Raw genomic sequence first — 56,083 nt, forward strand, 5'->3', positions numbered from 1 at the left:
GCTGGCGGCGGGGCGTCCCGGCGATCCCCGCACCCCAGGGGCAGGCCAACGCCCTGCGTCACCGGGTCCCTGGGGCCCTTCGCGCCGCCTTTCGGCCCGTGCCGCCCCGGGGCGAGCGCATGGCCGTCGTGGTCCGCAGCCGGTCCCGCCGACGCCGCGGGGCGCTGACCCCCGAGGACGGCGAGACCCTGGCCGAGGCCGCCGAGCTGGCCCTCCGGCTCCGGCGCCCCCTGGTCCTCGAGTTGGCCACCGCCGGCTCCGACGTCGGCCACGGCGTGGCCTCCCTGGTCGGCTGGGGCCAGGGTGCGAGGGCGGTGGCGGCGTGCTCGGGGGTCGTGCCGATCCTCTGCCTGGTCCGCGGACCGGCCGTCTCCGGCCCCGCCCTCCTCCTCGGCCTGGCCGACGTCTGCGTGGCGACCGCCGACAGCTTCGCCTTCCTGTCGGGGCCCGACATGGTGGCCTCCTACACCGGGATCCACCTCGACATCGCTGCCCTCGGAGGCCTCGCCCACCTCGAGCGCAACGGCGTCGCCGCCCTCGCAGCCGCCGACGCCAGCGAGGGCTGGGACCGCATCGACGAGCTCCTCGGCTACCTGCCCGACCACCACGACGCCCTCCCCCCGACCCGGCCGACCGAGGATCCCCCCGACCGGGCCACCCCCGAGCTCGCCGAGCTGGTCCCGAGCGACCCCCACGCCTCCTACGACGTCCGGCGGGTCATCGCCAGCCTCGTCGACGACGGCTCCCTGCTCGAGCTCCGAGCCCGCTTCGCCCCCCAGGTGGTCACCGCCCTCGCCAGCCTCGGCGGCCAGCCGATCGGCGTCGTCGCCAACCAGCCCCAGGCCCTCGCCGGCACCCTCGACATCGGCGCCTCCCAGAAGGCCGCCCGCTTCGTCCGGTTCTGCGACGCCTTCAACGTGCCGCTGCTCACCCTGGTCGACACCCCGGGCTTCCTGCCCGGCAAGGACCTCGAGTGGCGGGGCATGATCCGCCACGGGGCCGAACTCGCCTTCGCCTACGCCGAGGCCACCGTCCCCCGCCTCTGCCTCGTCCTCCGCAAGGCCTACGGCGGTGCCTACATCGTCATGGACTCCAAGGGCATGGGCAACGACCTCTGCTACGCCTGGCCCACCGCCGAGATCGCCGTCATGGGGGCCCAAGGGGCGGTCTCCGTCCTCCACCGCCGGGCCACCCCCGAGGAGCGGGCCCGGGCCCAAGCCCGCTACGAAGCCGAGGTCTGCACCCCCTGGCTGGCCGCCGAACGAGGCTACGTCGACCACGTCATCGAACCGGCCGAGACCCGCTCGGCGCTCAGCGCCGGTCTCGCCCTCCTCGCCACCCGCCGGGAGCACCTCGTCGGCCGCAAGCACGACACCGGGCCGCTCTGAGCCACGGGCCCCTCGGCAGGGTCGGGCGAGGGGACGGGAAAGGCTGGAAGGTTCGGAGGGGCCTGGACGCGTTGGGGCCCCCGCAGAGGCGGGGGCCCCAGTTCGTCAGAGGATGGCTTCGGGGAAGCTCAGGCCTTCTTCACCTGGCCGAAACTCGCGGCCCAGTTGGTCACCGAGGTTCCCGAGCTCGCGTTGCAGCCGGTCGACCCGGTGGTGGTGGTCTCGCCGAAGTAGGTCCCGGCCGTGCCGGGCAGGCCACCGCTACTCGTCGTGCTCGTCGTCGTGCTCGACGACGTTCCGAACGCCGTCGCCGGCGGCTCCGCCGGGGAGTAGAGCACGAACCAGCACTCGTTCGTCTTCGAGTAGGCCGCCAGGATCACCGCGTTCCCGTCACCCGAGGGGTCCACGCTGATGCAGTTCGTGTTCGACGAGGTGCAGGCCGCGCCGGCCGTCCAGGAGAACGTGGGCTCCGAGCTCTGGAGGCTGCTCTGCAAGGAAGTCGGAAGAGAGGACCCTCCGATGTCGAACGACTGGTTGTTGGACTGGTAGAAGCTCTCCGCCGCCGTCAGGGCGTTGGTGAGATTCGACTGGGCGGCCCGGTTGTTCGCTGAGCCGGTCACCCCGAGGAACGTCGGGATGGCGATCGCCATCAAGATGGCCAGGATCAGCAGCACCACCATGAGCTCGATGAGGGTGAAGCCGGCCTCGGCCGCCTCCTCCCCCTCGATCTCGGGGGCCCGAGCCTGCCTGGCTCGGTCGAGCACCTGCTTGAGCATGGGTTCCCTCCTTTGGGTCATCAGATGGCAATGCACCTGGTGGCAGCCCATCGGCAATTCCGAAACGCCGCTTGATCTACGGATGCCCACCGATGCGCGGGACGATCCCGATCCTGAGAGCCACCGGACGCGCCACCGCCCCACGGGCAACCGATTGCTCGCCCGGTGGGGACCCGCCCGTGCGCGGCGTCGACCAGGACGGCTGGAGGGCTTCAGCCCGCAGCGGCGGCCCCCGCCGTCCCGCCGCTCGCCGTCGTGCTGGCCGAGCACGGGTCTTGCTCGCCGGGGTCGTCGTAGATCTGGCCGGTCACCTTCACCTCGTAGCCCGGGGACGAGGCCGGAGCCAGGGAGGTCCCGACCACCACGGCGCCGGCGCTCGACCCGCCCGAGGAGCTCGACGGGGTGCCTTGGCCCTGGCCCGCCAGGTTCACGGCGAAGGACGAGACGGTGAACAGCCGGGGGAAGGCCGAGCCGTCGAGCCCCTTCACGAAGTTCATGACCTGGCCGAAGGTGCCCACCAGGGTCAAGGTCACCTGGACGGTCTGCAAGCCGTCCTGGGTGGAAGCCGAGCCCCAGGTCAGGCTCGGGATGCTCGGTGCGCCCGAGGCGCTCGCCAGGGCCCCGACGTCCAGGACGAACTGGCTCTCGTCGAGGGCCGGGGGGATCTCGGCCACGAACCGGGAGTAGGACTGGCAGTTCAGGACCTGCTGGTGCTGGTCGTGCTCCAAGGCGAGCAGTTCCGCCTGGAGAGCTTGCTCCTGAGCGCTCAGCTCCTGGCGGGTGGCCTGCAGCTGGGCGGCGTGGCGACCCTCGGGCAGCACCCAGGCGAGCAGCGCCGCCACGAGCACCACGACGGCCACCAGGGTCACGAGAAGCACATGGCGGTAAGGGTGGAGATGGGCTCGCAGCTCGGTCATCTCAGCCGTTCCCCTTCGTGGCGGTGTCAGTCGGGCAGCCGGCGGCTGGGTGCAGCACGTCGTAGCAGCCGTTGGTCGACAGGCTCGCTGGGCGCAGCACCGGGATGCTTGCCGAGAACGTCACGACCGTCTGGCCGCCACTCGAGGGGCAGGTCGGCCCGGCGGAGGCCGGTGCCCCGAAGAACGGCTTGCCGACGTCGCCAATGAAGTCGGCGTAGGGGTTGCACGAGACGTTGCCCTGGTAGGTCCCGGTGACCGTCGCCTGGATGGTGGCGATCTGGCCGGGGAGGGTGCTCGTGGTGGTGGCGCCGGGGGCCGCGCTGGACTGGGTGGCGGCGGCACTCCCCGAGGCGTCGAGGGCGGTGCCGGTGAAGTCGGTGACCGCCAGGTTGTCCGGGTTCTGCGCCGCCAGGGCCTGCACCACCGCGTACCAGTCCGGCACGTGGGTGGTCAGGCCCTCCACCTCCCGCTGGGCCACGGCCAGTCCGTCGGCCACCGCCTGCGCCTTCGAGTACCGGGGCTTCTCGGCGTTCAGCTGGGCGATCTCGCTCCGCAGGGCGGCGACCTGCTCGCTGGTGCGGTGGGCCTCGTAGGTGCGCCAGCCTCCGAGCCCGAGCACCACGACGGCCGCCGCCACCGCGCCGAGGCTCACCGCCCGAGTCACCCGCCGGATCCGGGCCCGGGCCAGGACCTCCCCCGGCAGGAGGTTGAACGCCCCGATGGTCCCCGGGGGGGGCGGCAGGGCCAGCCCGATGGGGGCGGCGAGGACCGGGTCGACGCTCCAGGCCTGCTCCGGGCTCAGCTCCAGGGCCGAGACGTCCAGGCGGGCCAAGGCCGAGACCGGCTGCACGGGCACGCCGAGCGCCAGGTGGAGCCGCTCCTGAAGGCCTCGAAGCCGAGACCCTCCGCCGGTCAGCACGACCCGGGCCACGGGCTGCCGCCCAGGCAGCGACGCCGCGTACTCCAGCGAACTGCGGACCTCTTGGACCAGGTCGCCCAGGGCTCCCTGCACCGCCTGCTCGGCGGCCAGGGCCTGCGGCCAGGGCTCCCCCAGGCGCCGCTTCACCGCCTCGGCGTCCGCCATCGGCAGGTCGAGGGCGCTGGCGATGGCCGCGGTGGCCTGATTGCCGCCGAGGGGAACGGTCCGGACGAACTGGGGGACCCCGGCGTCGTGGACCACCACGAGGGTCAGCCCCGCCCCGACGGACACCACCGCTTCGGGTTGCCCCAGGGGGTGCGTCGAGTCGACCAGGGCTCGGAGCAAGGCGGCGGGGACGAGGTCCACGCTGCTAACCCGCAGCCCGGCCTCCTCGGCCGGTCCGACCACTCCGTTCACCAGCTCCCGGTGGCAGGCCGCGACCAGGACCCGCCGCACCCGACTCCCGTCCTCGGCTTTCGCCTCGCCCACCACCTTGGCCGAGAGGACCGTCTGCTCGGCCGGGAACGGCACGATCTCCTCGGCCTGGAACCGGATCGCCGCCTCCACCTCGCCGTCGGGCACCCAGGGCAGCTCCAGCTCCCGGGTGATCGCCCGCAGCCCCGCCACCCCGAGCACCACGGTGGTGCTGCTCAGCTCGGCGCTCTTCCAGAGCCGACGCAGCGCGTCGGCCACCGCGGCCCGGTCGACCACCTCGCCGTCGACCACGACCCCCGGCGGGAGGCCGACTTGCCCGAAGCGCAGCAGGGTCGGCGTGCCCCCTCCGATCTCCACCTCGGCAGCCCGGACCGCTGAGGTGCCGATGTCCACACCCACGACCTGCGCCATGGCCGAACCTCTCGTCCTGCTCCCTCGCCCTCGACGCGCCCGAGACCTCAGGGGCCCGGCCAGGCCCTCGGCCCGACCGGCACCGGCTGCGGCAGCCCTGCGACCAGTCGTCGCCTCGGACCAGCGCCAGATCGCCCCGACGCCGAACCCGACCACCACGGCACTGCCTCCCACCGCGACCAGCCACCAGGTCAGCCACCAGAAGTGCAGCTCGGCCACGGCCGAGACGGCCAGGGCACCGACGGCGACCGCGCCGAGCGCCAGCCGACCGGCCCGGCCCGCCGCCACGAGCCCCACGGCCAGGGCCGGCCAGAGGTAGTAGGGGTCCATGACCGACTCCGTCAGGCACCGCAGCTCCAGCCCGACGGCCACCAGCGCCACGACCAGGGCTGGCCGGTCCCGGACGCGCCGGGCCACGGGCGCGAGGCCAAGGGCCCCGAGCAGGGCGACGACTCGGCCCGGCCCGCCGGCCACCACCTCGTCTCGACCCCGTCCACCGAGGTGCGGGGCCAGCGCGGTCCAGGGCGTGGGGTGGTCCACCCCCGGGAAGTTCGGCTGGTCGACCACCGCCCGCCAGGTCGCCTGGGGCGCAGCGGCGAAGACCGGCACGAGGAGCACCGCAGCGGGCAGCGCGGCCCGCACCAGGAACGGGACGAGCCGTTCGACGCCGAGCACCCCGAGGAGGACCGGCACGGCCAGCACCACCAGGGGCTGCACCGCGATGGCCGCCCCGGTCAGCCAGCCGGCGGCCACCACTCGACCGTCGAGCGCCGCCCCGAGGGCGTAGAGCACCAGGCCGACCGCCACGGCGTCCTCGGGATGCCCCCACCAGGCCACCACTGGGAACAGGACTGCCGCCCCGACGACGCCTAGAAAGGCTCGCGTCGCTGACCCGACGTTGAGACGCTCGGCGAGCGCGTCGAGCGCGACGAGCGCGACGCCCGAGACGGCGACCGCGTACGGCCCGAGCACGAGCCACGCCGTCGGGTGGGGGACCACCAGCGGGAAGTCCGTCGAGAGCCCGAAGGCGTTCACCACCGCGGCGACCGGCGCGAACAGCAGGGCGGTGCCCGGCAAGGTGACCATGGCGGTCCCCGCCTGGTAGAGGTGGCCGAAGTCGAGCCAGGCGATCATCTGGCCGTCGCGCAAGGTGCCCCAGATGTCCCCTGGCACCCACCAGACGGTCAGCAGCCGGTGGTGCCTTCCCCGGACGACCAGCGGGAACACGAAGGACCGCACGGCCGTGCCCCCGAGGACCAAGGCGGTGCCCAGCCAGGCGAAGCGCCGTTCGAGGGCCCGTCGAACCAGTCCCCGAGCGACAGACGCGCTCCCCCGCCGAAGCGACGCCAGCACCCCAGACCCCACGCCTCGCCTCTCAGCTCGTCGGGACGTGCTTGATGTAGTCGAACATGGGCAGGTACATGCAGATCACCATGGTCCCGACCCCCGCACCCATGATGACGGTCAGCATCGGCTCGAGCAGCTGGGTCAGGTTGGCCACCGTGGTCTCGACCTCCTGGTCGTAGAAGTCGGCGGCCTTGCGCAGCATGGCGTCGAGGGCACCGGTCTGCTCCCCAACCTCGACCATCTGGGTCACCAAGCTCGGCACCACCGCCTCGTGCTCCTTGAGGCAGTCCGCCAGGCTCCGGCCCTCGCGCACCCCGTTCTTCGCCGCCTGGAGCGCGTCGGCCACCACCTGGTTCCCCGAGGTGTCCGAGCAGATGTCCAAGGACTCCAGGATCGGGACGCCGGCCGCGACCAGCGAGGAGAGGGTCCCGGCGAAGCGAGCCAGGGCCACCTTGTGCAGCAGGGGTCCGAACACCGGGGGCTTGAGCTTGAACCCGTCGAAGGCTCGCCGTCCCCGGTCGGTGCCGATCCAGCGCTTGAAGACCACCAGGGCGAGCGCCAGCACCGCGAGGACCACGAGCACCCAGGGGCTCGTCACGATGGCCGAGATCTTCAGCACCGCTTGGGTCGGCCCGGGCAAGGTGGCGTGCAGCTGGGTGAAGATCCGCTTGAAGATCGGCACCACGAAGACCAAAAGGGCGGTGAAGATGACGATCATCACGCTCAGCACCACCGCCGGGTAGGTCATGGCCGAGCGGATCTTGCGGTTCAGGGCCGCCTGCTTCTCCATGGTGGTGGCCAGCTGCTGGAGCACCGCGTCCAGGCTCCCCCCGGCCTCCCCGGCCTGGACCATGGTCACGAACAGGTGGCTGAACACCTTGGGGTGCTGGGCGCAGGCCGCCGAGAGCGACGAGCCCCGCTCGACCTCGAGCCGGACCTCGCCGAGGACCCGGGCGAGCTCCTTGCTCTCCACCTGCGTGGCCAGGATCGCCAGCGACCGGACCACCGAGAGGCCCGAGTCGATCATGGTGGCCAGCTGCCGGGTGGCCACCGCCAGCTCGGCGAGCTTCACCCGGTTCGTGAGCCCCGGGATGGTGATCTCGGTGCGGGCCGAGAGCCGGGATCGGGGCTTCACCGAGATCGGCAGGTAGCCCATCTCCCGCAGCTTGCCCACCACCAGGGACATGGAGTCGGCCTCCAGCTGGCCCTCCACCAGGTTCCCTTGGCGGTCCCGGACCTTGTACTCGAAGGTCAGCGCCACTTCGCCCGTTCCTCTCCCCGTCTCGGCGGCCGCTTCAGGACCGCAGGTGGTTCCGCAGGTCCTCCTCGCTGCGGCAGCGGTCGAAGGCCATGGCCTCGCTCACCCGCTGCTCCTTCACCAGCCGGGCCAGGGCCTGGTCCATGGTCTGCATGCCGTGCTGCGCCCCGGTCTGCATCAGCGAGTAGATCTGGTGGGTCTTGTTCTGCCGGATCAGGTTCCGGACCGCCGAGGTGCACACCATGACCTCGGCGGCCACCACCCGCCCCGTGCCATCCGCGGCCGGGACCAGCTGCTGGGTGACGACCCCTTCGAGGGAGGCCGCCAGCTGGGTCCGGACCTGCTCCTGCTGACTGGTCGGGAACACGTCGACGATCCGGTCGATGGTCTGGGGCGCGTCCTGGGTGTGCAGGGTGCCGAACACCAGGTGACCGGTCTCGGCGGCGGTCAGAGCCATCGAGATGGTCTCGAGGTCCCGCAGCTCGCCGACCAGGATCACGTCCGGGTCCTCCCGCAGGACCCGCCGGAGGGCCTCGGCGAAGGACTGCGTGTCCTGGCCCACCTCCCGCTGGTTCACGATGGAGCGCTGGTGCTGGTGCAGGAACTCGATGGGGTCCTCGACGGTCACGATGTGCAGCGGCTTGCTCTTGTTGATGATGTCGACCAGCGCCGCCAGGGTGGTCGACTTCCCTGAACCCGTCGGGCCGGTCACCAGCACCAGGCCCCTGCGCAGCTCGGCGAACCGGGCCACCGAGGCCGGCAGACCCAGGGAGTCGAACGGCGGGATCTCATGGGGGATGGTCCGCAGCACCGCAGCCACCGTGCCCCGCTGCTGGAAGACGTTGAGCCGGAACCGCCCGACCCCTGGGATGGCGTGCGAGGTGTCCAGCTCCTTTTGCGCTTCGAACTGTTCCCGCTTCGCCTGCGGCAGGATCCCGAACACCATGTCCCGGATCTGCTGGTGGGTGAGTGGCGGGCACCCCTCGACGGGCCGGATGGCCCCGTGCAGCCGCATGCAGGCCGGCATCGTCGCCGTGAGGTGCAGGTCCGACGCGCCGAGGGCCACCACCTGCCGCAGCAGGTCGTCGATGTGCAGCGGCAGGCCCTCGTCGGCCGGCGCCGGGTCTACTGCGAGCCCCCTGTCGGCCTGGAGCTCGGCGGTCTGGACCTCCGCAGTCCGCACCTCTGCGCCGGTGTGCCCGTTCCCGGGATGCTCGTTGCCCGCGTGCCCGTTCCCGTTGGCCGGCACCCCGACCCCGACCGGCGCTGCCACCACTCCGGCCAGCGCCGGGACCGGGGCGGCGCTCGGAGCCGGCTCGTCGTGTCGCAGGGCTGCCCGCAGGACCCGGGGGTCGGCGAGGGCAGGGACCACGCTGGCCCCGGCGAGGGCCGCCAAGGCCCGCAGGTCGTCGGGGTCGGGCGGCTCCCCGAAGGCGACGAGCAGCTGCCCCCCGGCGACCCGACACGCCAGGGCACCGAACTGCCCGGAGAGCCCTGGGGGAAGCTGGGCCAGCGCCTCGGGCTCGGGCGGGGCCTGGGTCAGGTCCACCACCGGCAGCTGGGCCAACTGTCCGAGGGCCCCGAGGACCACCGGCACGGGGAGCCGTCCCCGGTCCAAGAGGACCTCGACCAGCGGCAGGCCACTGGCCAGGGCCTCCTCGAGGGCGCTTCGCAGCTCCTCCTCGGGCAGGACGGCCGAGCGGCCGAGCAGGCCGGCGAGCTGCCGGCTCCAGCGCTCCCGGGCTGAGGGGCTCGGGCTCATGCCACCACCCGCAGGACTTCCTCGAGGGTGGTCTCCCCTTCGAGGGCCCGGCGCAGGCCGTGCTCCCGGAGCGGCACCATGCCCTGTTCGACGGCCAGCCGATGGATCTGCTCGGCAGGGGCGCCGGCCACGATCATCTGCTCCACCTCCTCGGTGACCACCAGCAGCTCCGCCAGGGCCCGGCGCCCGCGGTACCCGGTGTGGGCGCAGGCCCCACAACCCTTGGCCCGGTACAAGGTGGGCACCGAGCTGCTGGCGAAGACCTGGGCCGGGTCCCACCCGAGAGCCGCCACCTCGGCCTCGGTCGGCTCGAAGGGTTCCCGGCAGTGCCGGCAGAGGCGCCGGGCGAGGCGCTGGGCGACGATGGCCGAGGCGGCCGAGCCGACCAGGTACGGCTCGACCCCCATCTCGACCAGCCGCATCGGGGTGCTGGCCGCGTCGTTGGTGTGCAAGGTGGCGAGCACCAGGTGCCCGGTCAGGGCGGCCTCCACCGAGATCATCGCCGTCTCTTTGTCCCGGACCTCCCCGACCAGCACGATGTCGGGGTCGGCCCGCAGGATCGAGCGCAGCGCCGCGGCGAAGGTCAGCCCGGCCTTCACGTTCAGCTGCACCTGGTTGATCCCCGGGATGCGCAGCTCCACGGGGTCCTCCACGGTGATGATGTTCTTCTCCGGGCTGTTCAGCACCGACAAGGTGGCGTACAGCGTGGTGGTCTTGCCCGAGCCGGTCGGCCCGGTCACCAGCACCGTCCCGTAGGGCTTCGTGTAGATCTCCCGGTAGCGGGCCAGCAGGTCCTCGTCGAAGCCCAGCTCGTCGAAGGAGAGCACCACGTTCGACTTGTCCAGGACCCGCATGACGATCTTCTCGCCGTGGATGGTCGGCAAGGTGGCGATGCGCAGGTCCACCGTCCGGTTCCCCACGTTCAGCGAGATCCGGCCGTCCTGGGGCAGGCGGTGCTCGGCGATGTCCAGCTCCGCCATGACCTTGAGCCGGGTGGTCACCGCCGGGGCGATGGACTTCGGGGCGGGGGCCATGTCGTGGAGCACCCCGTCGATCCGGTACCGGATGCGCAGCTGGCCGGCGGTGGGCTCCACGTGGATGTCCGAGGCCCGCTCGTTCAGGGCCTGGAGGACCAGCAGGTTCACGTAGCGGACCACCGGCGCGTCCTCGGCCACCACCTGCAGGGTCTCCAGGTCCTCGCTGACCGGGACCCCCATCTGGTCGGCCGCGGAGCTCGCGGCCTCGGCGGCCGAGATCCCCTGGCTGTAGGCCCGGTCCAGGTAGGTGGCGATCTGGGTGCGGGTGGCCACCACCATGACGAAGCGCTTGCCGAGCACCGTCCGCAGGTCGTCCGCGGCCAGGACGTTCGTCGGGTTCGAGGTGGCCACCACCGGCACCCCGTCACGGTCCTGCACCACCAGTACCCCGTGGTGCCGGGCCGTGGTCTCCGGCAGGCGCAGCGCCTGGGTGAGGTCCACCCCGAAGACGTCGAGGTCCACGAACTCCAGGCCCAGCTCGTGGGCCACCCCCCAGAGCAGGTCGGCTTCGGAGACCAGGCCCAGCCGGGCCAGGCAGCGGGCCAGGCTCTCCCCGCTCCGGGTCTGCTCGTAGAGGGCGTCCCGCATGGCGGCGAGGGGCACCCGGCCGCTCTCGACGAGGGCCCGGGCCAGGGGCGGGAAGCTGGCCAGATCGTCCTCCAAGCCCGTTCCCCCCACGATTCCCGCCGGGGGCGGCACCCCCTCGGGGGCACGGGCCAGGGGCGGGGGCGGCATCGCCGGGGGGGGGGCCGAGGCTGGTGGCTCGGCGGGGAGGGGGGTCGGGGACGGTTCGGCCAGCCCTGGGGGAACCGGGGGGAGCCGCCTGGCCGGCTGCTGGAGGGCCTCGACCAGAGCGGCGGTCACCGGGTCGGTCGGCGGCCCCTGGTCGGGATCCCCCGGCGCAGCCAGCGGACCGGGAGCGCCGTGGTAGAGGCGGTCGATGAACCGCTCGATCTGCTCCCGGCTGGCCACGACCGGCAGGAAGTCCCGGCCGAGCGAGGCCCGCAGGCTGTCCATGGCGACGAGGTCGCCGGGGTCGGCCACCGCCACGACCGGCGCGCCGTAGCGCCGGCCGACCGGCACCGCCGCGTAGGCCTGAGCCAACCGTTCGGGCAGCAGCTCGGCGACCGTCGGGTCCACCGGGTGGCGGTCCAGGTCGACGACCTGCAGCCGATGCTCGCGTGCGAGCAGCCGGACGCCGTCGTCGACGCTCATGCCCGATCCATCGGCACGCCACCCCCGGCAGCTGAAGGGGATCCCGTGGCCGTCCGCCAACCGCTTGCTACCCTCCGTCGGTGCCCCGCGGCGCGCCGGGTCGCAACCGGCCGTGAAGCTCGCCTTGGCCCTGCTCCTGGCGTTCGTCCTCGGCGGGTCCCTAGGCTCGTTCCTCGAGCTGGTCGCCGCCCGCCGGCCCGCGGGCCGCTCGGTCGTGCACCCCGGCTCCCACTGCCCGGGGTGCGGCCGGCCGCTGGCCTGGTTCGAGAACCTGCCGATCGTCGCCTGGCTGGCCCTCCGGGGCCGCTGCCGGACCTGCGGCGCGCCCATCCCGGTCTCGGCGTTCCTCGCCGAGATCGGCGGGGCAGCCCTCGCCACGCTGGCTCTCGGCAGCGCCTGGGGCAGCGGCACCGCGGGCCTCGCTGGCGCCGCGGTCCTCGCCCTGGCCGCTCTGCTCCTCGCCGTGGCCCCCCTCGAGCACCTCCCGGGTCTCGCCGGGCTTCTCCTCGTGCTCGGCCTGGTCGGCTTCGCCCTCGCCGCGGCCCAGGGCCATGCCGGCCCGGCACGGGCCCTCGCAGCGTGGCTCGCCGGCCTCGGGGTCGCCGGCCTCGGCTGGGGCCTGCTCGGGCCCACCAAGGACGGCGAGGCCGAGCCCCGCCGTCCCCACCCCGGCGCCCTCGGCCCGCTGGCCGCCCTCGTGGCCTGGGCCGAGCCCCACCCGGTCGTCCTCGGGCTGGACCTCGCCGCCGTCGTGGCCCTGGGCGGCCTGGCCCTGCTCAGCCGACGGCCGGCACGGCGGCCGACGAGGAGGTCACGCCCGTCCGCACCAGGCCCCGGCGTTCCAACATGACCTTGAGGTCGTGGGGGTTGCTGGCTGCCCCCATGGCCACCTTCAGGTCGATGACGCCTTGGGCCAGGAGCTCGACGAGGGCCTGGTCGAAGGTCTGCATGCCGTACCAGTCTCCCTCGGCCATGATCTGGTCGATGGTGCTGGTCAGCTCGGGCTCCTCGATGGCCTGCTGGATCCGGCCGTTCACCACCAGGACCTCGACCGCCGGCACCCGGCCCCGCCCGTCCGCCCGGGGCAGCAGGCGCTGGCAGACGACCCCCTTCAAGCAGCTGGCCAGGGTGGTCCGGATCTGGCCCTGCTGGTGGGGCGGGAAGAGGTCCACCACCCGGTTCACCGTCTCGGTGGCTGTGGTGGTGTGCAGTGTCGAGAGCACGAGGTGGCCGGTCTCCGCGGCGGTGAGGGCCGTGTAGACGGTCTCTTGGTCCCGCATCTCCCCGACCAGGATCACGTCGGGGTCCTGGCGCAGCACGACCCGCATCGCCGAGGCGAAGCTCTCGGTGTCGAACCCCACCTCCCGCTGGTCGATGCTGGCTAGGTCGTCCCGGTGCAGGTACTCCACGGGGTCCTCGATGGTCACCACGTGGCAGGGCCAGGTGTGGTTGATGTGGTCCACCATGGCCGCCAACGTGGTCGACTTCCCCGACCCGGTTGGCCCGGTCACCAGCACCAGGCCCCGGCGCTCCTCGGCCAGCCGCCGCACCACCTCGGGCAGGCCGAGCTCCCGAAGACCGCTCGCCACCGAGCGGACCCGGCGCATGGCCAGGGCCACCGAGCCCCGCTGGCGGTAGGCGTTGGTCCGGAAACGCCCAAGTCCCGGCACCGAGTAGGCGAAGTCCGCCTCGTGCCGGCGGCGGAACTCTTCGCGCAGCTCCGGGGGCAGGATCGCCTCGGCCATCGCCTCGGTCTGCTCGGCGCTCAAGGAGGGTTCGCCCTCGAGGGTCCGAAGCGCCCCGTCGACCCGCACCCGGGGTGGGGCACCGGCCTTCAGGTGCAGGTCGGAGCCGTCCAGGGCAGCCAGCATGGCCAGCAAGCGGTCCAGGTCCGGGTGCCCCACGGGCCGGGCATCGGCTCGGGAGGCCCGAGCCTCGACCCAACACCTGCCCCACAGCCGGTCACGGCCCGTCAACCCCTGACCACAACCGGCTCGGTTGTCACCGGATCGCAACGGTCCTGCCGTGGAGTTCGGCCCGGCGGGGGGAAGGATGGTGGGCATGGACCCCCTCGTCCTCGAGTCCTGCCACAGCACCTGGCTCTTCGACACCGAGCGCATGCGGTTCCGGCGCATCCTGAAGGGGCTCGACGGGGACAAGCACCACACGGCCACCCAGTGGCGGCCCTACTACGGGCTCGACATCGACCCGCTCTCGGAGACCTTCGTCGTCCGTCTGGACCCCGAGGGGACCCGACTGCTGCGGTCCTGGCGTCATGTGGACCGCTGCGCGCAGTGCGGCGGTCAGGCCACCACCGAGCTGTCGCTCGAGGAGCTCCGGGCCGCGTCCCGCTCCTGAGCCGGCTGCCGTCCCCACCGGGAGTAGCCTTGGGGGAGGGAGCGGCACCGACCGAGGGCCCACGGACCCGGGCCGGGCTGGAGGTGGCGATGAGCGAGGCAGGGTGAACGAGTCCTGGCACGGCCCGAGCGACCTCGTGCCCGCCCCGAACCCGCCCTCCCCGCCCGGCCCTCGGGCACCTGAGCACCGGGCCCTCGTGGAGGTGGTGGCCTCCTCCTCCGCCGAGCTGTGGTCCGAGGTGCTCGAGCGCCTCGACCACCTCCAGGACACCCAGCGCCAGCTGGTCCGGGCCATCGGGGACCTGACCGGGCTCCTGCGCCGCCTCGCCGAGCAGGCCCCGCCCGAGCCCCTCGAGCCCAACCCCGGCCCCACCCGGCCCGATCCTCGGGTCCTGGCCGTCGTCCCGCCCCTGCCCGACGAGCCCCCGCCGCCCCCGCCGGCACCGGGCCAAGGCGCTCATCCGCCCCTGGGGTTCCGGGTCCGGGCCGAGGACCTCCTCGGGCCCGGTCCGGAACGGACCGGCCGACACCCCCGGGTCCCCCCGAGCGGGGCCGAGGCCCAGCTGCCCCCGCCGCCGAAGCTGCCCCCGCCCCCGACCGACGCCGCTCGGCCGGCGTCGAGCGCCCCGCCCCCACCAGGCCTCCGGCTGCCCCCGCCCCCACCGGCCGGGCCCGAGGCGGTCCCTGCGACAGCACCCGCCGGGGACACGACCGCAGCGGCCCCAACCCGTCAGGAGCAGGCCCCGCCCGCCACGCCCGAGGGCTCCCCCGGGGAGGACCTCGTCCTCCGGGCCCGGCGGGGCCGCCGCCGGCGCCGCCGTCCCTGATCCGCCGGTCGGGTCGGGTCCAGCGCTCCTGGACGGGGTGCTCGTCGGCTCAGTGCTCGTCGAGGGAGGTCCGCCGCCAGGGCCCGCGGCTCCCGCCCGTCTTCTCCCAGAGGGCCAGCTCCCCGATGACCATCGAGCGGTCGGCCGACTTGCACATGTCGTAGATGGTCAGCGCCGCCACGGCACAGGCGGTGAGCGCCTCCATCTCGACCCCGGTCCGGTCGACGGTTTCGACCTGGGACTCCACCTCGACGTAGTCGTCCCCGATGGTGAAGTTCACGTGGACCGCCCCGACCAGCAGGGGGTGGCACATCGGGATTAGGTCCGGGGTCCGCTTCGCCGCCTGGATCCCCGCGATCCGAGCCGTGCCCAGGACGTCACCCTTCGTGATGGCATTGCTGGCGACCTTCTCGGTGGTCTCCGGCGCCATCCAGACCCGGCAGCGGGCCAGGGCCCGCCGATGGGTCGGCTCCTTCGGGGTGACGTCGACCATCCGGGCACCGCCCAGGGGGTCGAGATGGGTCAGGCTGCGATCGGCCACGGCCCGTAGTCTAGGGGGGCCGAGCGAGGTGGGCCGGGTCGATCTCCCCCGCCCCCGTGCCTGCTGGCCGGGCCCGAGCCGGTGTCGGCTAGGATTGGCACTCAGGAACGTCGAGTGCTAACTCCGCTGGTCGTCGGGTCACCGGCTCGTCGGGGCACCGGACCGGCCGGGGAAGCGAAGGGGTGGCCCGGGGGGAGGCTGGCCACCCCGGGCGGAAGGAGGAGCCGTCGATGCCCACCTACGAGTACGTCTGCACCGCCTGCGGCCAGCACCTGGAGGTCGTCCAGTCCTTCGCCGACGAACCCCTCCGCACCTGCCCGGCCTGTGCCGGGTCCCTCAAGAAGGTTTTCAGCCCCATCGGCATCGTCTTCAAGGGCAGCGGCTTCTACAAGACCGACAGCCGGGGCGGGTCGGCCAGCGCGGCCCCTGCCAAGAGCAGCGCCGACGGCGCAGGCGCCTCCACGAGCAGCTCGGGCGAGTCGGGCAGCTCGACGGCCACCGGCAGCACCTCGGGCTCGGCGGCATCGGCGTCCTGAACCGCACGGCCGGGCATCGGCCCGTGTGCCCCAGGTCGCTCAGCTTGGCTGGGGTGCGGCCGGCTTCCTATCGTGACGGCGTGGACCGTGACGGCGTGGCCGTCGAGCCTGGCCTCATCGGACGGGCCGAGCTGACCGTGCAGGACACCGACACCGCCCTGGCGCTTGGCACCGGGGTCGTCCCGGTCCTCGCCACGCCCCGCCTCGTCGCCCTCTGCGAGCAGGCGGCCTGCAACGCCGTCCACCCGCTCCTGCCGGCCGGGCGGACCACGGTCGGGAGTCGGCTCCAGTTCGACCACCTGGCACCGGTGAAGGTCGGCAGCACGGTCCGGGCCGAGGCGACGCCGGCCTCGTGGGGGCCGGCCGGGTCACCCGGGTCCTGGTCGACCTGGAATCCTTCCTGGCCAAGGCCCGCTGAGCCCCCCAGTGGGCAGGCCGACGCCGCGTCGTGGCCAGGACCACGCGGTAGCCTCGGCTCGGCGGTCCCGGCCCGCTGCCCCCGAGCCCCTGGGGCAGTCGAGGGTCGAGGTCCGCGGCCAACGGTGACGAGGTGCTCAGCATGCTGCTCGACCAGATCCACGAACCCGCCGACCTGCGCCGGCTGAGCCTCGACGAGCTCGAGCAGCTGGCCGCCGAGCTCCGCCAGGTGATCGTCGACACGGTCACCACCACCGGTGGTCACCTGGGTTCCAACCTGGGCGCCGTCGAGCTCACCTTGGCCCTGCACCGGGTCTTCGACTCGCCCCGGGACGTCCTGCTCTGGGACACCGGCCACCAGGCCTACGTCCACAAGCTGGTGACCGGCCGGCGGGAGCGCTTCGCCACCCTGCGCCAGCCCGGCGGCCTCTCGGGCTACCCGAACCGGGCCGAGTCCCCCCACGACTGGATCGAGAACAGCCACGCCTCGACGGCCCTCAGCTACGCGCACGGCGTGGCCACCGCCCTGCGGCTCCGGGGGGAGGGGGACCGGCGGGTGGTGGCGGTGGTGGGCGACGGGTCCCTCACGGGCGGCATGGCCTTCGAGGCCCTGAACAACCTCGGCCACAGCGGCAGCCGGGTGGTCATCGTCCTGAACGACAACGGCCGGTCCTACGCCCCCACCATCTCCAAGCTCTCGGTCCAGCTCTCCACCCTGCGCCTCAACCCGGCCTACGTGCAGGCCCGGGAGCGGGTCCGGGAGCTCCTGCGGGCCATCCCGGGCCTCGGGGACCTGGCCTACTCCTCGGTCCACGGCCTCACGAGCGCCCTCCGGGAGGTCGTCACCCCGCACCAGTTCTTCGAGGCCCTCGGCATCCGCTACGCCGGCCCCTTCGACGGCCACGACCTGGCCACCATGGAGCAGGCCTTTGCCCACGCCGCCGAGTGGGACGGCCCGATCCTGGTCCACGTGGTGACCCACAAGGGCAAGGGCTACGCCCCGGCCGAGGAGGACGAGGTCCAGCGGCTCCACGACCTGAAGGTTCAGCCCCGGCCGGCCTCGGTTGGCGTCAACGGGACGGGGTCCCAGGCGGGCCTGGACGTCGCCCCCGTCTCGTACACCGACGCCTTCACCCGGGCCATCCTCGACGAGGCGGCCCGACGGCCCGAGCTCGTGGCCATCACCGCCGCCATGCCGGGGCCGACCGGCCTCCTGCCCTTCCAGAGCGCCCACCCCGAACGCTTCTTGGACGTCGGCATCGCCGAGCAGCACGCCGTGACCGCTGCGGCCGGCATGGCCATGGCCGGCCTCCGGCCGGTCGTGGCGGTCTACTCCACGTTCTTCTGCCGGGCTTTCGACCAGGCCACCTATGACGTCGGGCTCCACCGCCTGCCGGTCTGCTTTGTGCTGGACCGAGCCGGGGTCACGGGGGACGACGGGCCGAGCCACCACGGCCTGTTGGACCTGGCCCTCTGCCTGTCGATCCCGGGCATGACGGTCTTTGCGCCCTCCTCGGCCGAGGAGGTGCCGGTCATGCTCCACCAGGCCCTCGAGCTGCCCGGACCGAGCGCCATCCGTTTCCCGAAGACCCCGGCCCGCCGCAGCCCCGACGGGGTCACCGGGGAGGGCCTCAAGGCTCGGCGGCTCCGCCAGGGGGACGGCAGCGTCTGCCTGCTGGCCGTCGGCAAGCTGGTCCAAGCCGCCCTCGAGGCCGCCGACCTCCTGGCCACGAGAGGCATCGAGGCCACGGTCTACGACGTTCGGGTCGTGGCCCCACCCGACCTGGCCATGCTGGCCGACGCCGCCCGCCACGAGCTCGTGGTCACCGCTGAGGACGGCGTTGCCGTCGGCGGGGCCGGGACGTTCCTGCTGGCCGCTATGGCCGACCTGCCCGAGCTCGACCGGGCCCTGCCCCCCGCTCGGACCCTCGGCACCCCCCGCCGCTTCCTCGCCCACGGGAAGCCCGACCAGATCCTGGCCGAGCTCGGCCTCGACGGCCCTGGCCTGGCCCGCAGCGTCGAGGACGCCCTGACCCTGGAACGGGCTCGGGCCCGGTTGACCTAGCCCCGGGACGCCTCGGGCCCGCCGACCGCCCCCGGCAGGAGACGGGCCGTCAGCCTCGTCTCCTGCACTCCCCCACCGGGCTGCCGCTTCACGTGGTAGGCGGCGCGGCCCTCCACCTCGGCGACCACCTCGGCGAGGGTCGTGCCTCGGTAGACCAGCCCGGCGCCGTTGTCCGTCGCGTACCCCTCGGGGAGCAGGCCCTCCCCGACGAGCCGCTGGAAGAGGGGCCGGCGCTGGGCTTCGGCGTCGTAGTGCGGGCAGTTCGAGTAGGGCAGGAAACCCAGGCAGTCGGTGATGGGGGCCAGCTCGGGCCCGAAGGAGTCGGTGGTGCCGCCCTGGTGCCAGCAGAGGGACCCGGCCGAGACCCCGCCCAGGACCACCCCGTCCTCCCAGCAGGCCCGCAGGATCCGGTCCAGGCCGTGGAGACGCCAGAGGGCCAGCAGGTTGGCGGTGCTCCCCCCACCGACCCAGATCAGGTCCTGGGAGCGCAGGTGGGCCTCGGGGTCAGCGACCGAGGGCATGGGGAAGAGGGCCAGGCAGGACACCTGGACGTCCCGCTCCTGGTACATGGCGTACAGGCGGGCCGCCCAGAGGTCCGAGTCCCCGAGGGCCGTGAGCAGGAAGCAGATCCGGGGCCGCCCCCTCGGCTCGGCCAAGGCCAGGGCGTGCTCCAGGAGCGGCCCGGGCCGCACGAAGGTCCGCGGGTCGGGCAGGAGCCCCCCGCTGGTGGCGACGATGGTCGGTTCGGCGGCAGCCATGGCCCGGCATGCTGCCACGGCCCCGCCGGCTCGCCCAGCCGGCCCGGCCGCCCTGCCCCGGTCAGTGGTGGAAGCCGGCCCGGCGGTGTCGGGTCGCGCCCCGAGCCTCCTCCCGCAGCTCCCGCACTGCCCCGGCGAGGTCCTCGGCGAAGAGGTCGGCCAGGTCCCGGCCGAAGCCGTTGCGGACCACGACCCGCAGGACGTGGCGCTGGTCGAGGGCCGGCGGCAACGGGTAGGCCGGCACCTGCCAGCCGCGGCCTCGCAGCGCGGCCGAGACCTGGTAGACGTCGAAGGGTTCCCCGTCGACCACCTCGAAGGCCACCACCGGCACTCCCTCGCCCCGGGAGAGCAGGGCGAAGCCGCCGTGCCGCTCGATCCGCTTCGCCAGGTGCTCGGCGGTGGCCCGGGCGGCGGCCTGGACCTCGGTGAAGCCCTGCCGGCCGAGCCGGAGGAAGGTGTAGTACTGGCCGACCACCTGGGCCCCGGGCCGGGAGAAGTTCAGGGCGAAGGTCGGCATGTGGCCGCCCAGGTAGGCCACGTCGAAGACCAGCTCGCTGGGCAGGGACTCGGCGTCCCGCCAGAGCACCCAGCCCACCCCCGGGTAGACCAGCCCGTACTTGTGGCCCGATGCGTTGATGGAGACCACCCGGGGGAGCCGGAAGTCCCAGGCCAGCTCGGGGTCCAGGAACGGGGCCACGAAGCCGCCCGAGGCCCCGTCGACGTGCAGTGGCACGTCGGGCCCGCCCGAGGCCGCCACGCGGTCCAAGGCGGCGGCGATCTCGGCCACCGGCTCGTAAGTGCCGTCGTAGGTGGAGCCCAGCACGCTCACCACCCCGATGGTCCGCTCGTCCACCGCCCCGGCGGCCCCCTCGGGGGTCAGGACGGTGGCCGTCGGCCCGACCGGCACCAGGCGGGGCTCCACGTCGAAGTACCGGCAGAACTTCTCCCAGCAGACCTGCACGTTGGCCCCCATGACCAGGTTCGGCCGGTCCGTCGGCGCCCCGGCGGCCTCCCGGCGGGCCCGCCAGCGCCACTTCAGGGCCAAGCCGGCCAGCATGGCGGCCTCCGAGGAGCCGGTCGTCGAGCAGCCCGTCGCCCCGCCGCTCGCCGGGGCGTGCCAGAGCTCGGCCAGCATGGCCACGCAGCGCCGCTCCAGCTCGGCGGTCTGCGGGTACTCGTCCTTGTCGATCATGTTCTTGTCGGCGCACTCAGCCAGGAGCTTCGACGCCTGGGGCTCCATCCAGGTGGTGACGAAGGTGGCCAGGTTCAGCCGGGAGCTGCCGTCGAGCAGCAGCTCGTCGTGGACCACCTGGTAGGCCGCGTCGGCCGGCATGCCCCGGGTGGGCAGCCGGTGCTTCGGCACGCTCCTGGTCTCGGCCCCCTCGGCGAACTGGGGGCGCAGCTCCAGACGGTCCTCGCTGGGTTCGTGGCGGTGCAGGGGCATCCGCCCAGCATGGCCCGGGGGACCACGAAGCGGGGCGCGCCCGGCTGGCCCCGTCCCCACCCCGATCAGCTACCGTTTCGGGCGACCTCGACCTCGCGCGGGGCCCGCTGCCAGCGGTGTGGGCCGCTGGCCAAGACTGCGCAGCGTCCAGTGCGCCGAGTCCAAGGAGCAGCCATGCCCGAAGCCGTCATCGTCGCCACCGGCCGGACCCCCATCGGCCGGGCCATGAAGGGATCGCTGGTCACCTGCCGGCCCGACGACCTGACCGCCCTGGTGGTCCGCAAGGTCCTCGAGAAGGTGCCCCAGGTCGAGCCCGGCATGGTCGAGGACCTCATCGTGGGCTGCGGCGAACCGGCCGGCGAGGCCGGCTACAACCTCGCCCGGGTCGCCGGCCTGCTGGCCGGCCTGGACGTCCCGGGGGTGACCGTCAACCGCTACTGCTCCTCGTCCCTCCAGGCCATCCGCATGGCAGCCCACGCCATCCGGGCCGGAGAGGGAGACGTCTTCGTGGCCGCTGGCGTCGAGGCCGTCAGCCGCTTCCAGTACGGGGTGTCGGACACCGGGCCCCACAACCCGGCCTTCGCCGAGGCTGAGGCCCGCACCGCCAAGCGGAACCCGGCGGTGAGCGAGCCCTGGACCCCCCTCGAGGGGCACCTGCCCGACGTCTACATCGCCATGGGCCAGACCGCCGAGAACGTGGCCGAGCTGGAGAACGTCAGCCGGGAGGAGATGGACGAGTTCGCCTGCCTCTCCCAGAACCGGGCCGTCGCCTCCCAGGAGAACGGCTTCTTCGAGCGGGAGATCATCCCGGTCACCCTGGAGGACGGCACCGTGGTCACCAAGGACGACGGTCCCCGGCCGGGCACCACGGTCGAGGTCCTCGCCACCTTGAAGCCGGCCTTCCGGGAGGGTGGCCGGGTCACCGCCGGCAACTCCTGCCCCTTGAACGACGGGGCGGCCGCGGTGGTCGTCATGTCGGACCGCAAGGCCGAGCAGCTCGGCATCACCCCCCTGGCCCGGGTGGTGGCCAGCGGCGTGACCGCCTTGAACCCCGAGATCATGGGGCTCGGGCCGATCGAGGCCTGCCGCCAGGCCCTGGAGCGGGCCAAGCTGACCATCGACGACATCGACCTCGTCGAGATCAACGAGGCCTTCGCCGCCCAGGTCATCCCCTCGGCCAAGCACCTCGGGATCCCCTGGGAGAAGCTCAACGTCCACGGCGGGTCCATCGCCCTCGGCCACCCCTTCGGCATGACCGGGGCCCGCATCATGACCACCCTCATCAACGGTCTGCAGACCACCGGCGGCCGCTACGGCCTGGAGTCCATGTGCGTCGGCGGCGGCCAGGGCATGGCCATGGTGATCGAGCGCCTCTCCTGACCCGCCAGGGTCGGGGCGGCTCCAGCACCCCGGATGTCGATCCGAGCGGTGCGCCCCGAAGCCCCTCCCGCTGGTCGAACCCCCGCGGGTCGAACCTCGGTCCACGAGTTGCCCGGGCCCGGGGAGCACGAGATCGTGCCCCCGGGCCCGGTGTCGTTCCCGGGGCCCGCGGCGGCGTCGGGGGCGAGGACAGGCTCCGGGCAGGGCCCGGTCCTTTGCGCCGCACCTGCTCTTGGAGCCGGTGGAGCTCAGGGAGGGCTTCTTGGTCCTTCGGGCGGTTCGCGGCCTCCTTGGAGGCCACGATGGGATCGAGGCTCGCGACCCGGATCGTGATGCCCGCGTCGGCGAGGGTCCGGGCTTCGCCAGCGAGGTCGTCGTAGCGGCGGGGGCCGTTCGGGCCGGCCATGCCCTTCATCACGCCCAGGTCCCCGGCGTCGGTCCGCCAGTTCGCGACATCGAACTGGCGCAGCAGCGTCTCGATGTGGATGGGCAGGGCGCGGGCCTCCTCGTCGCTTCGGTCGATCACCCGCAGGTACGCATGCAGCTCCCGCAGCGCGGCCGCGACGCGGGCGAGGTTGTCCTTCTCCGCACGGACCAGTGCGTCGCTGCCCGTCGTCGGGCGCTGCGCGCCGTCGGCGCGGGTGGCGTGCCCGCCGACGACCAGGTACTCGACGCCGTGGCGGTCGAAGACCTCGACCACCCGGGCCAGATCGGCCTCAGGCGTCCTCGGCAGGGTCCGAGTCCCAGTTGACGCGAGCCCAGCCCGGCACCCCGCCCTGCCAACGTTCGATGTCCTCCGGGGTCACCCCGGCGCGTTCGTTCGCCTCGACCCCTTTGAGGATCGCGAGCAGCCGCTCCTTGGTGTTGACCACCCTCCCGTCCCAGAGGACCGGCACGTCGTCCTCGGTGGGGGGCGGCGCGTGGCGAACAGCCTCCGCGAGCTCCTCGAAGGTGAGGACGAGCTGCGGGCCGTCGTCGGCACCCTGATCGGCTGTCTCGCTCACCACCCCCGTTTACCGCCCCGACCAGGGAGAACGTCTCCTGCTCCTCGTCCAGGGGCAGCTCGTCGTCGTCGACCCCTTCGAACCCGGCCCTGGACGCGGTGGCAGCCAGGTCGAGCGGTCCAAGTAGCGAGTGATCTCGTCCAGTCGTTCTACGGGGTCCAGATGGCACCGGTCGAGTTGCCCTAGGGCGTGCAGGCGCCAGCCACGTACTGGATGCCCACCCAGGCGCACACCAGCGCGTCGAGCGCATCCTCGTACCGCTTCAAGCTCTCCATGGTCATCATCTTGGCCGCAGCGGCGGGGGGGATCGGAACGGTGGCGCTGGCGATGGTGTGAGCCAGGGCCCCAGCGATCTGGTGCCAGGTTCCGACCAGCTGCACCTTGCGCTGCGCCGCCGATAGGTTCGGCCAGTAGTGCCGCGCCCGGCTGACCTTGTAGGGAACCCGGTAGTTCGCGCTCATCAGGCTGAGCAGCGCCGTGTGGGGGTAGACCTCGATCAGCGCCGGAAGCGGCACGGGCCGCGCTGCCGGCCCTGGCGTGGTCGCCAGCGAATAGCCCGCTTGAGCACCCTGGGCCACCAGCAAGGTCGCCACCGAGCCCGGCCTTGCCGCGGTGGGGCTGTGGGTCGAGCACCCGCGTCCGCCAAATGCCTTCGAGATCGCGGTGTCGGCCGGACGCCGCCCGATGATCGTGTTCCCCGGGGTGACGATCGGCATGTCCACGGCGATGACGTCGACCTGTCGGCCACCGAGCAGGGTGAACGCTGCCCTGAGCAACATGGGCAGGTTCGGGCACCCGCCGGTAGGCTGCGCCGACCAGTTCACCGGGGTCCCGGCTGCCAGCGCGACGAACTGCCCGTAGCTGGGGGCGACGCCCAGACAGCGCCAGCGGCCTTTGGCGGTGTCCTCCACCAGCGCCACGCCGCTCGGCTCCTTCGCCGTCCACGCCGCGTCGATGCCGAGGACCGCCGTCACCGCCGACATCCCACCTGTCGGACGGCCATGGGCCCCCCAAGCTCGTGCCTGCCACCGAAACCCACCACGCCCACCTCCCCCAACCCGCCAGCGCACCCCAGGCGGCCTGTCCACCTTAAGAACCACGCTGCCAGGGACTCTCCTGGCATAGCGAACCGGACAGCCATGTAATTCCCCCGCAGCACGGTGGGCAGTCAGGGGGCCTGCGGTTCGGTTCGGCGGGCTTGGCGGCGCCGTTCGAGGGTGGCGGCCCGGTCCCAGGTCCTCGGTTCGCGGTGCTCGCCTCGCTGCGCGCGCATCGCCCCGGGGGTGCTGGCGAGCCGGTCGAGCATCCGGCCGGCGTAGTCGTGCCACTCGGCGCGGGCGGTGGCGAGCACGTCGCCGGCCCTCTGGTCGGGCGGCTCCCAGGGGAAGCCCAGGTCCTGGTCCTCGTGCACGCCACCTTCCCGGTGCTCGCGCTGGAGGCGGCCTGCTGCGCGGCCCGGATCGCGTCGGCGTCGGGCCGTTCCCACCAGGGCAGCAGGCGGACCGGCGTGCCCCCGACCCCGCCGGCGAGCAGCAGCGCCTCGAATGGGCTGAGGCCGAAGAGGTCCCCCGCGTCCATGGCGGGCACCTCGCGGACCTGGTCGTGCCAGGTGGCCTGGCCGGCGCGGTCCGAACCCCAGCTGCGCTGCACGAGCTCGACCTGGCCGAGCATGCTGGACAGGTCGCGGAGCAGCTCGGCGTCCGCGAGCCCGCCGGGGCGGCTGGTCGCGGCTCGCCACGCAGGGATCACGACCTCGTCGACGAACCCAGCGGTCGGCCAGGCGCACACGCCGAGCGGGTCGAACGCCAGGGTCGGCGCCCCGGTGCGCTCCACGGGCAGCAGCTCGGGTCTGGCCCGGACCGGGGAGCACGCGGTGGTGCCCCCGGCCCGGTGTCGTTCCCGGGGCCCGCGGCGGCACCGACCGCCTAGAGGCTCTGGCCCCCGTCGACCCGCAGCACCGCCCCGCTGGTAGCGGCGGCGTCCTCCGAGGCCAAGAAGACCACTGCCGCCGCCACCAGGTCTGGGGGGACCGGCCCGAACGGCCCCCGGGACCGGGCCACCGCCCGAGGGTCGGCACCGACCGGCAGGCTCGGCTCCTCGGGCCCCCCGTCGGGCAGCTCGGCGGCGACGGCGTTCACCCGGACCTTGCGCCCGGCCAGCTCGGCCGCCAACGACCGGCTCAACGAGAGCAGGCCCCCGTGGACGGCGGCGTCGACCGCCCGGTACGCGCTGCCCCCGAAGCCGGCGGCGTGCAGCACCACCACGACGCTGCCCCCCTGGGGGTGCTGCAGGTAAGGCAGGGCGGCTTGGATGGCCAGGAACGGTCCCCGCAGCCCCTCGGCCAGGGCCCGGTCCCACTGGGCCCGGCCGATGTCGAGCGTGTGGGCGTAGCCGCTGGTCCCGGGCACGACGCAGAGCACCGAGGGCCGGCCCAGCTCGTTGGCCACCTGGTCGACTGCCCGCCCAACCGACTCCCCGTCCATCGGGTCGCTCCGCAGGCTGGTGGCCCGCCCGCCGAGGATCCGCAACGCCTCGACCGTCTCGCCCAGGGCTTCGGGCTCCGGGTCGATGCAGGCCACCGCAGCCCCTTCGGTCGCCAGCCGGACGGCCGTGGCCCGGCCGACCGGGCTCGCCGCCCCGACCACCAGGGCGACCCTGCCCTCGAAGCGCCGGGCCACACCGGCCACCGGGGGTTGCACCTGCACCGCGCCCTCCTTCTTCCACACCAGCTGTGCTTCTCCGAACGCCCTCCGCACGCTAGCGGGCCGTGGCATCCTGGGGGTGGCTCGGGCCGCCGGCCTCGGGCCAGGGAACCGGAGGGAGCGCCGTGTCCGAGAACCCGATCTCGTCCGCCACCGACCAGTCCACCGCCCCGTCGACCGACGGGGAGCTGCCCCGGAGCGAAGAGGAGTGGCGGGCCCGCCTCGACCCGAACCGCTACGCCGTCCTGCGCGAGAAGGCCACCGAGCCGCCCTTCAGCGGCGAGCTCCTCGAGGTCCACCAGCCCGGGACGTTCCGCTGCGCCGGCTGCGGCGCCCCGCTGTTCACGACGGCCGACAAGTACGACTCGGGCTCGGGCTGGCCCAGCTTCACCCGACCCCTCGACCCCAGCGCCATCGACGAGGCCGAGGACCGCTCGCACGGCATGCGCCGCACCGAGATCCTCTGCCACCGCTGCGGCGGCCACCTCGGCCACGTCTTCCCCGACGGTCCGGCCCCGACGGGCCTCCGCTACTGCGTCAACTCCCTCTCCCTCGCCTTCGAACCGGGCTCGGGCACCTCGGAGGCCTGAGGCCGGCCGCGCCCTTGGCCCGGACCCCCCGGGTTCGCCTGCCCGGTTCGGCGGGGCGACGGCGGCCCGCTGACCGCCCGCCAGCGAGCCTGGGAGCACAGGGCTCCTTCGAGCCTCGCGCCCCACGCCGCCGCCTGCGCCGCCAGCGCCCTGGCCCTCGCCCCGGGCTCGTCCCGGAGGACCTGGCCGAGCTGCCCAAGAAGGTCGACGAGGCCGAAGCACGTGGCCTTCGGGAGGACGACCTCGTCGGGGAACGCCACCAGACGAGCCGGCCCCTCGGCCTCGTCGCGCCACCCGGCGGCCGGGCACCGGCGAGCCGAGGGGCTCGGGGCGCCTCCCGTCCCGAGCCCTGTCGCGGACCTCCTCATCGGCTGGCCCGGCCCGAACCGGCCGCCGGCGCCTCGTCCTCCTCGTCGCCCGCCTCGTCCGTCACCTCCCGGTAGCGCTCGGCCCGGACCACCTCGGCGGTGGCGAAACGCAGCGAGGGCCCGACGTCCTCGGCGTTCACCTCCACCCGGCTCCGCCGCTCCCCCGTCTCGGTCTCCCAGCTCCGCTGCTCCAGGCGGCCGGTCACGATCACCCGACTGCCCCGCCCCAGACTCAGGGCCACGTGCTCGGCCAGGTCCCGCCAGCAGACCACTTCGAAGAACGAGGTGCTCTCCTCCCAGGTCTCACTCCCCCGAGGCTGCCAGCGGCGGTTCACCGCCAGGCCAAAACTGGCCACGGCCTGGCCGTCCCGCGCCACCCGCAGCTCCGGGTCCCGGGTCAGGTTGCCGGTCAGGGTCACGCTGCTGCCCACCAGGGCCTCCCTTCTACCGTGCCGACCGGACCTTCCGGCCGACGCCGACCCGATGGTCGAGGGCCCGCCTCGCCGGCGACCTGGCACGGGCCCTTGCTGGACCCCTAGCCGACCCGGGGAAGGCGGGTGCGGCGCCGAGAGAGCTGCTGGTAGAGGGCCCAGGTCTCGGGGTGCACGGCGTCGACCGGCTCCACCCCGTCGGCCACCAGCCGCACCAGTTCGGCCATGACCGCCTCGACCCCCGCCGGGTTGCCCTGCTGGTCCGCCGCCCACAGGAGCAGCCGGTAGAGCCGCTCGTCGTAGGGGCAGGCTCGCAGGCCCTGCCGGGCCGCCCACTCGGCCTCCTGGGGCCGGCCGACGGCCAGCGCCCAGGCGCCGTAGCGGTCGGCGAGGTCCACGACGGTGGCCTCGATGGCCGGGAGGACCCCTTCCAGGACCGCCCAGTCCAGCGCAGCCAGCCCTTCGAGGGGCCGCCCCCGGACGAGGGCCAGCCCTTCCCGCCAGGCCTCCGGGCCGCTCGCCCGGGCAGCCCGCTCCAGGACGGCCCAGTCGGTCCGCACCGAATCGGCCAGGCGCAGGGCGCCGTGGGACCGGGGCAGGTGGTCGCTCCCGTCCCGCCGTCGCCCGAGGGCTCGGCGTGCCGCCGAGGCCGTGGAGTGCACGGTCGCCGGAGCCATCAGCCGGTCCGGCCACAGGGCGGTGGCCCAGGCTTCCGTGGTCGCCCCGTTGGGGTGCAGGGCCAGGTAGACGACGAGATCGAGGGCCCAGCGCCGGGCGAAGGGGCGTTCGGCCCCCTCGACCACCACCGGCCCGAGGAGGCGGACCAGCACCTCGCCCTCCTCTGGGCCGTGGTCGGGCGAGGCCCCGCTCGCCGACGTCCACGCCGGCGCCTCGCCCAGCAAGCCGGCGAGCTGGGCCGAGGTCGCCTCGTCGACTCGCTGCAGCTCGCTCAGCTGCACGGGGACGATCCGTGCCCCGACCCCTGGGGCCCCCGTCGCTGATCGGTCCTCCGACTCAGCGGTCGGCTCGGGGCACAGGACCGCCCCGATCGGTACACCCGCCACCGTTCCTCCTTCCGCCGTTCCACCGTCGTTCCGGGCTTCTGGCTCCGAGGTCCTCCCTGCCCGGACCAGCTCCCAACCCCCAGCCGTCGGCTGGCAGCGCCAGCTGACCCAGGGAAGGGGATCCCCGAGGACCACCGCCACCACCCCGGGGCCGAGCCCGGCGTCGTCGGGACCGTAGCCGGCTTGTGCCCCCGGTGTCGGCTCGCACGGGGTGACGCCCGGGGCGACGACCACGACCGTCCGTCCCGGCGCGCGCTCCGCTGCGCTGGCCAGGCGACGGGCCTCGTCGAGATCGCCGCAGGCCACGACCCCCGGCACCTTGGCCGCCCAGCAGGGAAAGCCGACGGCCAGCACCCGCAGGCCTCGGCCCCGGGTGGCCAACTCCAGCACCAGGGCGTTGAGGGCTGAGGGGGCCGCCGGCCCGACGACGGCGAGGGTGCCGAGCGCCGCGAGGTCCACGAAGAGCTCGGCGTCGCCTGCCCGACCCAGGGTGCTCAGGAGCGGCGCTTCGCCCTCAGGAGCCTCGGATCCGAGGACGTCGGGGACCCCGAGGTCGTTCGCAAACCGCCCGCCATCGAGGGCCGCCCCTTCGAGGACTGACCAGCCGGTGTCGACACCGGCCTCGAACGGCGCTGGCAGGGTGCCGACCGGAGGATCGAGCAACACCGCCACCTGGCCGGTGGCGACCTTCACGGCGACTGGCACCGACCCCGGTGGCCGAGCGGCCTGTCGTGCCTGGCGGAGGGCCTGGGTCGCCAGCCGTCGGGGCCGCAGGTCGGCTCGCCGACGCAGGGCCCGCTCCAGGGCCACGAGCTCCCGCTCGCTTCGGTCCAGGCGGTGCGGGCCCCGTCCTGGCCGGTGCCTGGTCCGCCTCGTCTGGTCGAATCCGAAGGCCAACCCTGCAGCCAAAGCACCCAGGATGACCGCCACCCCCGGGCCGAGTGGCACGCCCGATCCGCCGGGGTGTGCCGACGCGGCCGAGACCTCGGCCGACGACGGGGTCGCCCACCTGGCCCGACGGCGGACCGGACGGGCGGGGCCCCGACGAGCCGGGATCGGATGGGCTGGGATCGGATGGGCCGGGATCGGATGGGCCGGGCCGCTCATCACGACCGGTGCGACTGCTGGCTCCGCTGCCTTCGGGCTGCTCTGGACCGGCACGGCGGGGAGCAGGAGACGCCACCCGGGCTGGATCCAGTGGTCATCCTCCAAGACCCCTCCGCCAGGCTGGGGCCGTCCCTCGTTGAGGGTCACCAACTCGGGCCACCGGAGCGGCGATCCGAGCTCGTTGGCCGCGATCGACCAGAGGGTGTCCCCGGGCTGGACCACGTACCACCGGGCCGGGGTTTCCGGGGAGGTCTTCGGCATCGAACCGACCGCAGGGGAGGCGGCGGTGGCGACCTGGGCCGACACCGACACGGGGGGCCGTCGCGGGGCGCGTGCCGCTCCCGGGCTGCGGAGCAGTGGCGCCAAGGCCACGAGGCCGCTGGCTGCGAGCCCGATGAGGTGCTGCATCGGCCCGGCCGGGCGTGCCCGAGGGGTTCGACGCCACCTCGCCCGGACCTCCCCGGCGAGGGCCGAGACGGCCCATCCCCAGGCGAGCCACCCGGCACCGACGACGCTCGCCAGCACGCCCGAGGGTCCAAGCGCTTCGCGCCCGAGGGTCCCGAACTGGCGGGGGGAAGCGACCAGGCGGGCGACGACGGCAGGGACCCCTCGGCTCACCCAGGCGAGACCGACGGCGGCGCCCACGACGACGCCGAGCGCCGTGCCGGCTGCCAGCAGGACCCGCCACTTCGGCGCCGGGGCCGGGCTAAGGAGGGGGTGCTCGGCGCGAGGGCTCACGACGCCCCCGGGGAGAGCCCCGCCACCCCGCTGCCGAGGGCCACGGCGACCTGGGCCCTGGCTTCCAGCCAGGGCACGCCGACCAGCCCGAGCACGTCACTGGGGAGCCGCCGCTGGACCGCCACCACCACCGCCCGCCCGCCGTCCTCGACCGTGACGGTGCCTCGCCACCCGGGACCGGCCGAAGCGAGGACCGCGGACCCCGCGGCCGTGGCAACCGCCGGATCGAGGACCACCCGGCCCGTCCGCAACGCCCCGGCCGAGACGGCCGTTGCCGCCTGCCGGGCCGCCTCGAGCGCCAGGGTCTCGGCAGCCGCTCGTGCCGCCATGACCCGCCCGCCATCGACCACCAGGCCGACCACCAGCCAGAGGGCCACCACCCACGCGGCGAGAAAGACCGTCATCGAGCCAGTCTCCGAGTCCATGAGCCCAGAGCGTCCGCGGCAGCGGTCCCGAGCGTTCACGGCCCCTCCCGGTAGGGGCTGAGGGGCAAGGCGGCGGACCCTTGCACGGTGACGTCGCCCGGCACCACCGGCAGGCCGAGGTCGGCCAGCGAGACCCGGCACGCGACCCGCACCCGCACCGTGCCCCCCGGCTCGAGGCCGCCGTCGGCGCTTCCGACGGCATCCGAGCGGCACGCCGAACCGAGCTGGCCGGCCGCCAGGGCAGCGGCCTGCTGCGTGGCGATCCCCGGGGCGACCGAGGTTGCGGCCAGCTGCTCGGCGCCGGCCCGGGCGGCGTCGGCCACCTGGGCCCGGGCGAGCTCCACCCGGCCGAAGGCCACGCCGAGCACCCCGACGAGGAGAACGACCGGCACCAGAACCACGAGCTCGACGGCGGCGCTGCCCCGCTCGCGGGTCGGGCGCCGGTCGACGCGGGACCGAGTCGGGCTCAGCCCGGCCGGAAGTGCGCCCGGGGTTCCCGCCGTACCGCCTGGACCGTGGGAAACCAACCAGGGACCACGCTGGCCACGCGGCCCTCGACCTCGGCGGCCACCGTTCCACCGTCCTCGACCACCTGCACCGTCCAGTGCCCGGCCACCGCCGACCGCTGGAGGATCCGCTGGGCTACCGCCTGGCCCTGGCTCGCGGAGGCCCCCAGCGCGCTCGCCGTCATGGCCGCCTGGTCGGCTGCGAGCTGCGCGGCCTCCCCGGCGACCGCCCAGAGGGCCAGCTGCACCCCGACGGCGACCACCAGCATGGCCACCGGCACCACCAGCACGGTCTCCACCGTGCTCGACCCCGCCTCCTCCTCGTGCCATCGCCGCCACCGTCGCCGTACCCGACCGCGCTCCCCTCGGGTCACTGCAGGTTGATGGCATTGGCTTTGGCCGTGACCTTGGCGACGATGATCGCCCCGACGGCCAGGGCGAGGGCGGCGAAGATGGCGGTGAGGATCACCTTTTCGACCGCGCTGCCCTCCTCGCTTCGCCACCCCTCGACCACCCGAGCCCACAGCACCCGGCACGTGGTCGCGAGCAGTGTCAGCATCGTGTACTCCTTCCTTCCCGTTTCTCTTGCTATCTCTGGTGATCTCGCCCGGTGGTCAGAGGCCGTGGAGGATGCGCGCCAGGGCCGGGTAGCCGACGAGCACGAGGAAGCCCAGGAGGAGCAGTGAACTGGGCACGAACAGCCGCTCGCCGGCAGCCCGTTCGGCCGCTTCCACCTCGGCCAGCTGCCGCTGCCGCAGGCTCCGGGCCTTCGCGGCGAGGCTGCGACGGATCTGGGCTCCTTCGGTCCCGGCCACGGTCACCGCGGTGGCCAGTTCCACCAGACTCGGGCTGTCCACCGTCGCGCCCACCCGCGCCAGGGCCTCCCAGGGGGCCTCACCCCTTCGGGCCGCCGCCTCGAGCGCGACCCGGAGGCGTCGCCCCAAGTCGTGGTCCAAGGCACTGGCCGCCCCGGTCAGGGACTGCTCGAGGCCCGCACCCCCGGCGAGGTGGAGACCGACGAGGTCCAAGTAGGCGCCGGTGGCCTCGACCATGCCCTGTCGGACTCGCTCGGCGCGCCGCACCAGCCCGACCACCGCCGTCCCCGCCCCGAGGGATCCGCCGGCCACGACCCCGATCCCGACCAGGCCGAGCGCGCCGAGCAGCTCAGCGGGTGCGACCGTCACCATGCCCAGCACGCCGCTCGCCAACCCGCCAGCGGCGCCGACCGCGCTCGCTCGGGCCACCTGGCGGGCCAGCTTCGGGCCGGGTACCCCGAGCAGGTCCGCGGCCCACCGCAACCGGTCGCCGAGCCCGACCAGACCGGCCCCTCGCGCCAACCACGCCCAGGCCGTCGCGCCGACCTCCGGGTCCCTCCGGCCGGCCCGCCGGACCTGGAGCACCGACAGCGTCAGGCCCCCGCTGCCCAGGATGACCCCGAAAGCCGCCAGGAGCACCGCCGTCATCCACCCACCCCTTCCCCGCGCTCCGCCAGGGATCCCGGCCGGAGCAGCCGCGGCAGGGCGACCGGCCGGGTCATCCGGTGGAGCACCACCAACCCGGCGACGTCCAGACCGCCGGCCAGGAGCAGCACCAGTTGTCCTTGCGCTGTCCCGAACGGGGCGACGTACCCCCGCGAGGCGAACACCAGCAGCGCTGCGAACCCCACGGTGAACAGCCCGATGGTCCGCACGGCGCTGCGAGCGGCCGCCTGGAGGGCATCGATCCGCAGGCGCAGCGCGACCTCCTCCCGGCTCGCCTCGGCCAAGGCGCCGAGCAGCTCGCCCACGTGCTCGCCTTGGGCCCGGCTCGCCAGGGTCAGGGCACACACCACCCGGTCAGCCGCGGGGTCGCCGAGCTCGTCGGCGAGCTGGCCCAGAGCCCACCCGGGCGACACCCCGGACGCCAGACGGTCCGCCAGGCGGCCCACCGCCGGCCCGATGGCGGGCGGCGCCACCCGGGCGGCCACCACCATGGCCTGCTGCAGACCCACCGACGCCTGGACGGTGTCGCGCAACAGCTCCGTCCACGCGGCCAGGGCCTCCAGCCGCCGCACCACCTCCTGGCCGGCACTCGACCCCCACAGGCTCGGCAGACCCCAGCTGGCCGCTGCCCCGAGCACCCCGAGGACCGGCCACCCCGTGAACGCGCCCAGGAGCACGCCGGTGACGACCGCTGCGACGACCCGTCGCCGCTCGCCCCGGCCCCACGTCCCCAGCCCGCGGCCCCGGTCGGATGGCCGGCGGCGCAGGGCCAGGCCGAGCCCCAGGATGCCGCTCGCCCCAGCCAAGCTCGCCAGGGTCACCAGACCGACCTCGCTCATCCCCCGTAGCCCCCGCCCACCCCAACCCGGGGGTCCAAGCCAAAGGCCCGCAGCTCGCTCAGGGTCTCGGCCCGCAGCGGCGCCCCCGCCACCGCCCGACGCCCCGGCCCCGGGCGGAACACCTCGTTGGCCACGACCTGCAGCCCGTCCGCCCCGGTGACCTCCAGCACCGAGGAGACGAACCGCTGCCGGCCACCCGAAGGCCGCCGGGCCAGGCTCCGCTCGTCCATGCCGGCGGCTTCCCAGGCCCGCTCGACCTCGAGGAACACCACGAAGTCCACCGCCCCAGCGATCAGCAGATTCGTGGCCTCCAGCGGCAGTCGCTCTGGGGCCTGCACCGCATAAGCGGCGATCCGCCGAAAGACCCCGCGTGCCGAGTTGGCGTGGATGGTGCACATCGAGCCGGCCCGCCCCTGGCTCATGGCGTTGAGCATCGGCAGGACTTCGTCGCCCAGGACCTCGCCCACGATGACCCGGTCGGCGTTCATCCGCAGGGCCCGGCGGACCAGTCGGGCCATCGGGAACGCGCCGCTGCCCTCGGCGTTGGCCTCCCGGGCTTCGAGGGCCACGACGTCGGGGTGCCGAGCCCGGTCGGCGTCGAGCTCGAGCTCGTAGGCCTGTTCGATGGTGACCAGACGCTCCTCGGGTGGCACCTCGGAGGCCAAGGCCCGCAGGAGCGTGGTCTTGCCGGAGTTCATGGCACCCCCAACCACCACGTTCTTCCGGGCCCGCACCGCCGCGGCCAGGAGATCCGCGACCGCCGCCGGTAGCGACCCGAGCTCGACCAAGTCGCCGAGTCCCAGGGTCGTGAGCCGGTGGCGGCGCACCGAGACGGCCGGGCGCTTCGCCACGCCCATGACCGCCGACAGCCGACTGCCGTCTGGCAGGCGGAGGTCGAGCTCGGGATGGCCGCTGTCGAAACGCCGCTCCGTCGCCCCGAAGCGAGCAGCCGCGGCCCGCACCATGGCCACCAGCTCCTCGTCGTCGTCGGCCACCGGGTCGGCGCGCTCCTTGCTGCCATCGGCCCGAGTCACCCAGACCTCGTCGCAGCCGTTCACATCGATGTTCTCCACCGTGGGGTCCTCGATGAGCCGCTGGAGGCGGCCCAGACCGAACAGGCCGTCGAGCACCGCTACCACGACGGCCCGTTCCTGCTCCGGGGGCAGCGGCGGTGTGCCCCGCTGCAGGGCCGTGGCGGCCAGCTGGCCCAGCCTCGCCACCGTGAGGTCCCGGGCCAGCTCCCGCCGATCGGCCACCGCCAGGTGGCCCACCCCGGCCTGGGCCAGTTCGTCGGCCACCGATCCGATCAGGCCCCGCACGAGATCGGCCATCGCCGGATCGTCCACCAGCTTCGGGCCGCTCACGCCGAGACCTCCCCCTGGGCCAGCGTGGCGAACCGCTCCCTCGCCACCGCCGGCGCCGGAGCAGCCGCCCGGCCGGCCAGCTCCTCGGCCAGCCGCCGCACCGCCCGCAGGAACGCCGACCCGCCGAGGCGGCGGGGACTGCCGGCCTCGCCCCGCAGCAGGGCCGCGGCCCGCGGGTCCTCGGGCAGGCCCCGCACCGGGCAGCGAAGCGCGCGGGTCTCGCTGCGGGCCCCCCGCCCGTCCCGCACCACGACCACCAGTCGGTCCTCGGGCAGACCGCCCTGGGCAAGGGCCTCGGCGACCAGGGCCAGGTGGCCTCGCTCCGCGCTGCTGACCACGACCACCGTGTCTGCCGCCCCCAGCAGGCTGGTCTGGGCCGGGCTGTCGGCCTCGAGCCGGCCCCCGTCCACCACCACCGGGTCCGCGCCGCGACGCCAGGCCGGGATCCACGCCGCCACCTCGCTCGCCAGAGCCCGAGCGGCCGCCGGCCAGGGCAAGCCACAACAGACGGAAAGGCCGCCCGGCAGCCGCTGGAGGTGGTCGTCGAACCCCACCGCCTGGCCTCGCTGGCGGGCCGCCACCGCGTAGGTCGTCAGCCCGGGCGCCGGTTCGAGGGCGAAACGCGCCGGCAGGTCCGCGCCGCTCGGGTCCAGCTCCACCACCACCGGCGCAACCGGCCCCGGCCACACCGCCCCCAGGGCGATCGCCAGCGTCGTGACCCCCGGGGCCCCCTTCAGACTCACCGCCGCCACCAGGGTCACGCCCTGCCCTCCACCACCACGGCCAGGGCCCCTTCGGCCGACAAGGTGGCGAGCACCGGTGCCACCGACGCCGGCACCTCCAAGGTGGCCACCGACGCGCTCCCCGCGCTCGTGCTCGTCGGCCCACTCACCGCCACGACCGTCGCCCCCTGGCAGAGCACCGCGCCTGGCACCGCCACCACGCCGCCTGCAGCCGACGACCCACCACCGGCCGGAACCGGCGGGACACTGGGCGCCGACGAGGTGCTGCCTGGCACCCCGGCCATCACCACCGCCACCTTCTCCCCTCGGACCACCCCGTTCGCCGGCGCCTCCGCTGCGGTCAGGGCCACCCCCACCAGGGACCGGCCCGCCGGCAGCCCGGCGACCGGGCCCAGGTCCGCCGGGGACAGCACGGTGCCCGGGACCAGCGTGACCGCGGCCCGCCGCCCCAGCACCTCGCCGACCGCCCGGGCCGGCACGGTCGGGAGGCTCCTCGGCACCCGCACCCCGACGGCGGCCAGGTCCCGCGCTTCGAGCACCTGCCCGACGGCCACCGTCTGCCGGACCACCACCACCCGCTCCGTGCCCTGGGCGCGGAGGAACGCGGCGACGACCGCCACGGTCGAGCCGATCACCACCAAGGCGGCCAGGGCGGCCAACAGCGGCCGGCGGCGCCCGCCCGCAGGCACCAGGCGAAGCGGCTCCGCCCGGTCCCCGCTGCCACCGGCCCGTCCCCCGAGGGGACCTTCCTCCCTGACCGCCCACGACGTCACGCCCGCAGGCTCGCCGGTGGACCTTGCTGGGAACCTTGCTGGGCGAGCGGATCCAGCTCGGCGCGCCCGCCGGGTGCATCAGCCGACGGGCACAGGCCGCCTGACCGGGGCGTCGGCCGGGGCCCAGCGCGCCCAGGTCCCCCCAGGCAGGCGGACCTGCCAGGGACTGCCCTCGTCCTCCTGGGCCACCAGGTGGAGCCACTCCCCGTCGAAGAGCTCCTGGAGGACCCGGTTGCGCCCGATGATCGCCTCGAGGCGGGCCAGGGGGGCCTGCACGACGACCAGGAGCCGCAGGGGCTCGTGGAACGGCCGGGGGCCGTCGAAGAGGGACTGCAGCGGCAGGCCCACCCCGAGGTCCCCACCGGCGCCCCGCACCACCCCGATCCCCCCGACGACGTTCTGGGCCGTCTTGTCGCCCGAGGAGAACACGGCCGGTTCGACCGTCGAGAAGTAGTACTGGGCGTTGATCCAGTGGGCCACCACCACCGGGGCGGTCAGGATGCTCTCGAGGGCCTGGCCGTCGGGGTCCGCAGCGGGGTCGTAGGAGTGGAGGAAGCAGCGGCCCTCGAGGTGCACGCCGGCGGTGAGCCGCCGGGGCCCGATGACGAAGGCGGCGTTGCCCGCCAGGCCCCACTCCGGCTGCACCTGGGCCCAGTCCGCGGCGCGGTGCTCGGGCTGCCCGATCCGTCCGAGATGACCCGAACCGGGTAGCGTCCGTCGACGCTCCGCCGCGGTCGCCGCGCCGGCCCGGTCCAACGCGGCCTGCAGTGCCGCCACCTGGTCGCGGTGGCTGGCCGGCACCAGGTGGCGGTCCAGGATGCTGACCCGGTCGGTGGCCGTGTCGTGCTCCCCGGCCACGAAGAGGGTGCCGACTGGGATCTCGATGCCCCGTTCGGCCAGCCGGCGACGGATCGCCGGCCGGTTCAGGATGGCGGCGGTGGCCCGGGCGCTGTGGCCGCCCCGGTTGCCGCCGCAGGCCCCACAGTCCAGGGCCGAGGCGTAGGGGTTGTTCTCGGTGCTGCTGCCGTGCCCGCAGAGCAGGACCAGGGGGGCGAAGGCCCGGACCAGCCCCATGGTCCGCAAGGTGGCCTCGGCGAGCAGGGCCTGCTCCTCGTCCGCCTGCTCGCCCAGGGGGGTGCCCTCCGGGGGGTCGACGGTCACCGCGGTCGGGACCGGGGGCGCGAGCAGGGCGTGGAGCCGCCCCCTCGCCGCCGCCGCGCCCCGCGGCGCCAGGGTCTTGGCGAGGGCCAGCGGGCCGGCCACGAACCCCCCGGCCTCGGCGAGCACGAACTGGGCGGCCGATCCCTTGCGGGCGCCGTCGAAGGCCCGCCGGGCTCCCGCCATGGCCTGCCGGCCGGCCAGGGACCGCCGAGCCGCCTCCTCGGACGCCGCCCCGACCGGCTGCTCGCCCAGCTCGATCCTCGGCCGGACCAGCACTGGGCAGAGGTCCACCGTCTCGGCGGCCCCGAAGGGCTGGTAGCGCAGGGGCACGCCGAAGAACCCGGCAGCCCCGAACGTCTCGTAGGGGCCCTCGGCCTCCAGGTGCCGGCGGAGCCGCTCCGAGCGGACGTCGATGCAGAAGACCGCCTGGGCCACTGGACTGGGGGCCGCCGGACTGGGAGCGGCCGGGTGCTCCCACCGCTGCTCTGCCGCGTCCAGGGCGCGAAGCAGGCGGTCCCGGTAGTGGATCTCGAAGGCCGCCAACCAGGTGGCCGCCCGGGCCGGGGGGTCCAGCTCGGCCAGCTGCCGCTGGAGGTCCTCGGGGAGGTCGCCCAGGGCGGGGGACGCCGTCCACCACGACCCGCCGCCAGGGAGGCCGTCCCGGCTGCCCCCGGGCGCCGAGGAACGGTGCCGCCGCTCGATCCCTCGCCGGGCCAGCCGGGCCCGCCGAGGCGGCGGGGCCGGGGCGGTCACGACGACCGCCTCGTAGCAGAGCCGCACCGCCAGGTAGTCCAGCAAGGTCGGGGCTCGTCCCGGCGAGTCGGCTTCCGCCCAGAGCGACCGCCACTTCGCCAGGCCCGCCCAGCCAGGCATCCGCCCGAGGTGACGGGCCAGCTCCGCGACCCAGCGCGCCTCGGGCACGGCGAGGTGATCGAGCGCCCCGCGCAGGGCCGAGGCCGGGTCCTCACCGAAGGCGGCCAGCTGGTGTCGACCCGCTCGGCCCACCAGGGCCCGGGCCCCGGGGTCGTGGACGACGGCACGCCGCCAGGAGCGGTAGAAGCCCTCTTCGTCGGGGTCGGCCAGGATGCCGGCCACGTAGGCCCCACACCACTTCGCCACCTCACGGTCCACCAGCCCGGCCAGTCCGCTCCCACAGCGCGCGTCAAGCCGCTCGACCGCCGTCGTCGCTGACCCAGGCACCCCTGAGCCCATGACGTCCTCGCCGCCTGGGCCCGCCTCGGGCCGCCGGCCCTCCCGGGCGGCCAGGGCGGCCCGCAGGTCGTCGGCGCTGATCCGCCCCTCGGCGTAGGCCTCAGCCATCTGGGCCGGCGCCGGGTACCCCTCGATGCCAAGGACCGGCCCGGCGGTGGCCACGGCGGCCTCGAAGGGCAGCTGCCGGAGGTCCCACAGCGGGTTCACCGCGATGGCCGTCGCCAGGGGCCAGAGGGCCGGCACGACCCGGGCCGCCTCCTCCACCTGGGCCCACAGGCGGCCCACGCGGGGATCGTCGGCCGGGCTCACACCACGCCCTCCCACCACAGGCCCGACCCGAGCCGCTCCGGTGCCGCCCGGTCCACCAGCACCGGCACCAGGCGTTCGGCCAGCCAGGGCACCCGCAGGGCCCCGAGGGCCACCAGGCCAGCCCCGGCCATGACGAGCAGCCACCACGGGCTGAGCAGCCCGGCCGCACCCCCGGGCAGCGCCGGGCCGAGCCAGCGACCGAGGCCCCAGAGCACCAGGCCATAGAGGCCGCTCGCCCCGAGCAGGCCCCCCACCCCGAGGACCGCCCACCCAAGGGTCGCTGGCCGCTCCCACCAGGACCACGCGGCGGCCGCGGCACTGAGCGCAGCGAACACCACGAGCACCGCCGCCCCCCGGTCGGCCAGGGCGCCGGGGACCGCCACCATGACCCCGACGGCAGCCCCGGCCGAGACCCCCGCCAACCCGGCCCGCAGGAGCCCAGGCAGCGCCCGTCGCGGCGCGGCCGGCGCCTGCCCGAGGCGGGGCACCTGGGACCCCGACCCCAGGAACAGCATGGCCTTGTAGAGGGCGTGGCCCACCAGGTGCACCACTGCGGCCAGCCAGGCCCCGACCGCGTACTCGGCCAGCATGAACCCCATCTGGCTCTTGGTCGAGTACACCAGCGAACCCTTCACGTCGGGCCGCCGGGTCATGAGCTGGGCGGCCACCGCCGCACTCGACCCGGCAGCCACGAAGAGGACCACCATGGCCGGCAGCGACGCCCCGGCCAGCGCCCCGGTTCGCACGAGCAGGATCCCCCCGCCGTTCACCACCCCGGCGTGCAGCAGCGCGGAGGCCGGCGTGGGGGCGGCCACGGTGCCCGGCAGCCACCGGCCCAGGACCCACTGGGCCGAGCGGGTCAAGGCGGCCCCGACGAGCAGCAGGGCCACGACGGTGGCCAAGTCGCCGAGCCGGCCAGGGGCCGCCTCGAGGGCGCGGGCGTCGACCAGGTCGAGGTTGCCGACCCGCCAGGCCACCAAGACGCCCGCGACCACCAGCCCGGTGTCGCCCAGGCCGAAGAGCCAGGCCGTCCGCCAGGTGGCCTGGCGGACCCCCGGCAGGTCCGGTCGGCACCCCAGGACCGCCACGAAGGCCACCCCGGCGGCGACCCAGCCCCCGACGAGCAGGGGAAGGGTGGCTGCGCTGCAGACCAGCAGCATGGCGGCCACCACCCCGCTCGTCCCCGCCAAGAACCGCCCGACCCTCGGGTCGCCCTGGAGGGACCGCACGGCGAAGCTCTGGACCAGCGCCCCCACCCCGCAGACCAGGACGAGCAGCGTGACGGTCAGCTGGTCGGCCCACAGGCCGACCACCACCGAACCCGCTCTCCCCCGGACCAGCAGCCCGAAGGGCGCCCCCGCGGCCACCGCCACCAGGCCCCCGAGGGCCCCGAGGGTCGCCGCCCACCCGAGGCCAACCACCACCCGGCGGGCCCGCCCGGAAGCCCCTCCGAGCATGCCGGCTATCACCAGTCCAGCGACCGGCAGCACCAGGGCCGCCCCGAGACCGAGCCGGCCGAGGACGACCATCAGCTGGCCCGCCGCGCCGGCCGGGGGCCGACCCGGCCCCGTCCTGCTCGCCCAGCAACGCCTGCTGAGTGATTCATGATCTGCACATCGTGAATCCTATGACGTCAGTCATGGGTGGGCAAGGTGGGCTCGGCACCGGTCGGGACCCGATGCCGGCCACCTCGCCGTCCTCGGCGCCGCTAGCATGTGGTTAGTGACCGCGGAGATTGACGCGGGGGCAGGCTCTCCCAGCTGGACGTTCCTGACCAATCACGGTCATGTCCTGGTCTGCATCGCCAATGACCCCGGCATCCGGGGGCGGGACATCGCGGCCCGGGTAGGGATCACCGAGCGGGCAGCCCAGGCCATCGTCGCCGACCTGGTCCGCGAGGGCTACGTCACCCGGACGAAGGTCGGGCGCCGCAACGTCTACCGCATCAACCCGGATCGCCCCCTCCGCCACCCCTGCGAGCAGCCCCACAGCATCGGCGAGCTGCTCCGACTGGTCGGCGAGCTCAACGAGCCCGAGCCGCAGTCCGCGCCGGCCGCCTCCTGACCGCCGCGCCTCCCGAGCGAGCCCGACCGCCCCTGGCGTGGGCTCAGGCCGGGCCGCTGCTGGCGGACACGGCGGGATCGGCCGGGGCCCGATCGGCCGCCGGCGGGGTGGCTGAGCGGTGCTTGCGGAGGGTGAGGACCCGGGTGGCCGAGCAGACCGCGGCGAGCGCCATGGCCGAGATCGAGGCGTAGAAGGCGGCGTGGAGGCCGCTCGTGAACGGCCCGGCCAGGCGGGCGGTGAGGTGGGTGGTGCCCACGAAGATGGCGAAGGCCAGCCGCCGCGGGATGGAGCGGGCGGCGACGAGGATGGCGACGGCGAAGGAGAAGACCATGCCGACGTTCGAGAAGGTCCGCAGCATCCCCGAGGCCACGCCGAACTGCCGGCCCGGTGCGGCCTTCATGACCGCCGAGTTGTTCGCCGGGAAGAAGTTCCCCGAGCCCACCCCGTTCACCACCGCCGCCAGCACCACCAGCCAGAGGCCAGTGGTCGTCCCCAGCTGGGCGTAGACCACGAGGGCGACGACCTGGACGGCCAGCCCGACGGTGGCCGGGATGACCGGGCCCACCTTGTCGGCCAGCCGACCGGCCACCGGGCCGACCAGGCCACCGACCAGGTAGCCGGGGACCAGCAGCACCGAGGCGTGCAGCGGCGACAGGCCCCGGACCCCCTGGAGGTACATGATCACCAGGAAGAGCACGGCGTAGTTCGCCAGGGCCTGGAAGAGCGAGGCCAACAAGGTGGGGGTGAGGGTGGGGATGCGGAAGAGCCCCAGGTTCACCATCGGAGCCGCCTGGCGGCGCTCGACGAACCCGAAGGCCACGAGGAGGGCCAGGCCGCCGAGCAGGGCCCCGAGCACCTCGCCGTCGGCCGCCGTCGTCGCCAGGCGGGTCATGGCCCAGAGCACCCCGAAGAGCGCCGCGCCGAGCACCACCATGCCGACCAGGTCCAGGCGCTGGCGCTGGCGTTCCCCCCGGTCACGAAGCACCCGCAGGGCCAGGGTGAAGGCCACGAGCCCCGCAGGAACGTTGATCCAGAAGATCCAGCGCCACGACACGTAGGTGACGATGAGGCCCCCGAGGAGGATGCCGAGGATGGCCCCCAGGTTGAAGCCCACGGCGTTGAACCCGTAGGCCCGGCCCCGGCGCTCAGGGGGGAAGGTGTCGGCGATGACCGCCCCGCTGTTCGCCGTGATGAGGGCGCCTCCCACCCCTTGGAGGACCCGGAACAGGATGATGGTGAGCTCGTTGACCGCCAGGGCGCAAAGGGCCGAGCCGACGATGAAGACGATGAACCCGGCCTCGTACATGCGGACCCGCCCGAACATGTCCCCGAGGCGGCCCACCTGGGTGGCCAGCAGGGTGATGACCAGCAGGTAGGCGATGATCACCCAGACGACCCCCGAGAGGGGCACGTGCAGGGCCCGTTCCAGCTCAGGCAGGGCCAGGACCACGATGGTGGTGTCGACCGCGGACATGAGGACCCCGGTCATGATCACCACGAGCGCCAGCCCCGGGCGGGCGGTCGTCCCGGCGCTGCGGGGGGCCCGTCTGGGCGGACCGGAACCGTTCGGCACCGGACCGTTCGCCGCCAGGCCCGCCGGGCTCACGTCGAGCTTCCCCCGCAGGTGGTCTCGAAGCCGACCAGCACCGCCCCGAGCAGGCCGGCCAGCGCCTCGGGGTCGCAGCCCCCGGCCTCGCAGGCGGCCCGGAGCCGTTCACCGAGCTCCCGCTCGACGGCCGCCAGCTGGCTGGCCCCGTGCTCGGTCAGCCGCAGCCGCACACCCCGCCCGTCCTCGGCCACCGGCTCCCGGGCCAGCAGCCCGCCGCGCTCCAGACCAGCCACGATGGCGCTCAGGGTGGCCCGCTGGACGTCCGCCTTGGCCGCCAGGGCCGAGGCCCGCTCGGGTCGCTGGGCCACCAGGACCAGGACCCGGTACTGGGCCAAGGTGAGGCCCGCCGCCGAGGAGGCCTGCTCAAGCAGCCGTGAGAGCCGGGCCAGGGCCCGACCGACCGCCACGGGAGCGGCGCCGGGGTCTTCCCGTCCGGTCCGCTCGACTTCCACCAGGTTTGCACCCCTGGTCACGGTGGTGAGCCTATCGCGTCATCGGCCGGATGCCAGCCCGGCGACGGCCGGGAGGACCTCGGCGGCCAGGAGCTCGAGGTGCTCGAGGTCGGTGAGGTCCAGCACCTGGAGGTAGGCCCGGCTGGCCCCCGCAGCGGCGAAGGCCTCGAGGCGCTCCACCACTTCGCCCGGCAGCCCGCAGGCCCCGTGCTCGCCGGAAGGTCGCCTCGTCCTCCCCGCAGCAGACCACCAGGGCCACCGAGCGCCGCAGGCCGGCCGGGTCCCGGCCCAGGGCCTCGCAGGCCCGGTCGGCGGCCACCTGGCGCTCCTGGAAGACCGCCAGGGGCGGAAAGGGCAAGTTGAACTCGTCGGCGAAGCGGGCCGCCAGCCGGGGGGTGCGCGTCGCCCCCAGGCCCCCGACAATGAGCGGGGGTCGGGGCTCTTGGACCGGGCGGGGCAGGCCCAGGTGGCCCGCCAGCTGGTAGTGCCGGCCGGCGAAGCTGAAGGGGGTGGCCGGGGTGGCCCGGAACACGCCGGTCACGATGGCCAGCTGCTCCTCGAGGCGTTCGAAGCGCTCGGCCGTCGACGGGAAGGGGATCCCGAGGGCCCGGTGCTCGGCCTCGAACCACCCGGCCCCCAGGCCCAGTTCGACCCGGCCGCCGCTCATGGCGTCGACCTGGGCGACGGCCACCGCCAGGGGGCCGGGCAGCCGGAAGGTGGCGGAGCTGAGCAGGGTGCCGAGACGGATCCGGCTGGTCTCCCGGGCCAGGCCCGCCAGGGTGACCCAGGCGTCGGTCGGTCCCGGCCCGGGGTCCCCCCCGCCCATCCGCAGGTAGTGGTCGGAGCGGAAAAACCCGTCGAACCCCAACTGCTCGGCCCGCTGGCAGACCACCCGAAGCTGGTCGTAGGTGGCGCCTTGCTGCGGCTCGGTGAACACCCGGAGCTCCATGCCCCGACGCTACTGGCTGGCCACCCCCGACCAGCCCTGGCCGGCGACCTGCAGGACGTCCCAGGGGCTCCCGAGCGGCGGCGTGTAGGAGAGGTCCAGGTCGCTCAGCTCGTCGACCCGCAGCCCGGCGTGGATGGCCGTCGCCGCGGTGTCGATCCGCTTGTGGACGGCGCTGTGGCGCGACCCGACCATCTGGGTGCCGAGCAACCGCCCGTCCCGGCGATCCCCGGTCAGGCGCAGGTGAATCGGCCTGGCCCCGGGGTAGTAGGCCTTGTGGTCGTCGGCGCTGCCCGCCCACGTCCGAGGGGCGTGGCCAGCCGCGGCGGCCTCGGGGTCCCGCAGGCCGGTCCGGGCCGCCACCAGCTCGAAGACCTTGACCACCTGGGTGCCCAGGCTGCCGGCGAACCGGCGGTCCCCGCCCACCGCGTTCTCGCCGGCCACCCGGCCCTGCTTGTGGGCCGTGGTCCCGAGGGGCAGGTAGGTCTCGCCGAGGAGCCGGTGGTGGGTCACGACGCAGTCCCCGGCGGCGAAGACGTCAGGGAGTCCGGTGGCCATGCGCCGGTCGACCCGCACGGCACCGTTCCGGGCCAGGGTCGCCCCGGCCGAGCGGGCCAGCTCGCTGTCGGGCGCCACCCCGGTGGCCACCAGCACCAGGTCCGCGGTCGCCCGCCACGGGCGCCGGGTCCCTCCGATGTCCTCGAGCACCTCGACCCGCAGCTCGCCACCCTCCTCGGCCAGGCCACCGAGGCGGCAGCCGGTCCGGACCACCACCCCTTCGGCACGCAAGGTCTCGGCCACCAGGGCCCCGAGCTCGGGGTCGAGGGCCGGGAGCACCTGGGGGCGGGCCTCGAGCACGGTGACCGCCAGCTGCCGGCGCCGCAGGGCCTCGACCATCTCCAGGCCGATGAAGCCGGCCCCGACCACGAGGGCCCGCTTCGGCCGGCGCCCCTCGAGGTCGGCCATGATCCGCCGACCGTCGCCGATGTCGTGGAGCAAGTGGACGCCCTGCTCGGGTCCCAGGCGCTCGAGGCCGGGCACCGGGGGCCGGCACGGGCGCGCCCCGGTGGCCAGGACGAGCCGGTCGTAGGCCAGGACGTCCTCCCGGCCCGCGGGGCCGACCACCTCGAGGCGGTGCTCGGCCACCGCCACCCGCCGGGCCCGGGTGCAGGTCCGCACCTCGATCCCCTGGGCCTCCAGGTCGGCCCGCCGCCGATGGGCCAGGTCCCGCCAGTCGGCCACCTCCCCCGAGAGGTAGTAGGGCAGGCCGCAGACGCTGAAGTTGGGGTAGTCGTCGGCCAGGACCACCGTGACCTCGACACCGGGGTCCAGCTCCCGGGCACGCAGGGCGGCGGCGATGCCCGCGTCGCTGCCCCCCACGCAGACCAGCCGGCTCATCGCGCGCCCGGCCGGCCCGCCGGGAAGAGCCGGGGTCGGGCCCAGAGGGCCACCGAGACCAGGGCGACGAGGACCGGCACCTCGATGAGGGGACCCACCACCCCGGCCAGGGCCTCCCCGGAGGTCACCCCGAAGACCCCGATGCACACGGCGATCGCCAGCTCGAAGTTGTTGCCTGCCGCAGTGAACGCCAGGGTGGCGGTCCGCTCGTAGGGCAGGCCGACCGTCCGACCGAAGAGGAACGACCCGCTCCACATGATGGCGAAGTAGCACAGCAGGGGCAGGGCGATCCGGGCCACGGTCAGCGGTTCGGCGGTAATGGTCCGGCCTTGGAGGGCGAAGAGGACCACGACGGTGAAGAGCAGCCCCACGAGGGCCAGTGGGCCGACCCGGGGCAGGAACCGCTGCTCGTACCAGGTCCGGCCGCGGGTTCGCTCGGCGGCGAACCGGGTCAGGAACCCCGCGATCAGGGGCACCCCGAGGAAGATGGCCACCGTCTCGGCGATGGTCGGCATGGAGAAGCGCAGGCCCACCGTCGGCAGGCCCAGCCAGCCGGGCAGCACCCGCAGGTAGAAGGTGCCGAGCAGGGCGAAGGCCAGTAGCTGGAAGAGCGAGTTCAGCGCGACCAGGACCGCGGCCGCCTCCCGGTCACCGCACGACAGGTCGTTCCAGATCAGCACCATGGCGATGCAGCGGGCCAGGCCCACCACGATGATGCCGGTCCGGTAGGCCGGCTCGTGGGGCAGCCAGGCCCACGCCAGGCCGAACATCACCGCCGGCCCCACCACCCAGTTCAGGACCAGGGACGAGACCAGCATCCGACGGTCCCGGGTCACCGACCCCAGCTCGCCGTAGCGGACCCGGGCCAGCACCGGGTACATCATCACGAGCAGCCCGAGAAAGATCGGGAGGGACGTCCCCTGGGTGACCTGCAGGCGGTCCAGGTCTTTCCCGAGGTCCGGCACCGCCCGTCCGAGGCCCAGCCCCAGGCCCATGGCCGCCAGGATCCACAGCGGCAGCAACCGGTCCAGCCAGGAGAGCCGCCGACGGGCCACCGGCCCCGCCGCCGGGGCCAGCGGCCGGCCCTCGACCAGGGCCTCACGCACCGACGGCCCCGGCGACCGTTTCGCAACAGGTCCCGATGGCACCTCGGGCGGCTGACCCGCCGGTGCTCCGGCGCGGACCGGCCGAGGCTTCGCCCAGGACGACGTAGACCTCCCAGGGCTCCCCGTCGGGCCCCCGCACCCAGACCTTGTCCTGCAGGGCGTAGCAGCAGGCGACCCGCTCCTCCCGCTCGGTCACCAGTCCCTCGCTCGCCAGTCGGCTCGCCGCCGCCTCGGCCGCCTCGGCCCCGTCCACCTCGACGCCCAGGTGGTCCAGGACCCCGGCATCACCGTCGGTGGTTTCGAGCAGGACGAGCTTCAACGGCGGGTCGCCCACGGCGAACCGCGCGTACCCCGGCCGCACGAGAGCCGGCGGCGTCTCGAAGAGGGTTTCGTAGAACGACACGGCCGCCGCCAGGTCGGAGACCCGGAGGGCCAGCTGCACTCGGGACATGGGACCTCCCGCTAGATTGACCTTCGTCGATCCTACTCGACAGATCGATCTCGGTCAATGTTGTGGGAGGAGGCTGCCATGCCGAGGGCGCCCGTGCCGAACCCGCTCGGGGCGCGCCCAGCGCCCCCCGACGACGAGGCCTGCCAGGCGTCGCTGCTCGAGGCACCCCTCGGCGAGGAGGAGGCCCGCGACCTGGCCCGCCTGCTCTCGGCCCTCGCCGACCCGGTTCGGCTCCGCTTGCTCTCCCTGGTGGCCGCCCACGGCGAAGTCTGCTCCTGCGACCTGGAGCGGCCCCTGGGTCGGAGCCAGCCGACGATCTCGCACCACACGAAGGTCCTGGCCGACGCCGGGCTCCTCGTCGGCGAGCGCCGCGGCCGGTGGACCTGGTGGCGGGTGGTCCCCGAGCGGCTGGCCAGTGTCCGAGCAGCCCTCGGCGACTGACCGGCCGGCCTCGCCCGAAGCTCAGCCGGCCCGAACGGGGACCCAGCGCAGGACGCAGAGCTGCCTGGTGGGGGGACGGGGCTGCTCGGCCAGGGCGGCGGCCACCTCGTCTCGTCGGTCCTCGGGCAGGCAGAGCCGCCGGCAGACCTCGGCCACCTGGTCGTGGCTCGGGGGAACCACCGGCTCCTCGTCCCAGCCGACCTCAACGGGCAGCCCGAGGGCGCCGAGGGCGGCGACCAGGTCCTCGGCCCGGGGGCCCCTCGGCCGCTCGAGCCCCCAGAAGCGTCGCCACAGGGGCGCCATCCAGGCCAGGGGGTGCTCGGCCGAGACGACGACCACCACGAGCCGCCGGGCGTGGTCGTCGAGAGCCCGGACGAAGGGGGCGAGGGCCGCCACGTTGTAGAGGACGTGGTGGCACACCACAACGTCGGCCGCTGGTACCGACGGGGCCACCGTCGGCCAGTCCCCCTGGGTCGCCTCGGCGGCCACCCCCAGGGCCGTGGCCTGCTCGACGAAGGCCGCCAGCATGGCCGGGTCCTGGTCGACCCCGTGGACCAGCCCGGCGGGCGGCACCAGGGCCAAGCCAGCGGCCCCGGCCCCGCAGCCCACGTCCAGGACCCGGCCCCCCTCGGGCAGGGCCTCGCTCGCCCAGCGCCGGGCCAGGCCGGTCCGCTCGCGGGCCTCGGCCACCCGGGCCATGAAGACCGCCGGGTCGAACGCCCAGGGCGAGGCCGGGGCCTGGCGCAGGATCTCCTCGGGCAGGGCCAGGCTCCCAAGGGCCTCGGCCCACGCCTCGAGCGGATCGTCCATGGCGCCAGCATGCCAGCCAGAGGGTTCGGGGCCGCTCACGTCCACCCGGCCCGATCGCCGGGGGCCTGCCACACTGGGGCCGTGCCCTCGGCTGCCTCCCCGCCGCCTCGCGCCACCTACACCCACGGCTACGACCGCAGCGTCCTGGCGGCCCACCGCTGGCGGACCGCCGAGAACTCCGCCGGCTACCTGCTGCCGTTCCTCGCACCGGGCCAGCGGCTCCTCGACCTGGGCTGCGGGGTCGGGACCCTCACCGCCGACCTGTCGGCCCGGGTGGCCCCGGGTCCGGTGGTTGCCCTGGACCTCGCCGCCGAGGTCCTCGCCGAGGCCCAGCGGTCGATCGCCGACGCAGCCGGGACCGGGCCGGTCGCCTTCGCCCTGGCCGACGGGTTGCGCCTGCCCTTCCCCGACGACAGCTTCGACGTCGTCCACGCCCACCAGGTCCTCCAGCACGTGGCCGACCCGGTGGCCGTCCTCGCCGAGCTCCGGCGGGTCTGCCGGCCCGGCGGCCTGGTGGCGGCCCGGGACAGCGACTACCTGGTCGAGCTCTGCTCGCCCGCCGATCCCCGGCTGGCCCGCTGGCGGGACCTCTATGTGGCGGTGGCCCGGCGCAACGGCGGGGAGCCCGCCGCCGGCCGCTTCCTGGTGACCTGGGCGGAGCGAGCCGGTTTCGGGGAGATCCGGGCCTCGGTCAGCACCTGGGCGTTCGTGACCCCCGAGGAGCGGCGCTGGTGGGGGGAGACCCGGGCCGAGCGGACCCTCGCCTCGGACCTGGCCCGCCACGCCCGAGCCGGCGGGCTCGCCGAGCCGACCGAGCTCGAGGACCTGGCCCAGGCCTGGCGGGACTGGGCCCACGCCCCGGCTGGCTGGTGCCAGCTGACCCACGGCGAGATCCTCTGCCGGCCCTGAGCGTCGCCTAGGCTGCGCCGAGGACCCGACCAGGGGTCCGGGCCAGACGGAGAAGGGGGCCAGATGGCAGCGGGCGAAGTAGCGGTGAGCGTGGCGCGGCCGGCCGCCGAGGTCTGGTCGGTGGTCTCGGACTTCGGGGGCATCGGCCAGTGGATGCCCGGCATCGACGCCTGCGAGCTCCGGGGCGACGATCGGGTCCTGTCCCTGGGGGGCATGACGGTGGTCGAGCGGGACCTCGGCGTCGACCCGGTCCGGCGGGTGGCCCGCTACGGCATCGTCGGCGGGGACCTCGCCCTGACCCGGCACGAGGCGAGCATCGAAGTCCTCGAGGACCCCGCAGGCTGCCGGATCCGCTGGTCCTTCGAGGTGGAGCCCGACGAGCTCCTCGGGGTCTTCCAGCAGACCTACCAGCGGGCCCTCGAGGCCCTCGCCGCTCGTCTGGCCACCGGCCCCGCCGACTGACCCGAGCGAGCGGGACCGGCTCCGGCAGGGGCTCGGAGTGGCGCGGGCCTAGCCGGTGCGGGCCAGGTCCCGGTCGACCGCCCGGAGCCGACCGGCCAGGGCCTCGAGCACGCCCCGCCGCACCCGAGGGGAGCGCCGTAGGAGGGCCTGGAAGTCGGCCTGGGCAAGGGCGAGGGCCTCGACCTCCTCGGTGGCCACGACCGTGGCGGTCCGGGGCCCCCGATCGAGCAAGGACAGCTCCCCCACGACCGAGCCGGGGCCCAGCCGGGCGACCGTCCGGCCCCCTCGCTGGACGGCGCAGCGCCCGCTGACCACGACGTAGGCCAGCCCACCCTGCTGACCCTCCCGGGTCAGGACGGCCCCGGGGGCGAAGTGCTCGGGGACGGCGAGGTCGGCGACGGCGGCCAGGTCCGCCCGGGAGAGGCGTGCGAAGAGCCCCACGGGCGCCAAGGCCTCCACCTTCCGTCGACGAGCCCAGCGCAGGGCCACCGGGCGGTCCTCCTCCGGTCGATCGCGTCCCCTCAGGACGGCGGCTGCAGGTTAGCTCGGCGTGCGCTGTCTCGGCGTCCTAGGCTCCGTCTCGACAGGGGATGCATCGACCGCTCGTCCGGACCTGCGCACCGGGGCAGCGGTGAGGAGGAAGGCCGGTGGAGGTCAGTTTCGACGAGACCGAGGAGGGGGACGCCGCCGTCCTGGTGGTCCGCGGCGAGGTCGACCTCTCGAGCGCGCCCCAGCTCCGCCAGCGGCTGCTCGGCTTGGCGACCGGCGGTCCGAGGACCGTGGTGGTGGACCTGACCGGGGTGTCCTTCATCGACTCGACCGGCCTCGGGGTGCTGGTGAGCGCCCTCAAACGCCTCCGGGCCGAGGGCGGGGACCTGCGGCTGGCCGTGGACCGCCCCCAGATCGCCAAGGTGTTGGAGATCACCGGGTTGGACACCGTCTTCCTGGTGGCGCCGACGGTCGAGGAGGCCGCTCGACGATGAAGGTTCGACGATGAGGGGCCTCGCCAGCCAGCCCGAACCGGCGGGCGACCCCACGGACCGGGTCGTCCTGGTCCTGCCTCCTCGACCCGAGCTCCTCGCCGTGGCCCGCCTGGCGGCAGCAGCCGTGGCCAGCCAGGCGGGACTCAGCCTCGAGGAGATCGAGGACCTTCGCCTGGCCGTCGACGAGCTCTGCAGCCGCTTCCTCCCCCCGGCCATCGCAGCCCCCGGCGACCAGCCCGGCGGCGCGCCGACCGCTCCGCCCCTTCGCGTCGAGCTTCGCTTCGCTCCTGGCTGGCTCGAGGCCCGCTGCCGGCTGGAGGGTCCCCCAGGCTCGGTGGGCGGGCCAGGGAGCCGGCGGGAGAGGGTCTGGGGCGGTGAGGCCCGGGCCCTCTCGGACCGGATCCTCGACGCCCTGGTCGACGAACACGGCGCCGACGAGGGGGGCGGGGGGGCCTGGCTCCGTCTGACCCACCGGTCGGGCCCCCCGTCGTGAACCCGGTGGCGGAAGGCTCCTCGGCCGCCCCCCTCGAGGGGCACGAACCCGGCTCCTGCGCAGCCGCCCGCCACGCCCTGGTCGAAGCCCACCTGGGGCTGGCCACCCACCTGGCTCGCCGGTTCGCCGCTCGAGGCGAGCCGTTCGACGAGCTGGTCCAAGTGGCGCGCCTCGCCCTGGTGGGTGCCGCCGCCCGCTTCGACCCCAGCCGGGGCGTGGCCTTCTCGACCTTCGCCACCCGCACGATCCTCGGTGAGCTCAAGCGCCACTTCCGGGACCGGGTCTGGGCCGTGCGGGTGCCCCGCCCCCTCCAAGAGCTGCTGCTGGCCGCCCACCAGACCGAGGCCCACCTGGCCCAGCGCCTGGGCCGCCCCCCGAGCGTGCCCGAGCTGGCCGGCGCCCTCGGCGTGGACCCCGAGCAGCTGCTCGCAGCCCAGGAGGCCGCCCAGGCCTACCGGACCCTACCCCTGCCAGCCGCCGAGCCCGAGGACAGCGGCCCAGAGGCCGAGCGAACGGCGGCCCTGGCCGACCCGGCAGCCGACCGGCTGTTCCACTGCGCCGAGATCCGCGCCGGCCTCCAGCGGGCCCTGGCGGAGCTCGCCCCCCGAGACCGCCGGGTGCTCTGGCTGCGCTTCGGCGAGGGCCTCAGCCAGTCCGAGATCGGCCGTCAGCTGGGAGTCAGCCAGATGCAGATCTCCCGGATCCTGACCCGCAGCCTGGCCCGCCTCCGGGCCCTGCTCGCCGAGTCGGCACCCCCCGCCGTCGATCTCGGCGGTCCCCTCGCCGAGCCCTCGCCGGCTCGTGCCGGTTTGCCCGACCCGCCGGCTGGGTAGCACCCAGGTGAGCGCCGGTCCGCACCCGGGTCGGCAGCGGGGAGGGAAAGGAGCAGGCATGCCGATGAGCCGTGGGGAGACCGGCCGGCTCGCCGCCGAGCCGGTGGCCACCTGGCACCGCGTCGTCGAGACCGCACCGGCCGGGCGGATCTGCGCCGAGCCGGGCTGCGGCACCCGGCTGTCGATCTACAACAGCGGGGACCGCTGCGCCCGCCACGAGCACTTCGTCAGCATCGTGGTCCGCCCCAGCCCCGGTCCGAAGCGGGCTGGCGACTCGGCAGCCTAGGCCCCCGACCGTCGGTGGCCGCTCAGTGGCCCGGCCCGGCTCCCTCGGGCGGATCGCCGACGGGCACGGTCCGCAGGTAGGTGACCAGCAGCCGGCGGTAGGCGTCCTCGTAGGCGTCGTAGGTGGCCCGCAGCGCCGGACCGGGCCAGTCCTCGGGCAGCAGGGCCTCGGGCAGCAAGGGATCGGTCGTCAGGTGGCGCACGGCAGCGGCCGCCACCTCGAAGCAGGCCGCCAGGGCGCGAGGACGGCCCCCCTCCAGGTCGGGCAAGGTGGCCTGGAGGGCCACCACGAGAGCCCGGGCCTCCGCCGCCCAGGCCTCGAGGTCGACCAGCCGGGCGACCAGCGTCCGGTCGTCCTGGCCTGCCCCGAGCAGGCGCCCCTGCCACACCAGGCACTGCCGGCCGACCTCGGCGTGGTCCTGGAGGACCCGCCCCACCGCCTCCTCGAGGCCTCCCAGGTTGGCGGGCCGGGCCCAGAGCGCAGGCCGGACCTCGAAGAGCCGCTGTTCGACCAGGGCGGTCCCGAGGGTCCGCTGAGCGAGCCGGCTTCCCCGACCCCCGGCGACGACCAGCCAGGCCCCCGACCAGGAAAGCAGGGCGGGGTGCCGGGCAGCCCGCTGCCGGGCGTGCCGGGCCAGCATCCGCCCCGAGAGCCGATAGCGGCCCGGGCCGGCCACCTCGAGCTCCCCGGCCGCCACCATCCGGCTCATGGCCACCCGGGCGGTGCCCTCGGCGATCCCGAAGAGCTGGCAGCAGCGGACCAGGGACCGACCGGCCAGCTCCGGCACCTCCAGGGGCAGCAGGATGCTGGCCACCACCGAGCGGGCGGTGACGCCCCGCCCCGGTCCCTCCCACGGGACCGTCCGGTCGGCCTCCGTCGCCCCGCCCACCCCTCGACCATAGGCCACGGCCACCGCTGGGCGCGACGGCCTGCGGTCACGGTCGGCGGGGCCCGCCGCTAGGGTCCCGAGTCGTGCACCTCGCCCTGCTCGGTACTGGTCGAATGGGCACGGCCATCGCCCAGCGTCTCCTCGAGGCCGGCCACGACGTCACCGTCTGGAACCGCACCCGGTCCAAGACGGCCGCGGCCGCAGCGGCCGGCGCCGTCGTGGCCGAGAGCCCCGGCGCGGCAGTCGCCGGCGCCGAGGTGGTCCTCGTGTCGCTGGCCGACGACGCCGCCGTCCTCGCCACCGTCGACGAGGCGCTGGCCGAGGCCCTCTCGCCCGGGTCGGTCCTGGTGGACGCCAGCACGGTCGGGCCGACGACCAGCCGGGAGGAGCAGCGGCGCCTCGGGCCCGACCGCTTCCTCGCGGCTCCCGTCCTCGGGGCGCCCGAGGCGGTCCGGGGGCGTGCCGCCACCTTGCTGCTCGGGGGCCCCGAGCAGGCCCGGCTCCAGCTGGCCGCCCTCTGGGAGGACCTGGCCGGGGCCCACGTGGTCTGCGGTGAGGACCCGGCGCTGGCGACCACCATGAAGCTGGTCGCCAACTACCTCCTCCTCGGGAGCCTGGCGGTGTGCGCCGAGGCGGTGGCCACGGCCCAGGCGGCAGGGGTGGCCCCGAAGGTCCTCGAGGGGTTCCTCCGCAGCTCCCCCCTCGTGGCCCCCGGCCTGCAGAACCGTCTCGACCTGCTCCTCGGCCAGGACCACCGGGGCTGGTTCGCCCCGGCGCTCGGCGCCAAGGACGTCCGCCTCTTCGAGCAGCTGGCCGCCAACGCCGCCCTCCGCCTGCCGGTCGCCCCCGCCGTGGCCGCCGCCTACCAGGCCACGGCCGAGGGTGCCGACCCGGCGTCCGGTGCCGAGGAGGACGTGGCCGCCGTCGTCGAGGTGCCCCGGGGCAACCGGCCGCTGCGGACCCACTGACCCGGTCGTCCTCGGCCACTCGGCGCAGGGTTCCCTCGCCTCGGACGCGAGATCACCGGCCCGGTCACCAGACCCCGAGACCGGGTCGCTTCTTGGCGACCCGGGCCGGGGGCGGCGGGGCGCTCCGCAGCAGGGCACAGAGCTCCTGACGGGTCCGGGCCGGGTCCACCACCTCGTCGAGCTCGAAGGCCTCGGCCACCGACACGGCCTTGCCCCGCTCGTAGGCGGCGGCGACCAGCTGCTCGTAGAGGGCCTCGGGGTCGTCGGCCTCGGCGAGCTCCCGGCGGAACCCCAGCCGGACCGCCCCTTCCAGGCCCATGCCGCCCAGCTCCCCGGTCGGCCAGGCCACCGTCCGAAGCGGCGTCCGGAAGCTCCCCCCGGCCATGGCCTGGGCTCCCAGCCCGTAGGCCTTGCGGAGCACCACCGTCACCCAGGGCACCTGGACGCTCGCCCCGACCACGAAGAGCCGGCCGGCCTGGCGGACCAGGCCCTCGGCCTCGGCCGCCGGGCCGACCAGGAAGCCAGGGGTGTCCACCAAGGAGACCAGCGGCAGGTCGAAGGCGTCGCAGAGGGCCACGAAGCGAGCGGCCTTCGCCGCCCCCGCGGCGTCGATGGCCCCGCCGAGGTGGAGCGGGTTGTTCGCCAGGACCCCGACCGGCCGGCCCTCCAGGCGGGCCAGCGCGGTCACCATGCCCGGGGCGAAGCGAGGCCGGAGCTCCAAGACGCTGCCCTGGTCGGCCAGGACCTCGAGGATCCGCCGGACGTCGTAGACCTCGGTGCGCCGCGCCGGGAGGAGCCCGGCCAGCTGCGCCTGGTCGGCCTCTTCCCAGGTGGCAAGCGGCCCCTGGAAGTAGCCCAGGTAGCGTTTGGCCACCGCCACCGCCTCGGCCTCGTCGGCCACCGCCAGGTCCACCACCCCGTTGGCCTCCTGGACGGCCAGCGGCCCGATCTCCTCCGGAGCGAAGCGACCGAGTCCCCCGCCCTCGATCATGGCCGGGCCCCCCATGCCCAGGTTCGCGTCCGCCGTGGCGATCAGTACGTCGCAGCAGCCCAGCAGGGCGGCGTTCCCGGCGAAGCAGCGCCCTGCGGCGATCCCGACCAGGGGCACCAGGCCGCTCAGGCGGGCCATGAGGGCGAAGGCCATCGTGTCGAGCCCGGTGATCGTCGTCGTGTCGGTGTCCCCCGGTCGGCCCCCACCGCCCTCGCCGAAGAGCACCAGGGGGACCCGCAGCCGCTCCACCACCTCCAGCAGCCGGTCCTTCTTCCGGTGGTTCATCTGCCCCTGGGTGCCGGCCAGGACCGTGTAGTCGTAGGCCAGTACGGCGCAGGCCGCCCGCTCCGGGAAGAGCTCCCCGTTCACCCGGCCCAGCCCGCAGACCAGGCCGTCGGCCGGGGTCTCCCGCTCGAGCTCCTCCCGGGAACGCCGGGCCCGTTGGGCCGCCACCACCAAGGACCCCAGCTCCTGGAAGCTCCCCTCGTCCAGCAGGTCGGCCACGTTCTCCCGGGCGGTCCGGTGCCCGATGGCCTTGTGCCGGGCCACCGCGGCCGGCCGGGCCTCGTCCTCCACCAGGGCCCGACGGGCCCGCCAAGCAGCCACCTCGGGCCGCTCGGCGGGCCCCGGCGTGCCCGGCCCCGACCCGACGGGCCTCCACTCGGCGGCGTCCCCCTCGACTGGGCCCCCATCCCCCGGGGCGAGTCGGCACAGCGTCTCCCCCTGGCGCACCGAGGTCCCCGGCGGGACGAGAAGGGCGAGGACCACGCCGGCCGTGGGGCTCTCGACCGGGTACTCCATCTTCATGGACTCCACCAGGGCCACCCGCTGGCCTGCTCGGACCCGTTCCCCCGCGGCCACCAGCACGGCCACCACCGTGCCGGTGACCGGCGACTGGACCTCCACCGCCTCCTGCTGCCCGTCCTCGGCCACGAGCCGGCACCCTAGCCAGCCGACCTGCCCCGGCCCAGCCGTGCTCGACGTCGGGCACCAGCGGACCCGGGGAACCCAGCGCTCGCTGGACGGTGGTCGGCGGGTCGCGCGAGGGTCGGGCCATGGCTCGTGCCCTCCCGCCCCTGGCCGGCCTCGAGCGGCAGGTCCACGGCCGGGTCCTCGAGGTGGCCCTCGCCCGGCCCGAGCGCCGCAACGCCGTGGACCCCCCCACCGCCGACGCCCTGCGGGAGGCGTTCTGCGCCTTCGAGGACGACCCCGAGCTGGACGTGGCCGTGCTGACCGGGCGGGGGGGTACGTTCTGCGCCGGGGCCGACCTTCAGGCCATCGCCGCCGGCGACCTCCACCAGGTCCACGAGGACCCGAGCCGGCCCGGGCCCCTGGGCTGCACCCGCCTGCAGCTCAGCAAGCCGGTCGTGGCGGCCATCGAGGGC

General features: G+C 74.8%; 56 protein-coding genes and 1 pseudogene (2 of these 57 only partly in view). 20 read left to right on the top strand and 37 right to left on the bottom strand.

Annotation, left to right across the window (positions count from 1 at the left end):
• Positions 1-1,388: the 3' portion of an acyl-CoA carboxylase subunit beta gene (locus Acit_RS03435; protein ID WP_248105716.1), read on the top strand. 109 nt of this gene lie to the left of the window's left edge; 1,388 of the gene's 1,497 nt are visible here — the last part of the coding sequence; its start codon lies beyond the left edge, outside the window; its stop codon occupies positions 1,386-1,388.
• Positions 1,389-1,516: 128 nt separating this feature from the next.
• Here Acit_RS03435 and Acit_RS03440 read toward each other — a convergent pair whose 3' ends face one another.
• From Acit_RS03440 to Acit_RS03465, 6 genes are all read right to left on the bottom strand, one after another.
• Positions 1,517-2,164, bottom strand: a complete 648-nt coding sequence (locus Acit_RS03440) for a type IV pilin protein (protein WP_248105718.1) — start codon at positions 2,162-2,164, stop codon at positions 1,517-1,519.
• Between the two features lie 212 nt (positions 2,165-2,376).
• Positions 2,377-3,081, bottom strand: coding sequence for a type 4a pilus biogenesis protein PilO (locus Acit_RS03445; RefSeq protein ID WP_248105721.1), 705 nt, complete (start codon positions 3,079-3,081; stop codon positions 2,377-2,379).
• 1 nt (position 3,082) lies between these two features.
• Entirely contained in the window at positions 3,083-6,211 is a 3,129-nt protein-coding gene (pilM, locus tag Acit_RS13445; RefSeq protein WP_248105733.1) for a type IV pilus assembly protein PilM, read from the bottom strand.
• 10 nt (positions 6,212-6,221) lie between these two features.
• On the bottom strand, positions 6,222-7,454 hold the full coding sequence (locus Acit_RS03455) for a type II secretion system F family protein (protein ID WP_248105735.1): 1,233 nt from the start codon (positions 7,452-7,454) through the stop codon (positions 6,222-6,224).
• Positions 7,455-7,488: 34 nt separating this feature from the next.
• Entirely contained in the window at positions 7,489-9,213 is a 1,725-nt protein-coding gene (locus tag Acit_RS03460) for a PilT/PilU family type 4a pilus ATPase (RefSeq protein WP_248105736.1), read from the bottom strand.
• On the bottom strand, positions 9,210-11,465 hold the full coding sequence (locus Acit_RS03465) for an ATPase, T2SS/T4P/T4SS family (protein ID WP_282436147.1): 2,256 nt from the start codon (positions 11,463-11,465) through the stop codon (positions 9,210-9,212). Before Acit_RS03465 ends, Acit_RS03460 begins: the two co-directional genes overlap by 4 nt.
• A 112-nt stretch (positions 11,466-11,577) precedes the next feature.
• Here Acit_RS03465 and Acit_RS03475 point away from each other — a divergent pair, with 112 nt between their 5' ends.
• Entirely contained in the window at positions 11,578-12,315 is a 738-nt protein-coding gene (locus Acit_RS03475) for a prepilin peptidase (RefSeq protein WP_248105737.1), read from the top strand.
• Here Acit_RS03475 and Acit_RS03480 read toward each other — a convergent pair.
• Positions 12,242-13,369, bottom strand: coding sequence for a type IV pilus twitching motility protein PilT (locus tag Acit_RS03480; protein ID WP_312709378.1), 1,128 nt, complete (start codon positions 13,367-13,369; stop codon positions 12,242-12,244). The two genes, Acit_RS03475 and Acit_RS03480, sit on opposite strands and share 74 nt — an antisense overlap.
• A gap of 157 nt (positions 13,370-13,526) precedes the next feature.
• Here Acit_RS03480 and Acit_RS03485 point away from each other — a divergent pair, with 157 nt between their 5' ends.
• Both Acit_RS03485 and Acit_RS03490 read left to right on the top strand, forming a co-directional pair.
• A complete protein-coding gene (locus Acit_RS03485; protein WP_248105872.1) occupies positions 13,527-13,823 on the top strand; it encodes a hypothetical protein in 297 nt (98 codons plus the stop codon).
• Positions 13,824-13,926: 103 nt separating this feature from the next.
• On the top strand, positions 13,927-14,649 hold the full coding sequence (locus Acit_RS03490; RefSeq protein WP_248105739.1) for a hypothetical protein: 723 nt from the start codon (positions 13,927-13,929) through the stop codon (positions 14,647-14,649).
• Positions 14,650-14,698: 49 nt separating this feature from the next.
• Here the strand turns inward: Acit_RS03490 and moaC are convergent, their stop codons facing one another.
• Complete coding sequence (gene moaC, locus Acit_RS03495) at positions 14,699-15,190, bottom strand: cyclic pyranopterin monophosphate synthase MoaC (protein WP_312709384.1); 492 nt, start codon at positions 15,188-15,190, stop codon at positions 14,699-14,701.
• 230 nt (positions 15,191-15,420) lie between these two features.
• On the opposite strand from moaC, the gene Acit_RS03500 reads away from it, so the two are divergent.
• The 3 genes from Acit_RS03500 to dxs all read left to right on the top strand — a co-directional run bounded on the left by Acit_RS03500 (position 15,421) and on the right by dxs (position 18,208).
• Positions 15,421-15,726: an FmdB family zinc ribbon protein gene (locus tag Acit_RS03500; protein ID WP_248105744.1), complete on the top strand. Its 306-nt coding sequence runs from the start codon at positions 15,421-15,423 to the stop codon at positions 15,724-15,726.
• Between the two features lie 137 nt (positions 15,727-15,863).
• Positions 15,864-16,331, top strand: coding sequence for a thioesterase family protein (locus Acit_RS03505; RefSeq protein WP_248105864.1), 468 nt, complete (start codon positions 15,864-15,866; stop codon positions 16,329-16,331).
• The gene (gene dxs / locus Acit_RS03510; protein ID WP_248105865.1) at positions 16,286-18,208 is read left to right on the top strand and encodes a 1-deoxy-D-xylulose-5-phosphate synthase; all 1,923 of its coding nucleotides are present in this window, start codon (positions 16,286-16,288) and stop codon (positions 18,206-18,208) included. Before Acit_RS03505 ends, dxs begins: the two co-directional genes overlap by 46 nt.
• On the opposite strand, the gene Acit_RS03515 is transcribed toward dxs, so the two are convergent.
• Together Acit_RS03515 and gad are read right to left on the bottom strand one after the other, a co-directional pair.
• Entirely contained in the window at positions 18,205-18,966 is a 762-nt protein-coding gene (locus Acit_RS03515) for a Type 1 glutamine amidotransferase-like domain-containing protein (RefSeq protein ID WP_248105746.1), read from the bottom strand. The genes dxs and Acit_RS03515 overlap by 4 nt on opposite strands.
• A gap of 61 nt (positions 18,967-19,027) precedes the next feature.
• On the bottom strand, positions 19,028-20,410 hold the full coding sequence (gad, locus tag Acit_RS03520) for a glutamate decarboxylase (protein WP_248105750.1): 1,383 nt from the start codon (positions 20,408-20,410) through the stop codon (positions 19,028-19,030).
• Between the two features lie 174 nt (positions 20,411-20,584).
• On the opposite strand from gad, the gene Acit_RS03525 reads away from it, so the two are divergent.
• Both Acit_RS03525 and Acit_RS03530 read left to right on the top strand, forming a co-directional pair.
• The gene (locus Acit_RS03525) at positions 20,585-21,790 is read left to right on the top strand and encodes an acetyl-CoA C-acetyltransferase (RefSeq protein ID WP_248105752.1); all 1,206 of its coding nucleotides are present in this window, start codon (positions 20,585-20,587) and stop codon (positions 21,788-21,790) included.
• A gap of 241 nt (positions 21,791-22,031) precedes the next feature.
• A complete protein-coding gene (locus Acit_RS03530) occupies positions 22,032-22,541 on the top strand; it encodes a hypothetical protein (protein WP_248105754.1) in 510 nt (169 codons plus the stop codon).
• Here the strand turns inward: Acit_RS03530 and Acit_RS03535 are convergent.
• The 4 genes from Acit_RS03535 to Acit_RS03550 all read right to left on the bottom strand — a co-directional run bounded on the left by Acit_RS03535 (position 22,507) and on the right by Acit_RS03550 (position 25,520).
• The gene (locus Acit_RS03535) at positions 22,507-22,794 is read right to left on the bottom strand and encodes a hypothetical protein (protein WP_248105756.1); all 288 of its coding nucleotides are present in this window, start codon (positions 22,792-22,794) and stop codon (positions 22,507-22,509) included. The two genes, Acit_RS03530 and Acit_RS03535, sit on opposite strands and share 35 nt — an antisense overlap.
• 182 nt (positions 22,795-22,976) lie before the next feature.
• Positions 22,977-23,768: a DUF429 domain-containing protein gene (locus tag Acit_RS03540; RefSeq protein WP_248105757.1), complete on the bottom strand. Its 792-nt coding sequence runs from the start codon at positions 23,766-23,768 to the stop codon at positions 22,977-22,979.
• A 194-nt stretch (positions 23,769-23,962) separates the two neighbouring features.
• On the bottom strand, positions 23,963-24,205 hold the full coding sequence (locus Acit_RS03545; protein ID WP_248105758.1) for a hypothetical protein: 243 nt from the start codon (positions 24,203-24,205) through the stop codon (positions 23,963-23,965).
• 514 nt (positions 24,206-24,719) lie between these two features.
• The gene (locus Acit_RS03550) at positions 24,720-25,520 is read right to left on the bottom strand and encodes an SDR family NAD(P)-dependent oxidoreductase (RefSeq protein WP_248105759.1); all 801 of its coding nucleotides are present in this window, start codon (positions 25,518-25,520) and stop codon (positions 24,720-24,722) included.
• A gap of 101 nt (positions 25,521-25,621) precedes the next feature.
• Here Acit_RS03550 and msrB point away from each other — a divergent pair, with 101 nt between their 5' ends.
• Positions 25,622-26,086 (top strand): peptide-methionine (R)-S-oxide reductase MsrB, encoded by a 465-nt coding sequence (msrB, locus tag Acit_RS03555; RefSeq protein WP_248105760.1) that lies wholly within the window; start codon positions 25,622-25,624, stop codon positions 26,084-26,086.
• A gap of 364 nt (positions 26,087-26,450) precedes the next feature.
• On the opposite strand, the gene ssb is transcribed toward msrB, so the two are convergent.
• The 13 genes from ssb to Acit_RS03620 all read right to left on the bottom strand — a co-directional run bounded on the left by ssb (position 26,451) and on the right by Acit_RS03620 (position 40,136).
• Complete coding sequence (ssb, locus tag Acit_RS03560) at positions 26,451-26,885, bottom strand: single-stranded DNA-binding protein (protein ID WP_248105767.1); 435 nt, start codon at positions 26,883-26,885, stop codon at positions 26,451-26,453.
• Between the two features lie 104 nt (positions 26,886-26,989).
• Positions 26,990-28,897: an AfsR/SARP family transcriptional regulator gene (locus Acit_RS03565; protein ID WP_248105769.1), complete on the bottom strand. Its 1,908-nt coding sequence runs from the start codon at positions 28,895-28,897 to the stop codon at positions 26,990-26,992.
• 893 nt (positions 28,898-29,790) lie between these two features.
• Positions 29,791-30,198: a hypothetical protein gene (locus Acit_RS03570; RefSeq protein WP_248105771.1), complete on the bottom strand. Its 408-nt coding sequence runs from the start codon at positions 30,196-30,198 to the stop codon at positions 29,791-29,793.
• A gap of 56 nt (positions 30,199-30,254) precedes the next feature.
• Entirely contained in the window at positions 30,255-30,746 is a 492-nt protein-coding gene (locus Acit_RS03575; RefSeq protein WP_282436152.1) for a TadE/TadG family type IV pilus assembly protein, read from the bottom strand.
• The gene (locus tag Acit_RS03580; protein ID WP_248105775.1) at positions 30,686-31,024 is read right to left on the bottom strand and encodes a hypothetical protein; all 339 of its coding nucleotides are present in this window, start codon (positions 31,022-31,024) and stop codon (positions 30,686-30,688) included. The genes Acit_RS03575 and Acit_RS03580 overlap by 61 nt, the downstream gene beginning before the upstream one ends.
• 71 nt (positions 31,025-31,095) lie before the next feature.
• The gene (locus Acit_RS03585) at positions 31,096-31,284 is read right to left on the bottom strand and encodes a hypothetical protein (protein ID WP_248105777.1); all 189 of its coding nucleotides are present in this window, start codon (positions 31,282-31,284) and stop codon (positions 31,096-31,098) included.
• Between the two features lie 55 nt (positions 31,285-31,339).
• A complete protein-coding gene (locus Acit_RS03590; RefSeq protein WP_248105779.1) occupies positions 31,340-32,188 on the bottom strand; it encodes a type II secretion system F family protein in 849 nt (282 codons plus the stop codon).
• Positions 32,185-33,045, bottom strand: a complete 861-nt coding sequence (locus tag Acit_RS03595; RefSeq protein ID WP_248105781.1) for a type II secretion system F family protein — start codon at positions 33,043-33,045, stop codon at positions 32,185-32,187. Before Acit_RS03595 ends, Acit_RS03590 begins: the two co-directional genes overlap by 4 nt.
• Entirely contained in the window at positions 33,042-34,409 is a 1,368-nt protein-coding gene (locus Acit_RS03600) for a TadA family conjugal transfer-associated ATPase (protein WP_248105783.1), read from the bottom strand. The genes Acit_RS03595 and Acit_RS03600 overlap by 4 nt, the downstream gene beginning before the upstream one ends.
• The gene (locus Acit_RS03605; RefSeq protein WP_248105785.1) at positions 34,406-35,152 is read right to left on the bottom strand and encodes a CpaE/TadZ family protein; all 747 of its coding nucleotides are present in this window, start codon (positions 35,150-35,152) and stop codon (positions 34,406-34,408) included. The genes Acit_RS03600 and Acit_RS03605 overlap by 4 nt, the downstream gene beginning before the upstream one ends.
• Positions 35,153-35,166: 14 nt before the next feature.
• The gene (locus Acit_RS12800; protein ID WP_312709401.1) at positions 35,167-35,925 is read right to left on the bottom strand and encodes an SAF domain-containing protein; all 759 of its coding nucleotides are present in this window, start codon (positions 35,923-35,925) and stop codon (positions 35,167-35,169) included.
• 78 nt (positions 35,926-36,003) lie between these two features.
• On the bottom strand, positions 36,004-38,583 hold the full coding sequence (locus tag Acit_RS03615) for a DUF2309 domain-containing protein (RefSeq protein ID WP_248105786.1): 2,580 nt from the start codon (positions 38,581-38,583) through the stop codon (positions 36,004-36,006).
• A 20-nt stretch (positions 38,584-38,603) separates the two neighbouring features.
• Complete coding sequence (locus tag Acit_RS03620) at positions 38,604-40,136, bottom strand: proton-conducting transporter transmembrane domain-containing protein (protein WP_282436153.1); 1,533 nt, start codon at positions 40,134-40,136, stop codon at positions 38,604-38,606.
• A 193-nt stretch (positions 40,137-40,329) separates the two neighbouring features.
• On the opposite strand from Acit_RS03620, the gene Acit_RS03625 reads away from it, so the two are divergent.
• Positions 40,330-40,671, top strand: a complete 342-nt coding sequence (locus tag Acit_RS03625; RefSeq protein ID WP_248105787.1) for a helix-turn-helix transcriptional regulator — start codon at positions 40,330-40,332, stop codon at positions 40,669-40,671.
• Positions 40,672-40,714: 43 nt separating this feature from the next.
• On the opposite strand, the gene Acit_RS03630 is transcribed toward Acit_RS03625, so the two are convergent.
• The 6 genes and pseudogenes from Acit_RS03630 to Acit_RS03655 form a co-directional block, all read right to left on the bottom strand.
• Positions 40,715-42,277 carry an MFS transporter gene (locus tag Acit_RS03630; RefSeq protein ID WP_248105788.1) on the bottom strand — a complete coding sequence of 521 codons (1,563 nt, stop codon included), beginning with the start codon at positions 42,275-42,277 and terminating at the stop codon, positions 40,715-40,717.
• Positions 42,274-42,753, bottom strand: coding sequence for a MarR family winged helix-turn-helix transcriptional regulator (locus tag Acit_RS03635; protein WP_248105789.1), 480 nt, complete (start codon positions 42,751-42,753; stop codon positions 42,274-42,276). Before Acit_RS03635 ends, Acit_RS03630 begins: the two co-directional genes overlap by 4 nt.
• Before the next feature lie 18 nt (positions 42,754-42,771).
• A pseudogene (locus Acit_RS03640) lies at positions 42,772-43,681 on the bottom strand (LLM class F420-dependent oxidoreductase).
• 9 nt (positions 43,682-43,690) lie between these two features.
• A complete protein-coding gene (locus tag Acit_RS03645) occupies positions 43,691-45,076 on the bottom strand; it encodes an FAD-dependent oxidoreductase (RefSeq protein WP_248105791.1) in 1,386 nt (461 codons plus the stop codon).
• Positions 45,073-46,182, bottom strand: coding sequence for an ACR3 family arsenite efflux transporter (gene arsB, locus Acit_RS03650; protein WP_312709407.1), 1,110 nt, complete (start codon positions 46,180-46,182; stop codon positions 45,073-45,075). The genes Acit_RS03645 and arsB overlap by 4 nt, the downstream gene beginning before the upstream one ends.
• On the bottom strand, positions 46,175-46,633 hold the full coding sequence (locus Acit_RS03655) for an ArsI/CadI family heavy metal resistance metalloenzyme (RefSeq protein WP_248105793.1): 459 nt from the start codon (positions 46,631-46,633) through the stop codon (positions 46,175-46,177). Before Acit_RS03655 ends, arsB begins: the two co-directional genes overlap by 8 nt.
• Before the next feature lie 78 nt (positions 46,634-46,711).
• On the opposite strand from Acit_RS03655, the gene Acit_RS03660 reads away from it, so the two are divergent.
• A complete protein-coding gene (locus Acit_RS03660) occupies positions 46,712-47,074 on the top strand; it encodes an ArsR/SmtB family transcription factor (protein WP_248105795.1) in 363 nt (120 codons plus the stop codon).
• Between the two features lie 21 nt (positions 47,075-47,095).
• Here Acit_RS03660 and Acit_RS03665 read toward each other — a convergent pair whose 3' ends face one another.
• Positions 47,096-47,884, bottom strand: a complete 789-nt coding sequence (locus Acit_RS03665; RefSeq protein WP_248105797.1) for a methyltransferase domain-containing protein — start codon at positions 47,882-47,884, stop codon at positions 47,096-47,098.
• A gap of 81 nt (positions 47,885-47,965) precedes the next feature.
• Here Acit_RS03665 and Acit_RS03670 point away from each other — a divergent pair, with 81 nt between their 5' ends.
• Together Acit_RS03670 and Acit_RS03675 are read left to right on the top strand one after the other, a co-directional pair.
• Positions 47,966-48,793 (top strand): class I SAM-dependent methyltransferase, encoded by an 828-nt coding sequence (locus Acit_RS03670; RefSeq protein WP_248105799.1) that lies wholly within the window; start codon positions 47,966-47,968, stop codon positions 48,791-48,793.
• A gap of 63 nt (positions 48,794-48,856) precedes the next feature.
• The gene (locus Acit_RS03675; RefSeq protein ID WP_248105801.1) at positions 48,857-49,255 is read left to right on the top strand and encodes an SRPBCC family protein; all 399 of its coding nucleotides are present in this window, start codon (positions 48,857-48,859) and stop codon (positions 49,253-49,255) included.
• A 48-nt stretch (positions 49,256-49,303) separates the two neighbouring features.
• Here Acit_RS03675 and Acit_RS03680 read toward each other — a convergent pair whose 3' ends face one another.
• Positions 49,304-49,744 (bottom strand): cyclic nucleotide-binding domain-containing protein, encoded by a 441-nt coding sequence (locus tag Acit_RS03680; RefSeq protein ID WP_248105803.1) that lies wholly within the window; start codon positions 49,742-49,744, stop codon positions 49,304-49,306.
• Positions 49,745-49,902: 158 nt separating this feature from the next.
• Between Acit_RS03680 and Acit_RS03685 the strand changes: the two genes are divergently transcribed.
• From Acit_RS03685 to Acit_RS03700, 4 genes are read left to right on the top strand one after another with little or no spacing between them, the layout of a single operon-like run.
• A complete protein-coding gene (locus Acit_RS03685) occupies positions 49,903-50,238 on the top strand; it encodes an STAS domain-containing protein (RefSeq protein ID WP_248105805.1) in 336 nt (111 codons plus the stop codon).
• A 10-nt stretch (positions 50,239-50,248) separates the two neighbouring features.
• Entirely contained in the window at positions 50,249-50,731 is a 483-nt protein-coding gene (locus tag Acit_RS03690; RefSeq protein ID WP_248105807.1) for an ATP-binding protein, read from the top strand.
• Complete coding sequence (locus Acit_RS03695; RefSeq protein WP_248105809.1) at positions 50,728-51,564, top strand: sigma-70 family RNA polymerase sigma factor; 837 nt, start codon at positions 50,728-50,730, stop codon at positions 51,562-51,564. The genes Acit_RS03690 and Acit_RS03695 overlap by 4 nt, the downstream gene beginning before the upstream one ends.
• A 58-nt stretch (positions 51,565-51,622) precedes the next feature.
• Positions 51,623-51,850, top strand: coding sequence for a hypothetical protein (locus tag Acit_RS03700; RefSeq protein WP_248105811.1), 228 nt, complete (start codon positions 51,623-51,625; stop codon positions 51,848-51,850).
• Positions 51,851-51,872: 22 nt separating this feature from the next.
• Here the strand turns inward: Acit_RS03700 and Acit_RS03705 are convergent, their stop codons facing one another.
• Positions 51,873-52,739, bottom strand: a complete 867-nt coding sequence (locus tag Acit_RS03705; RefSeq protein WP_248105813.1) for a PaaX family transcriptional regulator C-terminal domain-containing protein — start codon at positions 52,737-52,739, stop codon at positions 51,873-51,875.
• 83 nt (positions 52,740-52,822) lie between these two features.
• Here Acit_RS03705 and Acit_RS03710 point away from each other — a divergent pair, with 83 nt between their 5' ends.
• Positions 52,823-53,707 (top strand): NAD(P)-dependent oxidoreductase, encoded by an 885-nt coding sequence (locus Acit_RS03710; protein ID WP_248105815.1) that lies wholly within the window; start codon positions 52,823-52,825, stop codon positions 53,705-53,707.
• A gap of 64 nt (positions 53,708-53,771) precedes the next feature.
• On the opposite strand, the gene Acit_RS03715 is transcribed toward Acit_RS03710, so the two are convergent.
• On the bottom strand, positions 53,772-55,631 hold the full coding sequence (locus Acit_RS03715) for a carboxyl transferase domain-containing protein (RefSeq protein ID WP_248105816.1): 1,860 nt from the start codon (positions 55,629-55,631) through the stop codon (positions 53,772-53,774).
• 122 nt (positions 55,632-55,753) lie between these two features.
• Here Acit_RS03715 and Acit_RS03720 point away from each other — a divergent pair, with 122 nt between their 5' ends.
• Positions 55,754-56,083, top strand: the beginning of a protein-coding gene (locus Acit_RS03720; RefSeq protein ID WP_248105818.1) for a crotonase/enoyl-CoA hydratase family protein. Its footprint extends 474 nt past the window's final position; 330 of the gene's 804 nt are visible here — the first part of the coding sequence; its start codon is at positions 55,754-55,756; its stop codon lies beyond the right edge, outside the window.

Source organism: Aciditerrimonas ferrireducens (assembly GCF_023130475.1).
Lineage (GTDB): Bacteria > Actinomycetota > Acidimicrobiia > Acidimicrobiales > UBA8190 > Aciditerrimonas > Aciditerrimonas ferrireducens.

What these genes read in the sequence shown, in the direction of transcription:
- Acit_RS03440 (WP_248105718.1), bottom strand. Translation starts at nt 2,164, where the DNA reads ATGCTCAAGCAGGTGCTCGACCGAGCCAGGCAGGCTCGGGCCCCCGAG.
- Acit_RS03445 (WP_248105721.1), bottom strand. Translation starts at nt 3,081, where the DNA reads ATGACCGAGCTGCGAGCCCATCTCCACCCTTACCGCCATGTGCTTCTC.
- Acit_RS03460 (WP_248105736.1), bottom strand. Translation starts at nt 9,213, where the DNA reads ATGAGCCCGAGCCCCTCAGCCCGGGAGCGCTGGAGCCGGCAGCTCGCC.
- Acit_RS03465 (WP_282436147.1), bottom strand. Translation starts at nt 11,465, where the DNA reads ATGAGCGTCGACGACGGCGTCCGGCTGCTCGCACGCGAGCATCGGCTG.
- Acit_RS03485 (WP_248105872.1), top strand. Translation starts at nt 13,527, where the DNA reads ATGGACCCCCTCGTCCTCGAGTCCTGCCACAGCACCTGGCTCTTCGAC.
- Acit_RS03500 (WP_248105744.1), top strand. Translation starts at nt 15,421, where the DNA reads ATGCCCACCTACGAGTACGTCTGCACCGCCTGCGGCCAGCACCTGGAG.
- dxs (WP_248105865.1), top strand. Translation starts at nt 16,286, where the DNA reads ATGCTGCTCGACCAGATCCACGAACCCGCCGACCTGCGCCGGCTGAGC.
- Acit_RS03515 (WP_248105746.1), bottom strand. Translation starts at nt 18,966, where the DNA reads ATGGCTGCCGCCGAACCGACCATCGTCGCCACCAGCGGGGGGCTCCTG.
- gad (WP_248105750.1), bottom strand. Translation starts at nt 20,410, where the DNA reads ATGCCCCTGCACCGCCACGAACCCAGCGAGGACCGTCTGGAGCTGCGC.
- Acit_RS03525 (WP_248105752.1), top strand. Translation starts at nt 20,585, where the DNA reads ATGCCCGAAGCCGTCATCGTCGCCACCGGCCGGACCCCCATCGGCCGG.
- Acit_RS03570 (WP_248105771.1), bottom strand. Translation starts at nt 30,198, where the DNA reads ATGACGGTCTTTCTCGCCGCGTGGGTGGTGGCCCTCTGGCTGGTGGTC.
- Acit_RS03585 (WP_248105777.1), bottom strand. Translation starts at nt 31,284, where the DNA reads ATGCTGACACTGCTCGCGACCACGTGCCGGGTGCTGTGGGCTCGGGTG.
- Acit_RS03590 (WP_248105779.1), bottom strand. Translation starts at nt 32,188, where the DNA reads ATGACGGCGGTGCTCCTGGCGGCTTTCGGGGTCATCCTGGGCAGCGGG.
- Acit_RS03595 (WP_248105781.1), bottom strand. Translation starts at nt 33,045, where the DNA reads ATGAGCGAGGTCGGTCTGGTGACCCTGGCGAGCTTGGCTGGGGCGAGC.
- Acit_RS03620 (WP_282436153.1), bottom strand. Translation starts at nt 40,136, where the DNA reads ATGGTCGTCCTCGGCCGGCTCGGTCTCGGGGCGGCCCTGGTGCTGCCG.
- Acit_RS03645 (WP_248105791.1), bottom strand. Translation starts at nt 45,076, where the DNA reads ATGAGCCGGCTGGTCTGCGTGGGGGGCAGCGACGCGGGCATCGCCGCC.
- Acit_RS03655 (WP_248105793.1), bottom strand. Translation starts at nt 46,633, where the DNA reads ATGTCCCGAGTGCAGCTGGCCCTCCGGGTCTCCGACCTGGCGGCGGCC.
- Acit_RS03660 (WP_248105795.1), top strand. Translation starts at nt 46,712, where the DNA reads ATGCCGAGGGCGCCCGTGCCGAACCCGCTCGGGGCGCGCCCAGCGCCC.
- Acit_RS03665 (WP_248105797.1), bottom strand. Translation starts at nt 47,884, where the DNA reads ATGGACGATCCGCTCGAGGCGTGGGCCGAGGCCCTTGGGAGCCTGGCC.
- Acit_RS03675 (WP_248105801.1), top strand. Translation starts at nt 48,857, where the DNA reads ATGGCAGCGGGCGAAGTAGCGGTGAGCGTGGCGCGGCCGGCCGCCGAG.
- Acit_RS03690 (WP_248105807.1), top strand. Translation starts at nt 50,249, where the DNA reads ATGAGGGGCCTCGCCAGCCAGCCCGAACCGGCGGGCGACCCCACGGAC.
- Acit_RS03700 (WP_248105811.1), top strand. Translation starts at nt 51,623, where the DNA reads ATGCCGATGAGCCGTGGGGAGACCGGCCGGCTCGCCGCCGAGCCGGTG.